Below are 48,812 nucleotides of genomic sequence, written 5' to 3'. Positions count from 1 at the left end.
CCACCCATACCCATTCCAGGAAAACCGCCCATACCTGTTCCAGGGAAGCCACCCATACCCATTCCAGGAAAACCTATAATACGGTGAGAATCTAATGTCATGTTTCCACCTACTTTTTATAAATATTTCATACTCCTTTACATGCTATGCTTAAAGAAAATAAAGGAGCTTATTCTCATTTGAAATTAGGCAAACTAACTACTGATAAGTGGGGTTATGTGAACTTCGTATGTATAGGATATAGATAAAAGGACTTTCAATCTTCGAATAAGAATTTAATAATTTATACAATGAATTGATAAACTGGGCAATCTGTTCATGTTAGAGTTTGTTATCATCAATTCTTTTAAACGAAAGATATAGTATTATCATTTCGAGAAGATTCTTTTATCTCCAGTTTTGGTAGCGATAAGGACTTTTGGGGAGGAGAAATCTATTACTCTTGTTTAGTTTATAGTAAACAAATTAGTCTCATGCGTAGGCTTTTAGTTCAACAATAGGTAGATTACTTTCCTTTAGTTTGTAATTAAATATTATATCGTCCATGCGAAAATTCACATCAACTTCAAGAGAAATGAGAGTACCCCCGATTTCTACTTGCTTTCCGTTCTCAGTCTCAAAAGTGAGCGCACCGTCAAATATTGCTATATACTCATCGCAGGTGTATAAATATATAGCAATAGGTGTGAAATGTATAATTACCCCTAAAGTATCATCGTTAGTCTGAATATTTCTCTTAAACTTATCGATTTTTTTAGTACACCAACCCATAACTTCACCCCGTTTTTCTATTGTAAAGAAATTCTGTATATATTGATTATATATGGTATGGAATAAATTGGTGATGGTTATTGTTAAAATTCCAAATATAGAAAACCAGAAAATTCAGTTTTATGAGAAGGGAAAATGTGATAAACTGTAAAAAATAACTAAAAAGCAATGAAAGAGAAGAGTACATATTCAAAACTTTTCAGAGAGCTGATATGTGGTGGGAATCAGTATGGGATGGATATGGAATGGGCTCTGGAGCTTCTCACTGAAATGAGTAGGTAAAGACGGTTACTTCACGTTATCGAAGTATGAAGTGAGCTAATGATAGCTAATTAAGGTGGTACCGCGGGAGTCTCTCGTCCTTTTTATAGGATGAGGGGCTCTTTTTATTTTTATTTTGAGGAAGGAGGAGTTAGTGTGAGTGAAAAAATAATGTTAACAGGAATTAAGCCAACAGGTTATCCGCATTTAGGAAATTATATTGGTGCAATTAAACCAGCATTACAAATGTCAAAAAATAATGAAGGAAAAGCATTATTTTTTATAGCTGACTATCATGCGTTAAATGCTGTGCATGATCCGGCGAAGTTCAATAGTTATACGAAAGAGGTAGCAGCAACTTGGTTATCGCTTGGACTTAGTGAAGACGTTATTTTTTATCGCCAAACAGAAATACCGGAGATTTTGGAATTAACGTGGATACTATCTTGCCTAACTCCGAAAGGACTTATGAACCGCGCTCACGCGTACAAAGCGAAGGTAGAGCATAATAAAGAAGCAGGATTAGAGATCGATGCAGGTGTGAATATGGGGTTATACACATATCCTATTTTAATGGCGGCTGACATATTATTATTTCAAGCTACTCATGTACCTGTCGGAAAGGATCAAATTCAGCATATTGAAATCGCTCGTGACATTGCGACGTATTTTAATCATACATTTGGCATAACATTTACGCTTCCAGAGTATGTAATACAAGAAGAGGGTGCTATTTTACCTGGTCTTGATGGAAGAAAAATGAGTAAAAGTTATGGGAATGTTATCCCGTTATTTGCAGAGCAAGAAAAACTGCGGAAATTAATATTTAAAATAAAAACAGATTCTTCACTTCCAAATGAACCGAAAGAGCTAGAAACGTTATTTACAATTTATAAAGAATTTGCGACAGAAGATGAAATTCAGTCGATGAGTGAAAAGTATGGAACCGGCATTGGATGGGGCGATGTGAAAAAAGAACTATTCCGTGTTGTTGACCGTGAATTAGCAGGTCCTCGGGAAAAATACGAAATGTATATGAATGAGCCGCATTTATTATATGAAGCGTTAGAGAGAGGTGCTGAGAGGGCACGAGCTATCGCGAAGGTAAATTTAGCGGAAATTAAAAAACGGATTGGATTTGAGAGGGGACGCTGAGCGTTCCCTTGTTTTTTCTATATAAGATTTAATGATTTATTCGTCATATTGTTACGTAAAGTAAGGGGTTTTATATTTTCTTTCGAAACTTATTAGTTGCATATATTAAAAAATATGCTAATATAGGGTTACTTATTAAACACGTTTAATAAGTATAATTAAAGTCACTTATTAAAGTTGTTTAATAAGTGTAATTCATTCTATAACGAAGGAGATGATTCTATGAAAACGGAAAAAGAAAAGATGTTGGCGGGAGAAATGTATATTGCGGATGACGAAGAATTAGTGGCTGATAGGGTGGAGACAAAACGTTTGACACGTCTTTATAACGAGGCTATGGAGACAGGAGATGAACAACGTTTTACTTTATTAAATCAGCTTTTAGGTTCTTCAGCTGACGGAAACCCCCACATTAATCCTGATTTTCGTTGTGATTACGGCTACAATATCCATGTTGGAAAGAGCTTTTTCGCAAATTTTAATTGTGTGATTTTGGATGTTTGTGAAGTACGAATCGGTGATAATTGTATGTTTGCACCTGGTGTTCACATTTATACTGCTACGCATCCGTTGCATCCGGTAGAGCGGAACTCTGGAAAAGAATATGGGAAGCCTGTAAAGATTGGTAACAATGTTTGGGTTGGCGGGGGAGCCATTATTAACCCTGGTATTTCAATTGGAGACAATGTTGTAATTGCTTCAGGAGCAGTTGTGACAAAAGATGTACCTAATAATGTAGTAGTTGGTGGTAATCCAGCTAAAGTTATTAAAACGATAGAAGAATAAAAGGCGTTTTCATTAGTGTGTAAATTATCGTATAGACAATTTGAAAGGTGTTTCATATGGAGAAATATAGTGCGGACAATCATACAAAGACATTACTTGCCTCCCGAAACGTTCTTTTTCTCTTATTTGCTTTGCCAGGTGTCGCGTTTGCTACATGGATTTCGAGAACGGCAGCGGTGCGAGAGATTTTAGGAGTGTCAAATGCAGAAATGGGCTGGATTTTGTTCGGACTATCAGTCGGTTCAATAATTGGTTTACTGAGTGCAAGTCGCTTCATTGACTGTAAGGGAGCTAGAGACGTTATTATAGGCAGTATGTTTTTTATGATTGTTGGATTGCTTTGTTTAGGTATTAATATTTATCTTGTTTCTAGTATGGGGGTTTTTGGTAGCTTGCTAGTATTTGGGGTAGGATATGGATTAGCAGAAGTCGCATTAAATGTAGAAGGTTCTTCCATTGAGCGGAAATTAGGAACAACACTTCTACCGAAATTTCACGGTTTTTTTAGCGTAGGAACTTTAGTAGGCGCGCTTAGTGGTTCTGTCGCGGCTTCGCTTCACATCCCAATTCTGTATCAGTTTCTTGCAATTTCGATCGTATTTGTATTACTTGTATGTATGTTGTATCGTTTTCTTCCGCATGGAACAGGAAAGAAGGAGAAATCGCGGAACAAACAGCGAGCAAAGCATACTTCCTTACGTATGGAAAAAAAGGTGCTTTTACTTGGTCTTTTTGTACTTGGAATGGCATTTGCAGAAGGGAGTGCTAATGATTGGCTACCTATCGTGATGGTAGACGGACATCAGCAAAGTGTAGTGACAGGTTCTATTATGTACACTATTTTTGTATTGGCAATGACGTTAGCTCGTATGTGTAGTAGTTATTTTCTTGATCGATTCGGTCGTGTCGCTGTTATGCGTGCTACTATTATGATGGCAATTATAGGAATGACAATTGTCATATTTGGGAGTGACTCATATTTTCTAGCACTTGGTGTAGTACTGTGGGGGATTGGTGCCGCGCTAGGTTTCCCGATTGGGCTTTCTGCTGCTGGAGATGGCGGCGAAAATGCGACTTCTAATGTTGCTACAGTTTCTATAATCGGTTTTACAGCGTTTTTAGTCGGACCACTATTTTTAGGGATACTTGGAGAAGCATTTGGAATACGTAATGCTTTGCTAGCTGTTTTATTATTTGTTATCTTGTCTGGAATTGTATCGTCTGTTACGAGAGAGAATACATCGAGTTAAATACGGAGTGCCGCTAGTAGAAATATATCATCTCTATTGCTTTAGAAAATGATGTATGATATATTGTCAACGCAACTTATTAAAAGTGTTTAATAAGTATGTTGATTAAGGTGGTGAGCAATTTGAGTGAACAATTTGTTACTCAAAAATCGATTAAAGAGACAATCCTTCGCGGCATTCGTACAGCTCTTCTAGAGCGAGGTAGTGCAACGAAAGTTGAACTTAGTAATACATTAGAAATTAGTTTTCCAACGATAAGTAAATTTATAGAAAAAATGAAACAAGACGGTGAAGTAACTTTAGCCGGTTTAGATGATTCAAGTGGCGGAAGAAGAGCAAAACGATATGAATATAATCCAGAATATATGTTAGGTTTAGCGATATTTTTAGAGAGAAATGAGACGAACTATACAATTTTTAACTGTTTAGGGGAAGTAAAAGAACAAGGGAGTACTTCAAGTGCATTAATTGATACGGGCCTAAGTGTATTAACAGAACATATAGAAAGTCTTATAGCTACGTTTCCAAAAATAAGTTCTATATCAATTGGTGTTCCTGGTGCGGTCGATAATGGGCGTATTTTCTATATTCCTGGATATGAAAAGTTCCAAAATTTTAATTTGAAAAGTCATTTGGAGGAACTGTTTTCTATACCAGTAGTAATAGAAAACGATATGAATGCTGCTGTGCTCGGCTATCATAAAAACACAGGAAGTAATGACAATTCATCTCTTGTATATTTGTATTCAGGTCAAAATGGGCCAGGTGCGGGGATTATGGTAAATGGAGATGTTGTACGCGGAAGTACATTTTTCTCAGGAGAGATATCTTTCGTCCCGCAGTACGATAATAAAAATTTCTTGCAAGCTTTGAGAAGTGGAGACGAAGTTGAAAATTCTAATAATCCAGAGGAATATAATATAGATGCTATTACCCGATTAATAGCTACATGTATAGCTATTATTAACCCTCATGGATTCATCTTCTGTGATGATGAAGTGAACCAATTCGTAATAGATCAAATTGTAAAAAGTTGTCCGCAGTATATCCCGGCAGAACATATTCCGAAAATAACAGTGAGTAATTGGAAAGAAGATTATTTATATGGATTAAAAAGTCTTGGACTTGATCTTATGATTACGAGAACAAATAAAGAAAATTAAATGTGCTGGCAATGAAGCATCCAATTGTCAGTTGAATAACATAAAAGAAAAGGTGTCGATTATGAAAATTGAACATATAGCAATTTGGGTGAATGATTTAGAAGGAATGCGTGATTTCTATAAACAGTACTTTAATGGTGAAGAAAATAGCTTATATCACAATCCGAAAAAGCAGTTTGAATCTTATTTTATAACTTTTGAAGGTGGTGCGCGTCTAGAACTTATGAAGCAGGTAGGGATAGATGATGCATTACAAACACAAACAATAGGATATGCACATATTGCTTTTTCTGTAGGTAGTAAAGAAAAAGTGAACGAATTAACTAATACATTAAGAGAAGCAGGATACCCTGTATTAAACGGCCCGCGTACTACAGGGGATGGTTACTACGAAAGTGTAGTAAGTGATCCTGAAGGAAATCAGATTGAGATAACAATCTAACATTTTATTTACTAATAACGAATAAAAATATAAAACTTTGTTGTTCCCCAAAATGTTTACGAGAAACCTATTATTTCTTCAGAAAGGGGGACATAACATTGAGTGAGTCAATTTTTATTTTCTGTATATATCCATTGCTTATTTGTATTATATCAATAGCTGTGACATATAAAGTAGGTACATTTTATATGATGCCAATGGTAACATTTCTTATTTTTCTTATGTTAAATATTACATTATACGATCCATCATTTTTCTTTTGGGTGGGCATGTATACTATTTTTTCATTTATTACTTCTTATATAACACTCTTATTTGCAAAGGAATATAAAGCTGTAGAAAGAGAGCGTTAATATCATTTTGGGGAAATTGGAATTTATGGTGAACGGTAACAACCTCATTTCACGTTATAATGACGGGAGATGAGGTTGTTTTATTTCTATATAAAATATGTAATGTTTTTTAATAGGAGTGTTGGAACTCTTTAATAATCCGCTCAATGACTGGATGAAGATTAATAGGCAGCTTATCAAGCGAAAAGAAGCGCAGTTCTTTCGATTCCGTTTGATCGCATACAAGCTCGCCGTGGAATTCTCGGCAAATATAAACAACGAGTACACCATGTACTTGATCACCGTTTGGATAGGTTTGAAAGAAATCAGGTCCTGAGTATGTACGGAAAAGTTCTGGATTTTTGATAATAAGTCCAGTTTCTTCAAATACTTCTCGTTTTAACGCGTCTTCTAACGTTTCGTTATATTCTAAGGCGCCGCCAATAATGCCCCAACGCTTAAAATCTGTACGGAGCTGCAATAATATTTCATTTTTCTCATTTAATATAATGGCGTGTGATCCGATTAAAATGAGTGGATGATTTCCTACTAGATTTCTCATGTCTTCAATATACCCCATATTTCTTCTCCTTATATTTAATAATAATTAGGCAGTTCTTTTAACATTTTTTCTGTTTTACGTGCTGTAAATGCTAAGTTATGATCATCTTTTGTTCTAAAAAATAATGTGCGTAAAAAGAGTTTAATGTTTGCGCATAAAATACAATACTCATTAAGGGAAAGGCGTTTTCTAATTTGAGGAAGCCTTTTTATTTTTTTATAAATAATTGAAATTAACTCATCTTGCGGAAAGTCATGATATAGCATCGATAGTAACGGCGTAACAATGCGTTCATCTTCGTTATTATGAAATAGATCCGATGGAATGAACATTTTATTTAATAAACAATGAATTAATTCTTCGTACCACTCAAAGGTCGTATAGGAATTATGAACAATTTCAGTGAAGGCATCAGATACGTGTGCAAGACAATGAGCCCATCCTTTATTTTCAATATAGCCTCGAAAATCCATTTCTAAGTTTGTGTATGTAATGAGTTTGTTTTTTATTTCTTCGATATCCTCCTCTGTAAAAAAGTAGTGCGAGTTAGCGAATTGGAGTATTAACGCGATTAACGAAACAGTGTAAGAACGTGTGAAAACCCCATCTGTATGTGGGGAGTGAATGTCACAATATAAATACTCATCACTTAAACAAGTTTGTAAAAGTAATTTTAGTTGATCATCCATAAGAAATTCGTGATGAATAAAATGGGAAAAACATTTATAGATAAGTTGGTAACGAACGTAACTATCAGTCGTTCCGACATACTGAAGCATGTTCAACGTTAACTCATTAATATCTATATGTTGCAGTTGCGTATAGTCATTTTGTTGTATAAGCTCTAGCTGTTGTTGCAGCGCTGTAATATCCAATGGAGAACCTCCTCCGCACTTTAAAGATGCGATGTTTTCTAGTATTCTATATATTCAAGGACAATCCTGCTCATGCAAGGAGAACAAGTAGAAATTCGGGTATGACATAGATGAGGGAAGTATATGATGACTATAGAACAGTTAGAAAAACATTTTAAAATAAGAAGAAATGCTTCTTCTGTCATGATAAAAGAAAATAATGCAGAGATTTTTACAGAAGAGCAATTAGAAGAGATGATGCAATATTGCGTTGCTGAAGCTGAAAAAGATGGATTAGAAAAACTACATTTTGAAATCTCTTCAAAAAGCCCAAATTATGATGTGTATAAAAAATGTTTCGAAACGTATTCATTTGAATATATTACTGAAAACATGATCGTATTTAAGGATATATATGAAGTAGAAGCTGTAGAAAGTGAAATTGATTTTAAGCTTATTGAAGAAGTAGGAGAAGATACTTTTTATTCTCTTTGGAACGAAATGACGGAAGAACAAGTCACTTATGATTAATTTGTAAATATGATGCTACAAGAAATTGGTGGGCAATGGAAAGAACATTGTTTAACAGCGAGTATCGATGAAGAAGAGCCAATAGGAATTGTAATCCCGCATATTGAAAGAGGTACGTTAGAAGAAGGAAAACTTATGTATTTCGCAGTCGCTCCAAATATGCGAAATAAAGGGTATGAAGCAGCATTCTTTACAGGGGCAATGTTTGTCTTAAAGGAAATAGGCGCATCTTATTATATTGGTGAGACAAATGTGCAAAACGAGTGGATGAAGGATGTCTTTGAAAAGAACGGATGTCAGCAACTGAGCTCTACTGAGCGATATGTGAGAATATTTTAGAAGGATGGATGGCTTACTCTCTCGAACTCATTTAGCGGGAGGGTTATATATGCTGGAAAAACAATTCCATTCTTTTGTTTTACTGTATCCAGAGATCTTGTTAGAAGGTTGGAACATCGAAAAATTTTCAGAGCGTTATGAGGGTGAAAAGTGGGAAACATTTTGGTTTCAAGTTGTTACGCCAACTAGTATGTTTCGGGTAAAAGAGTTTTTCCTCGATATAATGGAGCCGGTATTTCCAGATAGTTGTATTTCTCAAGCAAAAGGAGCTTGTTTTCAATATAAAGGGCTTGTGTATTGGAAAGGTGTAAATTATAAGGGAAAAGAAAGTTACGTTACATCTAAATGGAAAACGCAAATTGAAATTTCTATTGATCGTGGGTATGTAAACCAAGATGAAATGGAAAGATTTCTATTTGGGTTACAGCCGGTAAATATGGAGTTTGCGAAAACGATATTACATACACCATTTCACTTATTAAGCTTTCAAGCGAAGAGAGGTGAAATGGGTGAGATAGGAAGATGTCGTGAGTGGAATGCTCCAGATGACGTAATCTATTCGAAATTGCCAATTCATGAAAAGTTAAGTTGGAAGCTCGAATCGGTCGGATTAGGAAATGACGAAACGCAGTATGTATACTGGGATGAAGATAGTAAACTATATGCACTTTGGGTTTGTAGGTATAAAAACAAAGCGTACTATCCTGTTTCTTCATGGACAACGAATTATAGCGTTAAACAGATGATAAACGGGTTAGAGTTTTATTCGCACCCAGATCGGGGAACAGTTGTATATGAAGATTTAGATGATGAGCAAATCGCATATGTATTTCGAGGGACTCCGTGTACAAATTTTGAACAAGTAAAAGAACTTTTTGCCTGTTTGTAAGATAAAAAGAAAAATGAGAACGACAAAGTAGATATTCCTATAATACAATAGAGTAAGATTCGATTATAAGAGAAAGCGTTGGTGAAAGAATGGAGCAGCAAAGAAATTGGCTACAAGCAACTGTAGAAAGAAACGAAGATAATACGTTACAAATAAAGTGGGAAAATAATATAGAAGAAGTTCGTATTTATTGGAGTACTTCACCAGATCATATTGAAGAAACTGGAGAATTACTTGCAACGGTAAATGGAGAATCATCATATACAATTGAAAACTTAAGCGGAAATGAGCGTCCATATTTTAGACTAGTAGGTAGTAATGGACAAGCAGTAACAGTAGCTGAGCGTAGACTGCCATTACAAGGCGCGTTTAACTTCCGTGATATGGGCGGATATGAAACGACAGAAGGCCGTAAAGTAAAATGGGGCAAGTTGTACCGCTCTGAAGAATTAGCAGGATTAACAGAGTGGGATATCGAGTATTTACAAAAGTCTGGCTTAAAATTAATTTGTGATTATCGTACAGATTTTGAAGTGAAACATAAGCCAAATCCAGGTATTACAGGCGCTCGTCAAATATGCTTACCAGTTATGCAAGAATTAGCGAAAGATTTAAATATAAATGAGTTTTTCCAAGTTGGTGATTTATCAGTATTAGGCAAACCAGGCGAATACCTTGTGAAAATGAATCAAGATTTTGTAAATGGTAATGAGGCGTTTGTGAGCTTCTTAAAACTAGCTCGAAATCCAGAAAACTTACCGTTAGTAAACCACTGTACAGCTGGAAAAGACCGTACTGGATTTGGTTCTGCATTATTATTACTTCTATTAGGTGTATCAGAAGAAACAGTCATGGAAGACTATTTATTAAGTAACGGCTTCCGTGAAAAGTTAAATGAAAAAATGATGGCCTTTTTAGGTGCGAAATTACAAAACGATGAAAGTAGAGCAATATTAGGTGCGATGTTTGAAGCTCGTGCTGAATATTTACAAGCTGCGATTGATGAAATTAAAAAGCAATACGGATCAGTTGAAGCATACGCTGAAAAAGCTCTTGGCTTTACGAAAGAGTCGTTAGAGGAAATGAAAGTGTTATTGTTAGAGGATAAATAAGAAGTCAGGAGGCTAATTGGATTAGCCTCCTTTTACTATTGTTGCTATAATTTTGCTTATGAGGATTGTTGTGCACCGGGGATAAAATGGATGAAAAGAACTTACGAATCGGGGGATAAAATGATTCATACACGTTTAAAAGCAGAGGGGTTAAGAGGAAAGCTAGCAACAATACTAAGTCAAGATTATAAGGAACTAGCTGTTCAGAATTTAAAGGTGATTGGAACGGGAGTGCAAAATATTGTTTTTCGCGGAGATTCAGAAAAGGGAGCTTTAGCTTTTCGAGTGCCGTGGGGAAGAGAAGTAGAAAATATAAATGAGGATTTATTTAATAGCCGGATTTCATTGCAAAAGGAAACAGAGCTTTCTAAGTTTTGTTATTCAAAAGGTATTCCAGTGCCAAAGATACATGAATTGCATCTTTCTGCCGAACTTGATTTTTTAATATCGGATTATGTATCTACTGATCATATGCCAATTTCTGCATTTAAAATAGGGAAGTTAGTTAGTGAGCTTCATAGTATACCAATCGATGGTTTACAATATGAGCAGAACATTAGAGAGCCGATTAGTAAGTATATAGCGGAACGCATTGTGAAAAGAGTGGAAGGGTTTAATACAATTACAGATTGTGGGATTAAACTTCCGGATGTACAAACAATTAAACATATTCTTAGTAGGGCTGATCATATAAAGAGTTTATTGCATATGGACATTCGACCAGCAAACTTAATTGGATATAATGGAGAAGTTAAAGCGATAGTTGATTGGGATAACGCTCTAATTGGTCATCCATTATTGGAGCTTATGAGAATAGCTGAAACGAATGAGGTTAATTGGGAAGAATTTAAAGAGGGATATAAGAATGATAGTATCTTTAACGCTACCCCGCATATTGTTAGTTTATTTTATAGGTTAGATACAGCGGTCATGCTTGCAAACTTATTTATAGCACATTTGAAAATAGAAGATAAAGGTGTATTCTATAAAGAGCGAGTCAAAGCACTTTATAATGAAATATATATAAGCTTATAATTAAGCTATGAGAATGAAGTTTTTAAATTAGGAATTGAGGAGAACATCATGAAATACAAAGTAATACTATTCGACGTAGACGATACATTATTAGATTTCCCTGAAACGGAAAGGAACGCATTACATAACGCGTTTGTACAGTTCGGCATGCCTACAGGATATGATGATTATCTTGCAAGTTATAAAGAGATTAGTAATGGATTATGGAGAGATTTAGAAAATAAAATGATTACGCTAAGTGAATTAGCGGTAGACCGATTTAGACAATTATTTGCACTTCATAATATAGAAGTAGATGCACAGCAATTTAGTGATGTATACCTTGAAAACTTAGGGAAAGAAGTACATCTTATAGAAGGTGCAGTGCAATTATGTGAGAACCTTCAAGATTGCAAGTTAGGTATTATTACGAATGGATATACTAAGGTGCAACAATCAAGAATTGGAAATTCGCCTGTATGTAACTTCTTTGATCATATTATTATTTCAGAAGAGGTTGGCCATCAAAAACCAGCACGTGAGATTTTTGATTATGCATTTGAAAAGTTTGGAATTACTGATAAATCCAGTGTATTAATGGTTGGAGATTCGCTAACTTCTGATATGAAAGGCGGAGAAGATTACGGTATTGATACTTGTTGGTATAATCCGAGTCTGAAAGAAAACAAGACAAGTGTTAAACCGACATATGAAGTGGAGGGTTTGCTGCAAATTTTAGGGATTGTAGATATTGCGGAAAAAAGTGTAGTCTGTTCCTAATCTGAATGAAATTGTATCGACGTTTCGACAAGAGATATCGTTTTAACGACATGTTATGACAAAAAAGCCCTTTATTATAAGGGCTTTTTTTACATTAATCCTCAAAAATAAAAATCTCATCAATCGTACTATGAAGTACCTTCGCAATATCATGAGCAAGCTGCAAGGAAGGGTTGTATTTCCCTTTTTCGAGATGGCTAATCGTTTCACGGCGTACACCAACACTTTTCGCTAAATCTTCTTGTGTCATATTCAATTTGGCGCGGTATTCTTTTATCTTCGTTACGAACGCCATGGTGCATCTTCCATTTCATCAACAGGTTTATCGTAAAAGAACATAGAGAACCCGAACGTAAGAATAAGTGTGCCGAAAATAAGAGCGATATCAATCTCTTGTAGCGCCGGGTTTGGAAATAACATTTCAATAAACATAATGATAGCGGTAGTTAGTAATGTAACGATAAATGCATTGCGCACGATTTATTGACGATTTGTTCAAACAGTTCATCGTGTTGAACCGTTCTATATGTTGTGAAAAAGGAGAAGAAACAGAACATAGTAAACAATCCTTTTTCATAAAAAAAGCCGAGGAAACCGAAGAAACCGAGAAATCCTAAATATTTTATCCAAGTTGTTTTCACGATAGATTCTCCTTTCGATGTTAGAAATAAATCACGTTATGTTATAAATATATCACATATGGATATGAATGGTAATAATAGTTTTCCGATTCTTTTCATAATAATAGTAAAAGGACTAAATATACTGCGAAATAAAGAGGATAATATTGTAAAATGGTTGTGAGGAGGGGGAGGAAGGAATGTTAACTGGGATAATGATCGTTATATTACTTGTAGTGATTACTGTAATTGCAACGGTGTTAATTGGGCGAAATGGTGATGCGAATTATAGTAAAGCGACGAAAGGGAATATTAAACGGCTTACGATGATTTATATTATACTAGCCGTTGTTTTAATCGTTGGATTAGGAGTGTACATTTATTTTAAAGGTTAAATAAACTGAAAAATGTAAAAATCTAAAAATAGAATTATGCTATAATATTAATATAGTTAATTGGTAATTAAGGAAAGGATTGGATGTAATGATTGAAATTACGAATGTGTCAAAAAGTTATAATGGGTCTACCTATGCAGTAAAAGATTTAAGTTTATCTGTGCCTAGCGGAGAAATCTTTGGATTTTTAGGACCGAATGGTGCTGGTAAATCAACGACAATTAAGATGATTACTGGTATTCATGGGGTGGACAAAGGGACCATTACGATCAATGGCAAAGATATTATGAAAGAGCCGATGGAAGCGAAAAAGACGTTTGGATATGTTCCGGATAGTCCAGATATGTTTTTGCGATTGAAAGGAATTGAATATTTAAACTTTATGGCAGATATGTATGAAGTGCCGAAAGAACAAAGGCAAGAGCGAATAGAGTCGTTAGCGAAGAAGTTTGATCTTTATAATGCTTTATCTGATCAAATTCAAAGTTACTCGCACGGTATGAGACAAAAAATCGTTATTATTGGTGTGCTCGTGCACGAGCCAGATGTATGGATTTTAGATGAACCGTTAACAGGTCTTGATCCGAAATCTGCATATATTTTGAAAGAAATGATGAGAGAACATGCAGATAAAGGGAAGATTGTATTTTTCTCTACACACGTATTAGAAGTTGCGGAAAAAATATGTGACCGTGTTGCTATTATTAATAAGGGAAATCTTCAGTTTAAAGGAAATTTAAATGAAATGAGAGATCATTTTAAATCCAATGAATCACTTGAAAAAATGTTCTTGGAGATGACGGGTAATGAGTAAAATTTGGATGTTAACGAAGGTATTATTGAAATTAAATTATGCAGATTTTATAACTGATAAGAAGAAACGATGGGCATATTTATTCTCCTTTGCAGCTATTTTATTTGTGGGCTTTTTAATATTTGGTTCTATAACACACGCGATGTATGAGGGGATGAAACATTTAGGGCAAGACCCAGGAATGATTATCGCAATGGGACTTGCGATTGCGAGTATATGGGTATTTTTAATGAGTATAACGAACATTTTAACCGTATTTTATTACAGTAATGACATTGAAATGTTACTGCCGTTACCATTAAAACCAGCGCAAATTATCTCGGCAAAATTTTTAACGGTATTAATTACACAATACGTAATGAGTTCATTCATTTTATTACCAATCTTTATTACGTACGGTTTGAAAAGTGGCGCATTTATTACATATTACATATACATGATTTTTATTTACTTACTCTTCCCGATTGTGCCGTTAGTATTAGCTTCGTTATTGATGACAGTTATTATGAGGTATACAAATATAGCGAAAAATAAAGATCGAGGCAATATATTTATTGGAATCGTAAGTATACTATTTATTGTAGGAATTAATGTATTTTTGCAGTGGAGAAATAAAAGTTCGTTTTCTGAAGATGCAATTACGAATTACCTTGCGAACAACGAATCTTCTCTTTTAGTACAAATGACAAATTATTTTCCAACTACATATTTTGGAGCAGTGGCATTGGTAGAAAATGCGAATTGGAAGGGTCCTTTATACGTAATGATCTTTGCAGTTATTTCATTTGTATTTTTTGTGTTGTTTTATTATATTTCAGAGCGTACATATTTAAAAGGGGTTATTGGACTTTCAACGAGTACAGCAAAGAAACAAGCTATTACGTCGGAAGGTTTACAGAAATCAACGGTACAAAGTTCACATTTAAAAGCATATGTGAAAAAAGAATTTAATACGTTATTCCGTACACCGCAATTTTTCTTAAATTGCATTGTGCAAACTTTCGTTATGCCGATTATGCTGTTCTTTGTTTTATTCGTACAAGATGGAAATTTAAAGTGGATTACAGGATACATTAATAATCCAGAATCAGCAGGTTTCGCGATTGGTGTTGGCCTTTGTGCATCCTTATTTTTAATGGGGAGTAACGTTATTGCAACAACGTCATTTTCACGAGATGGAAGCTCTTGGTTTGTGAATCGTTACTTACCAGTAAAAGCTTCGGATATCTTTTTTGCGAAAGCAATCACCGCTTGGTTAATTAATGTAATCATTTTAGCAGTATTCGGTATTACGATGGCAGTTGTAGCGGGAGTTTCACCAGTCTTTATGATACTTTGGTACTTGCTAAGTGCGAACGGGTTATTGTTAATTAATTTAATCGGTACACGCTGGGATGCACAAACTGCAGATATACATTGGGATACCGAACAGAAATTATTTAAAAGTCGATATACAACTTTATGGAATTTTTTAGCTAATATTTTAATAGCTTTAGTTATTGTAGCGGGAGTAAGTGTATTATACTTCTTCCTTCAAGTAGGACTGTGGGTTATGTTTATTGTTTTATTTATAATGTTTACGATTGTAAATTATATCTTTATTAAAATTTTAAAAATAGGTGCAGAACGCATATTGTCAAATATTAATTAAGAAGGTAGATCCTCTGTATTCGTGCAGGGGATTTATCCATAGATGGAGGAGAAAAGGTGAAGAAAATAGCAATTGTAACAGGGGCAACTCGTCTGAATGGAATTGGTGCAGCTGTATGCAAGGTGCTTGCTCAAAAGGGGATAGACATTTTTTTCACGTACTGGTCTCAGTATGATAAAGCGATGCCATGGGGAATAAATGATCAAGAGCCCTTTTTGTTGAAAAAGGAGATTGAAAGTTACGGTGTTCGATGTGAAATGGCAGAGATCAACTTATCGCAGTCTTATTCGCCTAATCGTGTATTGTATATGGTATCAGAACGTTTAGGTGAGCCATCTATTCTTATTAATAATGCGGCGTATTCTACTCATACGAAAATTGAAGAGTTAGATGTAGAACAGTTAGATAAACATTACACGGTCAATGTTCGTGCTACTATGTTATTAAGTTCATTATTTATTAAACATTTTTCACTTAAAACGAGTGGTAGTATTATAAATCTTACTTCTGGGCAATCATTGGGACCAATGCCAGATGAATTGGCATACGCAGCAACAAAGGGAGCAATAGAAGCATTTACAAAGTCAGTTGCACCAGTTGCTATGGAGAAGGGGATTATAGTTAATGCTGTTGATCCAGGACCAACGAATACAGGATGGATTACAGAGGAATTAAAGCATCATTTAGTATGGAAATTCCCGCAAGGTAGGGTTGGAGAACCAGTGGATGCTGCCCGTTTAATTTCCTTTTTAGTAAGTGAAGAAGCGAAGTGGATTACTGGGCAAGTCATTCATTCGAACGGAGGTTATTCATAATAATATTATGTTAACATGTGTTGAGAAACAAAAATATTATAAAATATTTTTGTTTTTTTATAAATAAAATGTCAAGAAAGATAAAAATTTGATAGGAGAGCATATCGTCATATGAAGATAGTAATTCTTGATGTGACAATATACTCTTTTTCTTTTACTACAGAGCAGAAAAATGAAGTAGAAGAAACTCGAATATTCAAATCGGCTTATCAGTTTTTGTACGTATTATTATGAAGATTACTGTCGGAAAGATGGTAATTCATGTAAAAAGGGATTTTTTAAGGGGAAATCGAATCGTAAAGGGGAGGATAAATTACGTAAACATAGGGGGATTTATATGAAAATGAAAAAGGTCGCTATCGCATCGATAACAATTGGTACAATGCTTACTATGGCAGCTTGTAGCCCTTCGGCAGATAAAGAGACAGAAAAGAAGGAGCAAGTAACTGCACAAAATGATGGAGAAGCAAAAACGACAAGTACAGACGAAACGTCAAAAACAACGAAAGATAATGAAAAAGAAACAAATACTTCTTCAAATGAAAAAACAGATAAGGATGCAAAAAATACAAAAGAATCATCAGGAACAGAAAGTAACGGTAAAACATCAACTCAAAACGAGAATGTGAAAACAAAAGAAAAAGAAACGACAGGAAAAACGAATGATCAAACTACTAGTGGGAACACAACGAAAGATCCGAAGAAAAGTGTTGCTGTGAAAACAAGTGTAAAAGAAGTTGTTGCGTTAGTTGACAGCTTAGACAAGCAATTAGCTGCGAATCCTAAATTAGAAACAGTAAATAAACTTGGAAAACAAATTAATGAGAAGTGGGATGTAATTGAAAAAGATATAGAGGCATCACATCCAACTGAATACAAAACAATTGAACAAAGTTTGTATCCATTAATTATAAGAGCGGAAAAAGAAAAGATAGATGTTAATAAAATGAAGTCATTAACGACGAAAACGAAAAAGGATTTAAATCAGTTATTGACTAAGCTTTCATAGTTTCAAACAAGCCTACTCGTATGAGTAGGCCTTCTTAGTTTGTTGAGGTAGTATGCGAGGCTGGCCATAGCTAGTCTGACTCTATTAATGTTCATTTTTAATTACGATGCGAAATGAACCGAATGCTTGTTGGCCCATATAATTATTTTTGCTGACTTTATAAGGAAATGGAAAAGCAACTAATTGGAAATTACTTTCTTGTTCCACTATAGGTAATGTGAAATTAAAAATTTGTCTCGTTTCAGGAGCGACCGTAGTATAAGCAACTTTTTGGTTATTTAATAGTTCAACTTGCTCCCAATCTTTAAAGGCCACGATTGCATAACTCATTTCTTCTGTCGTTTCATTTCCGCTAGATATAGTTAGCTCTTTACCTTCATTCTCAGAGAGCACCGCTTGTAGTTTTTCCTCATTTCTAGTAACAAATAATGATTCATAAAGATCATCTTTTAAAACAGTTTTCGGCTGTACAAGAGTAAGCTGTATTTTCTCATTATCTTTATGATGAGTATTAATCGAATATCGCATACTTAGAACCTCTTCTAATATAGCGGCTTTATTTAGGTTACTATCTTTTAATTTATATTCAGGTTTTTTAATTATTAAAAAGGTTAATTCCCTAGCAGTAGGAGAAATTTGTAAATGGATTTTAGTAGTGAGCGAACTGTTGGGCTTTATATCGAAAGAATAGTGGGATACCGCATTTGGAGCGTAGTCTATTTTAAAAGACTTTTGTTCGTAATCTTCTAAAACAATCAATCCATATTTTCGGTCTTCATTAATATTATGTACAAATGATAACGATACGTTGATCTTATTATTCTCACTAATAATTTCACTTCCATTGTCGATATGTTGACCTTGATCATCCTTTAAGCCGTAAGAAACGGTGTTAGTTTGCGGCTCTCTCTGTTTTTCTTTTTTCATCTTTTCTTTAGAAGGTGCGTGAGATAAATTCGGGCTTTGTATGATTGAAGTATTGAACAAAATATAAATTATAAGTATCGAAACTAGTAAAATACCGATAATAAGATATATCTTTTTCATAAATAACACCTCTTACATTCGAGAGTTTAAACCCAATTAAAACAATATATGAAAATTCCAAAAATCTCAATGATTTGTCTTGAAATTAACTTTTATTTTACATTTGATTCATCTTATTGAATAGAAAGAAATTTAGGGATTGCAAGATGATAAGTCTCAGGAATTGTCCACTTTAATTCAATATTCATAGTATGAAACATGAAGACAAAAATATATGCAGAGGTGAGGTGAATAAAGAATGCTTTGCAATTATTTTTACAATGAAACGCAAATGCGCCCTTTAGGAGGACAGGGGCCAGCGCAAAGTATAATTCTAGCTTGTTTATCAGGCTATACAAGTACAACATATGCAACGTAGTTATTATTCATTATAATCGTATTATGTGATGTGGATTATACAAGGATGGAATTTATTTTCGATCGTTACCATATGAAACTGTATATGTTTTATAGTGAACAATGCCAAAACAGAAATAGCTCTTTGATGGAGAGAGGCTACAAAAACATAAATTTCATACTTAATAAAAATTTGAAAAAGAAAAAAAGATTGCCTCTTAAGAGGCAATCTTTTTTAGAGAGTGTGTCTTAAAAATAGTTGAATTGCTTTTTCAGGTATATAGAATTTCCCGTTGCTCTTTACAACGATGCCTCCTAATTCATAATCTTTCCCACCAATATAGATAATGTTTTTATTAACAAACAATTTGGCCTCCGTATTATTGCGTTTTACTACAAGCACAGGATTAAGTGCATCTTGCTTGTCAATCGTTACATTTGCACCAATTTGTTTAAAGGATGTTTCAGCATCTAAGAATAATTTCTTAGTTATTTCTTCTAATTGAAAGCCCATTGCTTTAGCCATTATTTTCGCAATGTCTGTATTTTGGACTAAACCGTATGGCTTTTGAGGACCGTAAGAGTATAAGAATACATCTTCACCTGTATGCCCACCAGTTGTAAAACCGATGTTCGCACGGTTGGCCAATAATTTAGTAAGAATTGGACCTACATCAGTTTTCTTATTTGCAGTTTTTAACTTTTCTCTTTCATCATTAGTTAGGTTGTCTAAACCATAAAGTGCAGCTACTTCTTTTATATTAGATAAATCATCTTTTAGTTTATTTGTAGCACCTTCAAGTGTCATTTTCGCCTTTTTCAGTGGGGCAATGTAAGCTGATACTGGTGTAGTATCATATCCTTTTGTTGTATTACTGTTACCAATGGAAATACCGCTATTACCATGATCCGCTAAAGCAATAACCATAGTGTTACCATCTTTCTTCGCAAATTCTAATGCTTCTGTAACTGCATCATCAAACGCCAATACATCGCTAATCATCCCGATTGGGTCATTTGCATGTGCTGCCCAATCTGCCTTACTGCCTTCAACGAATAAGAAGAAACCATCTTTATCTTTTGATAATGTTTGAATGGCTTTGCTTGTCATCTGGGAAAGAGTTGGCTGCTTAGGATTGGTTATTCTACGATCCATATCGAACGCAAGGGCAGTATTAGAGAAAGAACCCCAGATTTTATTTGATTTAGAGTTTAATAACGCATCTTTTGTTTCGACAAAGTCGTAGCCTCTGTCTCGAATGACTTTTACTAAATCTTCGTTGTCTTTACGAATTCCATTGCTTGTCGTCGGCTGAAGCGCTGCCTTTCCACCACCTAAAACAACTTCTATATTTTGATAAACTTGCTGTTCACCAAGCACTTCGAAATTTTTACGGTTAACGTGGTGGGCAGAGAAACTAGCAGGAGTAGCATGCTGAATTTCTGAGGTAGCAATGATTCCTGTCGCACGGCCGGAACGTTTTGCGCCTTCTAAGACGTTGGCAACTGGACGAAACTTGCATTCTTCTTTCACTGGTTCTAAGCCAGGTGAATTCACAACAGAAGGTAATACGCCCACGTAACCTGAATTTGATTTGTTTCCTGTCGCTAAAGCTGTGGCTGCCGGTGCAGAGTCCGTAATAGCTGATTCTGCGGAATACGTACGAACACCTCCGGATACAATTTGATCTAGTGCAAGAGGTGAACCTTTATACCACCGAGCCAATGTTGTAGCAGAAGAACTTGTCCCATCTATAACCATGAAAATTACATTTTTAGGTTGCTTTTCTGCTTTTTTCACCACAGCTTTTACCTCGTTATCGTTCATCATGATTCCTGCTGCTAATGTACCTATAGCTATCGTTCCTGCTAAAGTTAGTCCTATTATCTTTTTACGAAGATTAGTCATTGTGGTTCCTCCATAGGTTGTTTTCGATATCTCAATCTACCGTTCGTATGTAAACAAAATTTATTATTAGTAGTACCCTATTACCACGAAACTAACAATAATAATTGAGTCAAAATACTGCGCACAAAAAGTTAAATTCAAGCTATTTCTTCAGCAAAATATTTTCTTCATATAAAACCTCTTTGCATCCTTAGTTACACAGTCTTTCCTATAAAAAGAATCTTCTCTTTATTTTATGGGAAACATTAGAAAAAGGATGGTGGGAACATGACAATTGATCGAGTTTGTACAATTGGGCCAGCGAGTAATAATGAAGAAACATTAACGCAGTTAATAAACAATGGTATGAAAATTGTTCGGTTAAATTTATCACATGGCACGCATGAAAGTCATAAAACAATCATGCGTTTAGTAAAATCGTTAGATGATTCTATTAAAATTCTAGGGGATGTACAAGGTCCTAAAATAAGATTGGGTGAAATGAAAGAGGAACAAATTACACTTGAAGCAGGGGAGTTATTTACTTTACATACCAATCCAGTACAAGGGAGTAAAGAAGAAGCAAGTGTTGATTATGTAGGGATTGTGAATGACGTGAAAGTTGGAAGTAGAATTCTTATTAATGATGGAGAAGTTGAACTAATTGTTGAAAAGGTAAGTGCGGACAAAATAGAAACGAGGATAAAAACAGGTGGAAATATTGCCTCTCATAAGGGGGTAAACTTACCAGGTACAATAGTTAGTTTACCAGCTATTACAGAAAAAGATAAAAAAGATATTCAGTTTCTTTTAGAAGAGAATGTTGATTTTATTGCGTGTTCTTTCGTTCGAAAACCTAGTCATATAAAGGAAATACGAAGTTTTATACATGAACATAAAGAAACATCTCCTAATTTAATTGCAAAAATAGAAACGATGGAAGCGATCGAGAATTTTCAAGACATATGCAAAGAAGCGGATGGCATTATGATCGCAAGGGGAGATTTAGGTGTGGAATTACCGTATCAATTTATTCCGCTTTTGCAAAAAATGATGATTCGTGAGTGCAATCGAACGAATACATATGTCATTACAGCGACACAAATGCTTCAATCTATGGTAGATCATTCTATTCCTACAAGAGCTGAGGTGACGGATGTATTTCAAGCTGTACTGGACGGGACGAATGCTGTTATGCTTTCTGCTGAAAGTGCGTCAGGGGAGCATCCAATCGAAAGTGTGAAAACGTTACGTCTCGTTTCGGAATTCGCTGAGCATGTGAAAAAAGATGGGCCTTTTGCGATGAAAGATGTACTGGAATTGCTGCATAAGTCTCTTTAGTATGAAAATATATATTTATCGATTATAGTATTAATTGGATACTTATGCTAAACCAGCGAAAATTTGTTGTTCTTTCTGTATGAATTTAACTTTTTTATGGAAAGATATGTTAGTAAGTATACGATTTGAACGTTCTATTTTTTAGAGTGTGATAGGAGGAGAATGAATATGTCAGATATTGAAGTAGGCGAAGTTTTTAGCCTTAGCGACGAGAATAATGAAGAACAAGAAGTTGAAGTACTTGGAGCGATGGATGTCGAAGGAGCAGAATATATTGCGGTTGCCTTTGTTGAAGATATTCAAACAGAAACTGAGGAAGACATTGATATCTTCTTTTTAAAAGTAGAAGAAGATAGTGAATTCTCATACATTGAGAGTGACGAAGTATTTGAAAAAGTATCTGCTGCGTTTGAGAAGATTTTGGACGAGCAAGAACAAGAATAGTTTGACACAAGAGGGAGATGTATATCTGCCCTCTTTTTTGTATATGATTGAAAAATTTTTCTCGAACTTCTGTTTTTCAATCTACTATGAATCATACACTTCTTTTGTGTTCGCGGAAGCCGCATCTAATAAAAGGAAAATCGCTGCTATAATATGCAGAACGATTGCTATATAAGGAAAGAAGGCAACTAGAATAGTTAGGATACCTATATAATTAGAATAGGTTTTCGTGCCTTCCTTTTTAGCCAATAAAATTGTAATGATATGTAAAGTAATTACTATAAGTAGCGGTATCCCGTATAAGTCAACTATTCCTGGAAGTAGATAATAAGGAATTAATAAAAGGTGGGATATACCTGTAGTCCACTTCAATGCTTTTACGACTGTCTTCAAAGTTAATTCCTCCTAAATAATATGTACGTATGAATACGTTACCAAATATAGTGGTGAATGGATATTTTTTTGTATTCACATTTCGGGAAAACAGATAATTATATTATGTTAACTGATTAGTTCTTTATCCCGCTATTTGTGGGCAGTAAAACTCCCACCTCAAAATTCGGCTAGAGCAAAGAAGTTAGGTGGAAGCCCTGCTGCCCGTAAACGCCCGATTGGTGAAGGCTAATAATCAGTGGAGGACGCCCCCCACTGATTATAGTTTCACTTTTATGCACAAGAAAAACCACCCAAATGAGGATGGTTCGTATTATAAATAATTAGGTAAGGAAGAAAGGGGAACCTTTACTTCACTACCTTCCTTCATATTTCGCAGCATAGCTGTTTCTGTAGATAGTTCCTCTTCACCAATGATAAGCACATACGGGATATTTTCTTTATTGGCATAATTAAGGGCACGTTTCAATTTACGTCCGGCTAGTTCAAGTTCGATTTTTAAGGAAGTAGTAGAACGTAATTGTTGGGCGATTTGTAAGCATTGTAATTCTGTCCCGAGTGGGATGATAAAAAGATCTGCTGTAGATGCTATTGTTTCTTGTTTTTGAAGCGCGGTATAAATAACATCTAATCCGAATGAAATACCGACTGTTGGATAGTTCATATTATCACCACGGAATGCACCAATAATATTATCGTATCGACCACCGCTACCGATGCTGGATGTAATGCTAGCGTCTTTTAGAAAGATTTCATACACGGTACCTGTATACATCGTGAGTCCTCTTGCTAAAAACGGATTGAATATCGTATTTTCATTTATTCCGAGGGCGATTAAATATTGCTGTAATTGTTGTAATTCGTTTATTCCATCGGTAACGAGTGGATTATTAAATGCTTCTTCAAATTCAGTAAGCTTAAACTTCATACAAGATAAAACGGTATTACATACTGACTCTACTGTTTGCGTAGTAATTCCTCGCGCTAATAAATCTTTCCTTACACCATCAATTCCAATCTTTTCAATTTTGTCTAATGATAAAATTACGTCACTCGTTAATTCGGCAGGAATGTTCATAGACTGGAGAATCCCATTTAATAATTTTCGGTTATTATATTGAATCGTTACTTTTAAGTTTAACGTTCGGAACAGTTCAAATGCCATGCTCATGAGTTCAACTTCGGCCATGACTGATTCTACACCAACTATATCAACATCGCATTGTATGAACTCACGAAATCTCCCTTGTTTAATCGGACCATCTCGAAATACTTTCCCAATTTCATAACGTTTAAAAGGGAGGCGAATATTTGGATTCATCGCCACGACTTTTGCGAATGGAATTGTTAAATCGTAACGTAAAGCAAGCTCGCGTTTTCCTTGATCTTGCAGTGTATATATTTCCTTTAAAATTTCATCACCACCGCCGTACTTGTATGACATAAGTTCATACATATTTAACGTTGGTGTCTCTAACGGTTTACAGCCATAACGTTCAAACGTATCTTCACAGGCTCTTTTAATTTTATTTCGCAGCGCTTGTTCCTCTGGTAAATAGTCTTTTGTTCCTTTTACATTTTTCATTTCCACCCAAATCACTCCTTTTTTAAATTAAAAAAAGCTATGCAGGTATAAAAATACCCACATAGCTTTATGAACGCTTCGTGGGTCAACAGGAAAAGCCCTGTACCCACGAAGAAAAATTTTTCTTCGGATACACGGCGTTACGTATGATGATGAAGTTGGAAAGAAGTATTAAAATTTTGCATTAGAAATCTCTCCTTAACAATAATTTTTTCCAAATTATATCAGATGATTTTTGAAATATCAATATTTTCAGTTTTGAAAAATACGTGAAGTTATGTAGGAGAAATGGAAAAGAGTGTATAATAAAACTTAATAATATGAAATAACCTTTTAAGGAGAGCGCTATGAAAAAAGATAAGACTAATGCGATGCGAATATTAGATAAAGAAAAAATTGAATATTCGATGATGTCATATGATCCGGACGATGGGAAAATTGATGGTGTTTCAGTTGCTGGGAAAATTGGACGAGAAGTGAGAGAAGTATATAAAACGTTAATTGCTCAAGGGAATAGTAAAAATTATCATGTTTTTATCATCCCGGTAGATGAGGAACTAAATTTAAAAGCTGCCGCAAAAGCAGTAAGTGAAAAGAAAATTGAAATGATTCCTGTAAAAGATATTACGAAAGTATCAGGATATATTCGCGGCGGTTGCTCACCAGTAGGAATGAAGAAGTTATTTTCTACATGTATCGATGGTAGTGCTCAATCGCTTGAAACGATCATTGTAAGCGGCGGGAAAATCGGTATACAAGTTGAGTTGAAAGTGGATGACTTGGCGAAAGTGACGAGAGCGGAATTTGGGAATGTAACGAAATAAATTGGGTATAGAGCCCTTACATATTTGGAATAAAGTTATTTAACAATCTTAATCAAGACTTCATTTCTAAAAAATACGTAATATGAATCCCACAACATATAGGATATGTTGTGGGATTTTTCTACTGGAAATGTGAATATTTGTTTTGGATAGTGAACTAATTCTAGTTTAGATAGGAGATTTAAGTTTTTTTACGACTGAATCCTATAAAAAATAAAAAAAACCTTATTTAATCTTTTAAAAACGAACATTTTTATAAAATTTATTAAAAATGTTCATATTTTGATTGCGTATACACTAAAGGTTTGTTATATTATCAATATAATAATTTTAAATAACATCACTCGTATATACTCGGTAATATGGTCCGAGCGTTTCTACCTAGTTCCCAATGAAAGAACTGGACTACGGGTTAAAGTATTCGGTCGTTCGATGTATTGAGCCGCTACCGATCTATAATTAAGCAATGGCCTCATCTTTTGCTTAATTAACTTTGACTACCGTAGTTCTAGAAAGTAGAGATTCTTCTACAATTTCTAGAACTTTTTTCTTTGGACCAAAACTCCGAGTATAGGAAACAACAAGAGAAAGAGGAGATTATTTATGAAGAAGAATACGTTGAAAAAATGTGCTGCCCTAGTAACTACTGTTGCATTGTCATTCTCAATACTTGCGGGATGTAATGCGGGTCCAAAACAAGTTGAGGCAAAAAATAATCAAAAACCAATCTTAATTCAAGGGCCAATGCCGATAGAAGCTGAAAAGTTTGCAAAAAGGTTAAAAAATGTGAAAGAAGAAAAGTCTGGAACTTTCGTATTTTATAAAGGAACTGTCGACAATTATCCTGTAATCGTAGCGAAAACAGGTAAAGGAATGGAAAATACAGCAGCTGCTACAGCAGTGGCTATTGAAAAATATAAGCCTATAGCAATTATTAACCAAGGAACATCAGGTGGACATGATCCTAATTTAAATGTATTTGATATTGTTTTAGGAAAACAAGTTGCGAATATAGGTTCACTAAAAACAACAAATATGGATGAGAACCAAGGAATTGAACCGGAAAAATGGATATCTATGGACTTGATGGCTTCTGAAGGGAGTGCAGGAGAAGATCCAAATGCTGAGAAAATCCGATACTACGAGGGAGATAAGGGTTTACTTGCAGCAGCTAATGCAGTAAAAGATAAATATACAAAAGGTAAAGTGGTTGAAGGTACTATTGGTTCAGCAGACGTTTGGAATAATGAAGTTGATAGAATTAAGTGGTTCCATACAAAATACGGTACATCTGTAGAAGAAATGGAAGGTGCAGCAGCAGCGCAAATCGCAAAAGCTTATGACGTACCATTTTTAGGGATTCGAGTATTATCTAACAATAAAACAAACGGTGGAAAATACAACCCAAATACAGCAGCAGCAAATCAAGAATATGTATATGAAGTAGTTAGAAAGTATATAGATTCGGTGCCAAATAAATAAGTATATAAATAAAAGTAGTACTATTTTTACCATAAACGTCAAGTAACTCCAAAAGTTTCCGAGACAGATAGACTTATATTAGGATTAGTAGTTGGAAAAGAAAAGCTTGTTTCTTATTTGAAAAAGATAAGAAATGAGCTTTTTTATGTAAAATTGCATAAAAAAATTGAAGTTTATAAGTTATCATTAAACTACTTTTTACTGTAAGAGAATATTTTAATAGTCTTTACTAGAGAAGAATATTCTTTGTGAAAATTAAAATTGTTTATGTAATTGAAGAAACTGAAATTTAGGAGAACAGTATGAAAAAGAAACTATGTACATAGGCTTTTTGGATTAATCAATTCAAATTATATTTTAAAGGGGAAATGGGTATATGAAGTTCCGAAACACAAAACTTGCTATGGTTACACTATCTTCATTTTTTATTTTAGTTTCTGCATCTCTATCATTTACAGATATCATACATGGTGAAGTAGTTTCTGCATCTCCACAAGTAGATACGTTTTCAGCACAAGAGATTACTGTAAAAAACTATGACGATACATATTATAATAACGCTATAGGAAAAACGGGTTTAGAATTAAAGAAGGAACTTCATAATGTTATTGATAATCATACAAAGATATCATACAGTGCGGTTTGGGAAGCGCTAAGAGATACTGATGAAGATCCAAATAATAAAAATAATGTGTTGCTCTTATATACTGGGCGTTCGCAAGGGAAATTTACGAATGGTTCAGGAGTTGATAACTGGAACCGAGAGCATGTTTGGGCAAAATCTCACGGTGATTTTGGAACGGCTGCAGGACCTGGAACAGATCTACATCATTTAAGAGCGACGGATGTATCTGTAAATAGTTCACGTGGAAATCTGGATTTTGATAATGGTGGTATGAATCATTCGGAAGCGACAGAATGTAAATATGATAGTGATTCTTGGGAACCTCGTGATAGTGTAAAAGGAGATATCGCTAGAATGCTGTTTTACATGGCTGTTCGTTACGAAGGAGACAACGGCGAAATAGACTTAGAACTAAATGAAAAGGTGAATAACAACAAAGATCCATACATGGGGAAACTATCTATTTTACTAAAATGGAATGAACAAGACCCTGTCGATGATTTAGAGCGAAAGCGTAATGAAGTGATTTTTACAAAATATCAACATAATCGCAATCCTTTTATTGATCATCCTGAATGGGTAAATGAAATTTGGAACTAAGATTTTCAAAGGATTTTTAGTGACATTATACTTTGACAGAAGGGATTGATCATTATGGTCAATCCCTTCTTATGTTTATGCTAGAATAAATGGTTTTCATAGGAGTGGAATAGATTATAATAAAGCTTTTTACTTAAAGCAATAGTTTCAAGTGGTAAGCTTTATTTTCCTTCATTTGTATATGACTTTCACCGCACATACAAATTATTGCAACATTAGACAGGGAAACGAAAAAAATCCAAGAATATGTAATATAAAAAGAAAAGAGGGAAAGAGATGTGGAAAACTACGGATCTATGTGATGAATTTGAAAAGGAATTACAAATATGTCGCCAGTCTTTTCAATCTTATGGAAAGAAAGAACAATTCTATGGGAAAATCGCAACGGTAAAAGTGAAGGATGATAATGTACTAGTAAAAGAGGGGTTACAAACACTGCCGGAAGGTACAGTATTAGTTGTTGATGGCGGAGCTTCTAAAAATTGTGCGTTACTCGGTGATAATTTGGCAGCTATTGCGGAAGAAAGAAACTTAGCAGGAATTATTGTAAATGGGTATGTTCGTGATTCTAGTGAATTAAAAAATATTAATATTGGTATTGTAGCGTTAGGGACAATGCCAAATAGAAGTGTAAAAGAAGGAAAAGGAGAAAGAAATATTCCGGTGCAATTTGGTGAAGTTGAATGGAAGCCGAATGAATATGTTTATGTAGATGAAGATGGGATTATTGTTAGTGATAAAAGCTTACATAGTGAGGGATGACTTCTATTAATGGAAGCTTATTAAGCTATTATTCTTAGAAAATAAATCTGATAAAGCATGGACAAAATTCTTTGTCAATAGTAAAATAATACAGAAAATCAAAATTTGCAGATTGTATAGGTTTATCGTTTTACGATAAAGTGAAACTTTAATCAGTGGGGATTTTGTTCATCCCCACTGATTATTAGCCTTCACCAATCGGGCATTTACGGGCAGCCCGACTCCGACCTAACTTCTTTGCTTTCGCTGAATTTGAGGTGGGGGGGGCTTACTGCTCGTTAATGCGGGATAACTTGAAAAGGGAGTAAATTTTGCCTAGAAAAGTGAATGTTATCACAATGGTGCGTTCATAAACGAAATTATTTTTCCTATACAAATATAGCCGCGAATAATGCGGGTAGGAGGTGTTGTGCATTTTGTTCGACACTTACAAAAAGAGAGTGTCAATCACACGCCCTTAAAGGGTCTTTTTTTGTGTAAATGTTAGTAAAGGGAGGGAATTTTGGAATGGCAATGTTAAAGAAATGGCTGCTTACATCATTAATGGCAGTGGCACTTGTATTTGTTTCTTTTGCGAATACAGTACATATTACGTTTGCTGAAGGAAAGACGGCGAAACTTGCAATTATTGGTGAATCACAAAAAGGAATTATGTTATGTCCAAAAGAAGTTTCCATTGAAGATGGAGAAACAGCTTTTAGTTTGTTACAAAAAGTCATGGGTGACAAAGTAATATCTGAAAGTATGTCATTTGGAACGTATATAAAGGGCATCGACGGATTAATGGCCGGAGCAACGAGCGGTTGGTTGTATGATGTAAATGACAAATCTGCAGAAGTTGGGGCAGATAGTTATAAATTAGAGTCTGGGGATGTTGTTGCATTTCGTTACGTTGCGGACTGGAGCAATATGAGTCAAGAAACGTTGAAAGAAACGTTAGATAAGTTCGGGACTTGTACAACGGAAGAACCTAACGGTGGTAAAACACCAGATGGGAATAAGCCAGATGGCCAAGATGGTAAAACACCAGATGGAAACAAGCCAGATGGCCAAGATGGTAAAACACCAGATGGGAACAAGCCAGATGGCCAAGATGGCAAAACACCAGATGGAAACAAGCCAGATGGCCAAGATGGTAAAACACCAGATGGGAACAAACCAGAAGGTCAAGACGATAAAAAGACAGATGAAACAAAGCAAAAGAACATTCAAATTCCAGCAGCACAATTAAATGAAGCAATTTCTAAAACGTCAGAAAAGATGTTACAAGATGGAATTGGTAGTGATTGGGTTGCGATTGGACTCGCTCGTTCAGGTGTAAATATTCCACTTGAAACGAAAATAAACTATGTTCAGCCAGTAGCTGAAAAGGTTAAGAAGCGTTTAAATCGTTTTTCAGCAACAGATTTAGCTAGAACGATTATTATGATGAATGCAATGAATGTAGATCCTACAAAGGTAGAGGGACAAAATTTAGTACAAAATTTATTTGAATCAGATAAAGTGAATTCTGTTACAGGATACGCATTTACATTACTTGCATTAGATACAAAGAAATATGAGGTTCCGGCCGAAGCGAAATGGAATCGAGCTATTTTAGTACAAGCACTTTTAAACACGCAGCATACAGACGGTGGCTGGACGTATGATAGTTCAAGTAGTAAAGAAAGTGCTAGTAGCGTTGATGTAACAAGTATGGTATTAGCAGCATTAGCTCCTTATCAAGATCAAGCAGATGTAAAGCCATCTATCCAAAAAGCTGTTGATTATTTATACAAGCAGCAGCTAGGTAATGGTGGTTTTGCCGCTGATGGACAAGAGAATTCTAATAGTACTGCACAAGCGATTATTGGACTATCGCTAGTTAAAGATGTAGATCACGATCGTCTTAATAAAGCGGTACAAAATTTAATGTCATACCAGCTTCCAAATGGTGAGTTCAAATGGTTACCGAGTGATCAAAAAGGTAGCGAAATGGCTACAGAGCAAGCATTTTTAGCGTTACTTCAGTTTAAAGATTTTGGAAAATCGATTTATGATTGGTCAAATGTAGTAGAGAATGAAATCGATACGAAACCAATTGTAGAGCCAGAGACAACTGTAGAAGAAAAAGAAGTTGTAGAACAGCCGAAACAACAAGAAGAGTTACAAAAACAACCAAAAGATGAAAATCTAAAAGTTGTTGTAGATAACGAACGTGTTAATAAAGAAACAAACAAGAATAAGAATCAATTACCACAAACAGGAGCATCTTCTCATAGTGCAGCAACAGAAGTAGGTATGGGTGTATTATGTATTGCTTCTGCATATGTATTATGGAGACGTAAAGCAGCTTAACAAAAATTAGGAGCAATCATTTGCTCCTAATTTTATTATAAAAGTGAGAGCCAATAATGAGTGGGGATGAACAAAATCTCCACTCATTAAAGTTTCACTTTAATATGAAAGGTGAGGGACAGCATGAGTAAGATGAAATGGTTCATTTCTTTAATTCTTTCATTGGGATTATTAGCCGGATGTGAAGAAACGGCTGTAAAGCCTGAGAAGAAGGCAGAACCGAAGCAAGAAGAGCAAAAAGAAGTAGCGAAACAGGAAGAACCAAAAGATGTACCGAAACCGGAAGAGAAACAAGCTGAACCGGAGCAGAAACCACAAGAAGAGCAGAAAGATAAACAAGAACAAAAAGTAGAAGAGAAACAAAAAGTAGAAGAGAAACAAAAAGAAGAAAAAGCGCAGGCACAACCGGAAGTGAAAAAAGAAGAGCAACCAAAGGAACAGCCTGCTGCAAATAAACAACCAGAACAACAAAAAGTACAAGAAGAGAAACCTCAGCAACCGAAAGCACCAGAAGTAAAAGAAGAAGCAAAGGTTGTTAATCAGCCGAAAGAAACACCAAAGCAGGAGCAAAAGGAAGATCCGAATAAAGAGGAGAAAACGGTACCGACTCCGGCAGTACCAACTCCTGAACCACCAAAATCAGATCCAGTACCGAAACCGAAACAAGTTACTATCTCAGTAAAAGGAAATGAAGGATACTTATTAGGTGCGAAAAAGGTTGATGTACAAGAAGGCGACACTGTTTATAGTGTGCTAACGGGCACAGGATTAGAGATTGATGCAATGGGCTCTAAAGGTGATATTTATGTAAAAGGTATTAATAATTTATATGAAAAAGATGTTACTGCTACTAGTGGATGGAAATATCGTGTGAACGGTGCTTTTCCAAACTATAGTGCTGGTGTAGTAAAAGTAAAACCAGGAGATACAATCGAGTGGGTGTTTGTATTAAAATAGGAAAGGATCTTCGGTAAAGGACTATGAAAATAAGCTTTTCTTCTTTACATCCTTTTGTGAATTTTTTCTATTATATTGGGGTGATGATACTATGTATGATGTGTCTTCATCCTCTTTTTTTAATTGGAGCGATTGTACTAATAATAATCTTAAATATAGTACAAGGGAATGGCGAGAAAATAAGAAAGATGCTGCCTAGTACTTTTATATTCTTTTTGATGGTAATTTTATTCAATTCTTTGTTAACGCATAGAGGAGCGACTACTTTATTTTATTTAGGAGATAGCCGGATTAAGCTTGAGGCTTGTATGTATGGACTTGTAATGGGGTTATTATTAGTTGCGATTATGTTTACGTTTGCTTCTTATAACGATATTATTTCGAGTCATAAATTTTTATATTTGTTTTCAAGAATTTCACCGAAAGTTGCATTGTTAACGATGATTACAGTGCGATTTGTTCCTTTATTTATTAGGCGGTTAAAGAAAATTACACTCGTCCAAAAAACGAAAGGTGTACAATTAGATTCAGGTTCACTCATTGAGCGTATAAAAAATGGGATGAAATTACTGCAAGTGTTATTAGTTTGTTCGTTAGAAGATGCACTACAAACAGCAGATTCTATGCAAGCTCGTGGATTTGGTGTAACGAAACGTACGACTTATATTCGGTATAGAATGGAAAGATGCGATTGGTACACGCTAAGTTATTTAAGTATTCTATTTATAGCCTCATTCATATTTAGTTATTATGGCGGAGGGAAATTGATTATTTATCCGAAAGTGGAATCAATACTGTTCCAGCAATATGATGGAATGATGTTTTTCCTATTTATGATGTTTATTAGTTTACCGATTGTAATGGAAGGAAGGGAATGGATATGGTGGCGCATGCAGAAATAAAGAATTTATCATTTATATATGCTGATGAAAATGAATACGCGTTACAGCATATTTCTCTTTCTGTTCAAAAAGGAGAATTTATAGTACTTGCTGGTGGTTCTGGTTCTGGGAAGACAACTTTATTGAAACATTTTAAAAAGGAGTTACTTCCAATTGGCACGCGTTCTGGGCATACATATTATGATGGTGCTTTATTAGAAGATGTACCAGATTTATTATCTGCACAAGAAATTGGTATGGTATTTCAAAACCCAGAAAATCAGCTCGTAATGGATACAGTTATTCAAGAATTAGCATTCTCTTTAGAAAATATCGGGCTACCATCACATATTATTCAAAAAAGAATAGCGGAACTCATTAGCTTTTTAGGATTTCAAGATTTGTTACATCAATCTGTTCATACTTTATCTGGTGGTCAAAAACAACTAGTAAATTTAGCAGCGGTATTAGTCATGCAGCCGAAGCTACTATTACTGGATGAACCGACAGCGCAGCTAGATCCGATTGCTGCAAAAGAGTTTTTAGGATTGTTAAAACGTATTAATGAAGAACTCGGAATTACGATAGTTTTAAGTGAACATCGTTTAGATGAAGTTATACCGCTCGCAACACGCGTTGTTTGTATGGATAATGGCAGAATCGTTTATGATGGTACTTCTAAAAGTGTGATAGCGAACATGTGGGAAGTAGAAAAGTTCCATCCATTCATTCCCCAAATTCCAAGATTGTTTTTAGAGTGGAATGTAGAAGATATTCCGTTTACAGTACGAGAAGCGCAAATGAAAATGAATGATTTTTCAGCGCTATCATATAGGAATGAGCAAGTAGAACAATGTGAAAAGCAAGAAGTAATTTTAAATGCAGAACATATATCTTTTCAATATGAAAAAAATAGTCCACTTATTTTACGAGATTTAACAGTGAACATCGAAAAAGGAAAATGGACAGCTCTAGTTGGGAAAAACGGAACTGGGAAGTCTACACTGTTAACGATTTTAGCAGGATTGCAAAAAGCTAGAAGAGGTAAGGTAAAGTGGAATGGAAAAGTGATACATAAAATTGATTCGAAAGAACGATTTAAAAGTATTGGGTATGTATCACAGCATCCATACTATCATTTTACATTTGATACAGTATGGGAAGAGGTTTATGAGCGTGCTCGTGAATTATATGGCGAAGAGGGAAAAGTAATAGCAGAAGAAATGTTGGAAAAGTTCTGGTTAGATTCGCTTAAAGAGCGCCATCCGCATGATTGTAGCGGCGGGGAGCAACAACTACTTGCATTATGTACAACGTTATTATCAAAGCCAACTTTATTATTACTCGATGAGCCGACAAAGGGACTAGATCCATGGAAAAAGGAAAGAGTAGGAGAGCTGTTTAAACAATTGCAAAAAGAAGGTGCAACAATTGTAATGGCAACGCACGATATTGAGTTTGCAGCGAAATACGTTGATCAATGTATGATGTTATTTGACGGGAAAGTCATTATGAATGATGCACCGAAAGAGTTCTTTAGTGGTAACTTCTTTTATACAACATCTATTAACCGATTCATCCGTAGAGAGTTGCCATTTGCATTAACGTGGGAGGATGTGTACGAAGCGTGTCCAAACGATATGTTGCGTTTATAATATTTATTTTTGCCGTTGTAATATGTACACTACTCTTTACGACTCTTATTATGGACGGGTATTACATGGTAAGTAGTTTGTTTTTATTAGCTGTCATTATGCTACCTTTCTACGTCCGTTTTGAAAGGAGGGCGTTTGTTTCACGTGAAATTGTTATCGTTGCTGTGTTAGCGGCGATTGCAGCAGTTAGCCGGGTACCATTTTCGATATTACCGAGTGTACAACCGACTTCGTTTGTTATTATCGTTTCTGCAATTGTATTTGGGAGCGAAACTGGCTTTATGATTGGGGCAACGGCAGCTATCGTGTCTAACATCTTTTTAGGTCAAGGTCCGTGGACGCCGTGGCAAATGTTCTCTTGGGGTATGATCGGTTTTATAGCGGGATTACTCCGAAATACATTTTTGATGAAAAAACTGTGGGGAAGACTGTTGTACGGATTCGTCGTTGGATTTTTATTTGGTTGGATTATGAATTTCTGGGGTCTTCTCGGTTTTATACAGGAAGCAACGTGGGAAACAGTTATTGCTTACTATGTCGCAAGTTTTTCTTTCGATCTTAGTCATGCGATATCGAATGTTATTTTCCTTCTATTATTTAGCACTTCATGGATTACGATCCTCACAAGATTTAAAAAGAAATATGGTATATTAGATGAGCATAAGGTGACATAGAAAAGCATACTCATATAAGGTAGGGTCGCGACTTACATATTCGTTTGCCTCTTTCATGCTTCTTACATATTGTAAGGAGCATTTTTTTATTGTCAAAAAATAGATCCAATATAAGTCGGCTATTATATAAAAATATTTGTATAATATTAGGTGAGAATTATTTTCAAAGAGGAGGTGTATAGTTAATGAAGTTAGTTATTCCGAAGCAGCACGGTGCATGGGCCATGCTTGTTATACCATTTCTATTAAGTGTCATACTTGGGAACCCTACTTTCTATCATATCCCACTGTTTTTAGCGTGGTTCTTTATCTATTTAGCTACGTATCCATTTCTTATGTACATAAGGCAAAGACGAAAAAAAGAGTTTCTACACGCTACAATTGTTTATTCTATCATTGCATTCGTATTTGGGATGATTTCTTTATTATATGAATGGCAAATTCTTTTATTCGCAGTATTAATGATTCCATTGTTTATTGTAAATATGTATTACGCTCGTCAAAAAAATGAACGAGCATTACTAAATGATATTTGTGCGATTATAGTGTTTTGTATAGGTGGTTTAATAAGTTATTATTTTTCAATGAAGCAAATCGATAAAACCGCAGTATTCATTGCGCTTATTTCATTTTTGTATTTTTTAGGAAGTACGTTTTATGTGAAAACAATGATTCGTGAGAAAAATAATCCGAAGTATCGTCTCATATCTTGGGGGTATCATATTGTATTGACGGTAATTGTATTTGCTATCAATCCATGGTGTTCTCTTATATTCGTACCAAGTGTCATTCGAGCAATTATATTGTATGGTAAAAAAATTTCTATATTAAAAGTAGGGGTTTTAGAAATTGTTAATTCTGTATATTTTTTAATCATAACGGCAATAATAATGAAGTATGCCATTTGAAAAAACTTCCCATCTATTGATGGGAAGTTTTCAATCTTTTTCTAAAATGTGAACGGTATAATCACATCTTTGCAATGCTTGCTCTACGGCGTAAAGGGATTGTTCAATACGTGCGCGATTAAAATCTTTTTCAACTGTTTGTAGTGCTTCTTCTAAACAATGTTTTGCTTCTTTTAATGATTGAAAAGAATCTTGTACATATCCGCGGGCGTTTTGATACATTTCATAGTCCTCCTTTTTTACTCATATACATGTAGTATGAACACTGAGGAGAAAAATATAATTTGTTATATTTATTTGACAATTAAAATGAAATTACGTATAGTTTATTATAAAGTGAATATTTTCTTATCCAGAGAGGTGGAGGGACTGGCCCGATGAAACCCAGCAACCGCGATGCAGGTGCTAATTCCAGCAGAACATTTTTGTTCTGGGAGATAAGACGAAGATATACGTAACTTCTTCTTATCGGAGAGGTTTTTTTGTTGCAAAAAAACCGATTACGAAAACATATAATAAGAAGAAAGGGGTTGCGAAGTACTGTGACACTCGAAAAATACGTAAAACTGCGTAGTACAGTTTATGAATATATGATAGAGCAAGATAAGCCAATATCATTGTTAGATATTCAAGAACATATCGTTTTGCATCATGAAGGAAAATTCACGAAAAAAATGTTACATCAATTTTATTTATCAAGACTATTAGATGAACTCAAACTGGATGGGAAAATTACTTTAGCTGATGATGAATATCGCTATGCTGAAAAAGGGGTATTTTATAAAGCGGGAAAAGGGAGCTAGGCTCTCTTTTTTTTGAAGTATGTAGTGTAAAAGACTGCTAAAGCAGCCTAATACAAGGGAATGGTGTTGAGTGTGTAGTGTCAAAGATTGAATGTGCCTGAAAGAGGCACTTCATTATCGGCTGCAAATAAAAGAGACACCTTCGCCGAATAGGTGTCAGTCGTTTTGTCACGTAGACTCGCTACTTGACAGTAATTAGAATAACATGTGGGGTTTTTGAAGTCAAAAGGGAATTAAAGGAAGAGGTGATAGGATGTACGCTTACTTATTAAAAGATATAACGAAATGGATTCCAAAGTACATTATAGATAAAGGTTATGAATATTATGAAGAGGGACATGTAGAAGATGTTGAAATACAAGACAAGAAAGTATTTGCTTTCGTTACTGGAAATGCAGGAAACTATGAAGTAATTATTGACCTTACTGATTTTACAAAAAGCAGCTGCGAGTGTCCGAATGAAAATTATTGTAAGCATATGGCGGCAGTTGTGTATGATATTCAAGATGCTGGTGAAAGTACAGTTAAAGAACAACTGAAAGGTTTAGAAAAAGAAGAAATACTAACAGTACTAAATCGTTTGTTACAAAGTTCAAAAAATGTCCAAATCGTAGAGACGATGTTAAAGAAAGGGAAGATTTAACTGTAGAGGGGAGTTGCTTTGTAGTGAACGTACTAATTATATACGCTCACCCTAGTCCTTCAAGCTTTAACGCGGCGATTTTAGAGCATGTGCAAAAAGGACTTGGGGAAACAAATCATTCTGTTACGCTACTTGATTTATATAAAGAACAATTTGATCCAGTGCTTGTATTTAATGAAGAGAACAAAAGACGGGATTTACTATATGAAGAAGAGACGAAGCGATATAGAGAATTAGTGAAAGCGGCGGATACTCTTCTTTTCATATATCCGATATGGTGGTGGGGCATGCCTGCTATTTTAAAAGGATTTATCGATCGTATTTTTGTAGCTGGATTTGCTTATAAATATGAAGGAGCCCTGCCGAAAGGTTTATTGAAAGGAAAGAAAGCATGGGTTATTAATACGTTAGACTCACCGTTATGGTACGTGGCACTATTATATCGATCAGCGGATTGGATTATGATGAAAAGAGGAATTTTACGTTTTTGTGGTATTCGTGATATAAAACGGTCTGTTTTTCAATCTGTGAAAACGAGTAAACTAGAGAAGCGGGAAAAGTGGTTATTACAAATAGAAGAAAAGGCTCGTACATTATGAATGAATTTGATCGTATTATAAATTGTTGTCAGTATGATAATGAACTTTTTCGGACGTATATTACATGTTTACTTCAATTGAAAAAATGTAGTGAAACGTTTCAACAAATGAAGATTCAATTAAGAAATGATTACTTAATAAGAGGGATTTGTGAAAGAGAAGTTGATGAGGTAGTACGGGGAAGTAAAGAATATGAAACGTATTGTCTTCCTAAAGCGTTACAGTGGAATTTCTTGGGGGAAAATCCACATCTGATTGAAAAAGTATGTGAGGATTTTTTTGCATTTGCGGCATTAAATCTTACGGAGATAGAGTGGAAGACGATTATAAATTGCATGGGAAATAAATGAATTATTATGTAAAAAAGCTAGTATAAAACTAGCTTTTCGTTTAAATAAATAAGAAACACAGACTAATGATAAATCCTGCATAAAGTAAATTAACAACACAAAATCCCATAATATCACGAGCGCCTAAACCAGCTATTGCTAATGCCGGTAATGCCCAGAAAGGTTGAATTAAATTTGTCCAAGCATCGCCCCATGCAATTGCCATCGCTGTTTTCGCAGCAGGTACACCAAGTTCAGCGCCAGCTGGAATCATAATTGGTGCTTGCACAGCCCATTGTCCGCCTCCAGATGGAACGAAAATATTAACAATTCCAGCACTTAAAAATGTAAAGAGCGGGAATGTGGTTTCATTTGAAATGCTAATAAAGAAAGTAGAAATAGCTCCTCCAAGCGAAAGCCCTTCACTATTTACTCCAATCATCATCCCCATAATTCCTGCGTAGAACGGAAACTGAAGTAAAATACCAGAAGCGCTCTTTGTTGAGTCAGAAAAAGCGCGAATATATTGAATCGGAGTACGGTGGAAAATAAGACCCGCAATTAATAACATAAAAATAACGATATCAAGTGTAAGGTTAAAGCCTTTCGTACTAAAATAGTTAAAAATATAAATAAGACCTAATAGCCCGATGCAAAGTGTAATAATCATACTATTTTCCATTTTTTCAGCGAATGTTTTTTGCGCTACTTCTTGAGCAGCAGCCTCTTCATGGAACACGCTAGGGTCTACTGTAATCGTATGTTTTTCATCTGGATGCATTGCTTTATTAATGAGAGGCATCGTAATTAAAAAGATAATGACTGGAACGAGAGCGTATGGTGAGAATAACGTTTCTGTTATTGGAATCGCTTCTTTAATACTTCCAGCTGTCGTTTTAATTAACGTTTCACCGCCTGTTGCTAACGTAAGAGGGATAGAAGCAGAAAGGCCTGCATGCCAAATGAGAAATCCGGAGTAAGAAGAAGCGATTGCTAACCTATAATCTAATCCTTCTAACTGTCTTGCCACTTCTTTTGCATATAAAACAGAGACAACAATACCAAATCCCCAGTTTATGTATGCTCCTAGTAAACTTACAATTGAAATTGCGATAATACCTTGGCCATTCGTTTTCGGTAGTTTTGCTGCTTTCGTTAACCCTTTTTTAATAAGAGGGGCATTTGCTAAAGCAGATCCCGTCACGAGTACAAGAGCCATTTGCATAGAAAAGGCAAGAAGTCCCCAAATTCCATTGCCCCAATGCGTAATCATTTCTACCGGTGTTTGGTGCGTTGCAAACATGCCGAAGAAGATAACGAAAACAGTTAATAAGCATGATAAAATAAACGGTTCTGGCAAGAAACGCTGCACAAGGGCAACACATCCATTTGTAAATGAACGAAACAAAATAAATCAACCGCCTTATGTATGTTCATCCCGCTATTTGCGGGCTAATAATCAGTGGGGGATGAACAAACCCCCCACTGATTAAAGTTTCACTGTATTACAATATTCGAGGTTGTTTGAGTAATATCCTTTAATATATAGAAAATTCAGATTTTTAAGGTGGTTGTCATAATGTCTAGGTAGATTGATATTTTATATTGAAATGTTATTTCATTTTGAACTGAAATTGAAAAGAATGCTCTATATACAAGGGAAAGAGGTGGTCATAGACGAATATGTCCATCAAATTACAGTTTACCCCGCTATTTGCGAGCTAATAATCAGTGGGGGATGGACAAAACCCCCACTGATTAAAGTTTCACTGTATGTAAGAGCCAGATTATTGAAGAAGGATATCAGCTATTTTTAACGAATTCTGAATTACAAACAAACTTTATCAAAAGTGGTGAGATAATATAGAGAATAAAACAAATTTCTTTTTGGATATGAAAATGGAAAAATATATAGTTAGCAAGCTTCGGAGCGCCGGTTGTGTTTTCGCAGAAGATGAGACCCGGTTACTTATTTCAGAGGCACTAACTTCAGAGGACCTTATGAAAATGGTAGAAATGCGAGTCAACGGTTTACCTCTGGAATACGTTGTTGGATATACGGAGTTCTGTGGTTTACGAGTAGAAGTGGATCGAGGCGTTTTTGTACCGCGTAAACGTACCGAGTTCCTTGTTCATCAAACAGAGGCGTTGTCACGTTCTAGCGATATCATTGTTGACCTATGTTGTGGGTCAGGTGCTGTGGGTGCAGCACTGGCAGCAACTTTGGGACGAGTTGAATTGTATTCTGTTGATATTGACCCTATCGCAGTACAATGCGCTAGCCGTAATGTAACGAATTTTGGCGGTCATGCTTTTGAAGGTGACTTGTATAAAGCTCTACCAGACTCACTTAAGGGCCATGTAAATATCCTAGTTGCGAACGTACCTTACGTTCCTACCGAAATAATAAAGTTTCTCCCCCGGGAGGCACGCCTATATGAACCAAATGTGACGCTTGACGGGGGTGAGGATGGTCTTAACATTCTGCGAAGAGTCGCAGAAGAAGCTTTACTCTGGTTAGCTTTGGATGGACATCTTTTGATAGAGACGAGCGAAGTTCAGGCACCCCAGGCTTTTGAAATCTTTGCTGGTGCTGGGCTTAGCACAAAAGTCGCTAGAAATAAGGAACTGGACGCTACTGTCATTATCGGTTCTAATTCTAGCTGTTAGAGTAAATAGGCATTATTCAATGAATATAATTAATCCCTACAAGGGGGCGAATCCGTAAAAAGTGCACCTCCGATTGTTAGACTGTGTCTAATAATCGGAGGTGCACTTTTTATTTACCTTATTGAACTAAAGTATCTGTTAGCTTAATAGCAAATGATTAAAATCCACTATTTCTCCCAAAGCTCGATCAATCGTCCTTCAGGATCTTTAATCCAAATAAACTTTCCGAATTCACTAATCTCTTCTTTCTTTTCAAGAGGTACACCAATATGTTCAAGATGCTGAATAGTCTCGTTTAGATTATGTACTTGGAAATTTAACATTACTTGTTGTTCTGTTGGAAAATAACTGTCATTCTCGGCAAAGAAAGAAAAGATAGTCTCAGTTCCTAATTCGGGTTTAATCACGGTCCCATTCCAATTTTCTATTTCAATCTTCAACACTTCACTGTACCATTTTTTTATAACATCAAGATTTTTAGTTCTCCAAAATATTCCTCCGAAACCTTTTATCATTGTATTTAACCCCTGTCTGTCTTTTAATTTTTAATGTGACTATGTATTCAATATATCAAAACAAAAGAGTAATAGTAAGTGGGAAATAGGAGGCCTGGAAAAATGAATAAAGCAATGATAAAAGACCGCACATGAGGTAAAAGCAATGTGCGGTCTTTTAAATATAGTACAGTATTACGAAGTTTCGCTAATTTTAGTCTCTGTATGAGTGTTAGTAGCAATTCTTTTCTTAACCTTAAAGTGATAGTAGGTATAGCAAAAGATAATAAATGGTACAGTACAATAGATTCCTAGTCTTTGATCTGGGATAAAGATAAGACTTAATAATATAATGCCATACAATCCAAAGCCAAGAATTGGTACAAGAGGATAAAGTGGAGTTTTGAATTTTAAGTCTTCTAATTTTCCACCTGCGGCTAAATAATGTTTACGGAAAAAGAATTGAGAAACACAAATTGACATCCAAACAATGATTGTAATGACTCCAGAAATTGAAATTAACCATAAGTAAACCGTTTCAGCAGCTACAACGCTTGTCAAAAGAGAAAAAGCAGAAATAGCGATCGTCAAGATTAAAGCGTTTAAAGGTATTCCTCGTGATGATAATTTCTTTAAAAAGGCTGGGGCCATTTCATTTTTTGATAATGACCAAAGCATTCGAGTTGCAGCGTACAGTCCTGAGTTTGCGACAGAAAGAACAGCAGTAAGAATAACAAAGTTCATAATATCAGCTGCATATGGAATACCGATATTATCAAAAACAGCAACAAATGGGCTCTTCGTTAATCCTGCTTCTTCCCAAGGAATTAAAGCTACAAGAACAAAGATTGCTAAGACGAAGAAAAACATCGTGCGCCATATAATATTTCTAATAGAACGAGGTAAAGTTTTCGCTGGATCTTCACTTTCACCTGCTGCAATTCCGACAAGTTCGGTACCTTGGAAGGAATAATTGACCGTAACCATTGTTAATAAAATAGCGGCCAGTCCATTCGGGAATAAACCACCATGATTTACGAAATTTGAAAATAACGGAGCTGGTTCGTCTCCTTTTAAGTCAATAAAACCGAACATAGCCGCGCCGCCAAGGATAATAAAAGCAATAATGGCAGATACTTTAATACTTGAAAACCAAAATTCTGTTTCTGCATAACTACGAGCGGATAATGCGTTAATCGTGAATATTGTAACGCCAAATACTAAACACCAGACCCAGACGGGAATATCAGGAAACCAGCGCTGCATCGTAATACCGGCAGTTGTAAATTCAAGACCGGTCGTATTCGCCCAGCTTAGCCAATACAACCATCCGATTGTAAACCCAGTTGCAGGGTTAATAAACTTGGTTGCATATTCCTGGAAAGAACCTGATACAGGCATTGCTACGGCAAGCTCACCAAGACATAGCATAACGAGATACATTAATAATCCACCGGCCATAAAGGCAAGTACGGATCCACCAGGTCCAGCTTTACTTATAATAAAACCAGATCCGTTAAATAACCCCGTTCCAATCACACCACCGAGTGCAATCATGAATAAATGTCTACTTTTCATCGTGCGCTTTAATTCATTGTTTGTATTGTTTACTTGCGTCATTGTTTTCCTCACTTTCATAATTGGTAGTATGAAAATTGATGTTTTTCCGTATTATGGAATGTATTCCGTGATGTGAAATCTTGTTCTAATTTTCAGATAATTAAGGGGGAAAGTCAATATTTTTTTGTTTGCGTTTTCAAAATGTCGATAGCGTATCTTTTGTTTATTTCGAAAATTAAATAAATTAATTGATTTCAGTTTGAATTTTTGTTAAATTGATAGTTAATTAGGCTAAACATACTACAAGTAAAGTTGAGGCGAGTTATGGTACAGTCCATTGATCGAGCGATAGGTATTATTAAGCTATTGAATTCAACAAATGAAAAAGAGTATTGGGCTATTTCTGATATAGCTGATAGAACACATCTCCCGGTTAGTACAGTACATAGGTTACTGAACTCTCTAATGGAGCATGGGTTAGTTACGCAGATTTCAGAAACAAAACAGTACAAGATTGGACCAATGTGGATGGAAATAGGATTACGTCAATTGGAGAAGGTAGACTACAGATCTGTTGCAAGAGAAGTGATGAAGCGGTTGGCCTCTGAAGTTGAAGAAAGTGTTTATTTGAACATTCCAAATGGAACACATTCTATTATCATTGAAAGAATTGATAGCCCTTTAAAAATTAGAGTTATCGATAACTTAGGGGAGCAGATTCCACTTTCGATTGGCGCCGCAAATAAAACGATGCTTGCCAATATGAACACGAATGAAATGGAACACATTGTAGAACATTTACTTTCTTCTTTACCAGAACAAAAGCAAATTCTTTTCGATCAAATAAAGCAGATAAGAAACGAAGGGTATGCTGTGAGTTATGGTGAAAAAACAGAAGGGACAGCTTCAGTAGCTGCACCTATTATAGGATTTAATCATAAAGTAGTAGGAGCATTAAGTATCGGATTGATTAGTCATCGCATTAATGATGATCGACTATCTTTTCTTATTAATAAGGTAAAACAAGCTGCTCATGAAATATCAATAAAAATCGGCAGAACATCAGAAGTATAATTTTGATAACTGTCGTCATTTTTTATTCATATATTGGAATTGATTTTCATAATGCGGAAAAATAGGGGGATTTATATGTCAAAGTGGCAATCTAAAGAACAAATGGTGCAATTATTAAGCGATCTTGTTGAAATTCCTAGTATTACAGGTTCAGACGCTGAAGTTATATTGCCAGACTTTGTTGTAGAACAATTATCTGACTTACAGTATTTCAAACAAAATCCGCATCATTTGCAAAAAAATCCGACGGGGGATGGACGATATTTTGTTACAGCCCTAGTAAAGAAAAGTGATGGTACGAAAAATACTGTAATTCTTGTTAGTCACTTTGATGTTGTAGATGTACAAGATTATGGAGTATGGAAAGAAGATGCATTTAACCCTAAAAAATTAACATTTATGTTTTATTCTCATAAAGATGAGCTACCAGATCATGTACGTGAAGATATTGAACAAGGAGATTGGCTCTTTGGTAGAGGAACAATGGATATGAAATGTGGTCTAGCTTTACAAATGGCGATGGTTGAGCAAGCTTGTGAAGGAAGATTTGATGGGAATGTTCTTTTATTGGCTGTTCCAGATGAAGAAGTGAACTCTGTAGGGATGAGAGCTGCAGTGCCGAGATTATTAGATTTAGCAAAAGAACATGACTTAGATTATAAAACGGTCTTAAATTCAGAGCCTATGTTTTCAAGACATCCTGGTGACCAAAATAAGTATATTTATACTGGTTCTATTGGTAAAGTGTTACCTGGTTTCCTTTGCTATGGAAAAGAGACACATGTAGGCGAACCTTTTGCAGGATTAAATGGGAGCTATATGGCTGCATTATTAACAGCTGAATTAGAGTTGAATACTGACCTTTGTGATATTGTAGATGGTGAGGCGAGTCCTCCACCAACTAACTTGCTTCAAAGAGACTTAAAGGAGGATTATTCTGTACAAATTCCTCATCGTGCTGTCACGTTATTTAATTTGTTTTTACTAGAAAAAAAGATGACAGATGTAGTTTCATTGTTACGCCAAAAGGTAACGAAAGTAGCAGAGAAAATCGAAGAATCATATGAGGAGCGCGCGTATCATTTTTCTAAGTATAATCCGTTCATACCGCCGAGTCTCAAAGTAAATGTATTAACGTATGAAGAGCTTATCGCTTATGCAATTGAACAACATGGAAGAGAAAAAATAAATGAAATTCAATCCGATATTATAAAAAATAGAGAAGATAAAGATGATCGTGCGGTAACTATTGATTTAGTAGACAAATTAACTATCTTATGTAAAGAAAAGGCTCCAATGATTGTACTTTTCTTTGCTCCGCCATACTATCCAGCTGTGAGTTCACGCAACAATCCTTTAATTAAAGAGGTAGTCGTAGAAATGGAAAAGTATGCCCACTATAATCATAGCATTACATTTGAAAATCAAAATTATTTTGGAGGAATTTCAGATTTGAGCTATGTGGGCTTACAGAACCCATTGGATTCAATGAGTTCTCTTGTAGACAATATGCCATTATGGGATAAAGGATATTCGATTCCACTTCAGGAATTAGAAGAGTTTGACGTTCCAGTATTAAATATGGGACCGGTAGGAAAAGATGCACATCAATGGACGGAGCGTCTGGACGTAAATTACGCATTTGAAACGTTATTAGATATGTTACCTATATGTATTGAAAAACTACTTGTTTCTAATAAAGTTACACAGTCATAGTTTCTGTGTAAGGGGGATAAAAAAAGACCGTAATAATACGGTCTTTTTTTTGCTTAATGAATGGTTTGAAGCTTTAGCTTCATGAGAATGTGACGGTAGCTCATTTATTAATGTTACTTGATAAGTAGAGAAAGGGGAGAAAATTTTGATGTAAGAATTTTCTTGTCCTCTTTAAAACAGTCAATTTTATCTGCGAAATACTCTTCATTGAACAACTTGTATAAGTTGTATATTATTAATAAATGTAGCTTGTACACTTTTTGTAACGGTATTTGCAGAGTTTTTGTATAATATAATCATGTGAAGTTAACATAACTTATTAATAGTATATATTTGCGTAGAATATCCATTTTAAGTTTTTGAAGTACCCCCTAAATGAAAATTTTATTTCTCTAAAGTTAGTTACTTAGTGAAGTCTGCTCATTTTTTTCGTATTAGGGAAGAATGTACTTTTTAACTTGATGGGTATGGGGTAGTACACCTTTTAGCAAAACCGGGGTGGAAATGATGAGTATAAATAGTTTTGTAGGATTGATAAAGGACGAATTATTAAAAGAGGTAAGCATAAGAAGTGAGGATGAATTCGAGCCTGTAGTAGTTAAAGATATTCCTAGGCTTTGGAAGTGTTTAGGGACAGGTAATTATGCCGCAGTATTTATGCACAAAGAATACAAAGATTGGGTAGTGAAAGTTTACGCGCGAGAAGGAGAAGGAATTGAAAAAGAGTCAGAAGTATACCGAAGAATCGGAAATCATCCTTCTTATTCGAAGCTTATATATAAAGGAGAAAATTTCATAGTATTGAAACGTTTAAAAGAAATTACCTTATACGATGCTATTCATAAGGGGATTAAAATTCCTAAGCAGGTAATCCTTGATATCAATGAAGCTATAGAGTATGCAAGGGAGCAAGGATTAACTCCTTGTGATGTTCACGGGAAAAATGTGATGATGGAAAACGGAAGGGGATATGTAGTCGATGTATCTGATTTCTTAAAAACAAAAGAAGATAGTAAGTGGAGAGACCTAGAAAAGGCATATTTTACATTTTACTTGCCTTTTATTTATAAATTGCCTTTCCCTGTTAAAATACCGTATTTCATGTTAAACATAGTTAGACGTTCATATAGAAAATATAAGAAGCTTAAAAAGAAATTCAAATTGTAAAAGGACCACATACTTATCTTTAGGTCAAATAAGTGAATCACTAGTAAACAAAAGGACCGTACATTTTAGATATGTCTAATATGTACGGTCCTAATTTTATAACTTCATGAAGTTATTTATCAAATGATTGTAACATCTATAATACATTACTATGAGAAGTAAAATTTATTGTTTTAATAGAATATATCATTTCAGTACATTGCATTTTAAACATATAGATGTACTATAGTTCTGAACAAATCACAATAATGGATTAGAAGGGGAATAAACTATGTACACAGACTCAATTGAGTAGTATTAAAATTTTAATCTAATTTACCTTTGTATAGATGCAGGTATCAGTTAGTTGTTTGCCGTCAGCTGAAAAATCTTCATTACGTAATATCCCTTCAAGTTCAAAGCCTAGTTTTTCAGGGATCGCACGACTTTTCGTGTTATTAGATTCACATCGTATTTCAATCCTTCTAAATTTGAATAACTGAAATCCAAGGTTTGTTAAAGCACTTACTGTTTCTGTCATATATCCACTGCCACTAAATTGGGTGTTAATCCAGTATCCAATTTCACATTTAGAAACCTTCCAATTAATTCGGTGAAGGCTAGCCGTTCCAACAAAATCATTCGTCTCCTTATGATAGATAAGATAGCGAAAGCTTTCTCTTTTCAAAAAATCTATATGCGCATTTCTCAGGAGAATTTCCGTTTCTTCAACAGTAGGAATTGACTGGAATAAAGACAACCATTGCTTTAATTCACGAATTGAATCTTTAATAGCTTCATGTACTACATTCCCTTCACCAGCTGGAAGTGGTGCTCGAAGAATTAGTCTGTCTGTTTCTATTTGTAACGGAACATCTAATAAAATAGGATTCATATCATTTCTCCTCTCGAAAACTTTAAATTATGACAGAATGAAACTTATATAGTAAAAAACTTTCACCCAAAAGAAATAATTCTTGAGGACGAGAGTTGCAATTTCGTGGTACCACCTTAGTTGGTTGATATGTCACCATATCAATCTCTTCGGGTACGTTACTATAATACATAAATTAAAAAACACCCTATCTTACTAACAGGAGATCCTGTCACAGCATCACTATAAGTTATTATAGAACCGTGCGAAGCTTCCTAGTCTTTCTTCATTAAGAACTTGATAGCAATACAGTAAAGTTTATCTCCCATAAAGGGACCTCCCAAAAATGAGTAAACAATAAATGTATATTCAATTAATCACTTAGAAATCCCTTTTCGCATATTGAAAACTAAACTGCCAGTTGTTACGAAAAAATGGCTATCGAAGCAGCCTTAGGTTATTCAACTAATGCATGCGTTAGTTGAATAAGGAATTATTATTTTTCATCTATTGGCTTCCAATTTTTATCTTTTGCATAATGGGGTAGTACCACACATCCATCAACTTAAGGATTTAGACTATTCTTGAAGGTGAAAGCACGTTACTATTCTCTTATGTTA

The 48,812-nt window shown here is 35.1% G+C and carries 49 protein-coding genes, 3 pseudogenes, 2 riboswitches and 1 other annotated feature; of the genes and pseudogenes, 38 read left to right on the top strand and 14 right to left on the bottom strand.

The features are described from left to right. Positions 1-471: 471 nt before the first annotated feature. Positions 472-771: a hypothetical protein gene (locus tag BAU27_RS21560; protein WP_071771875.1), complete on the bottom strand. Its 300-nt coding sequence runs from the start codon at positions 769-771 to the stop codon at positions 472-474. A gap of 159 nt (positions 772-930) precedes the next feature. Continuing rightward, positions 931-1,138, top strand: a binding site (T-box leader). Positions 1,139-1,143: 5 nt separating this feature from the next. On the opposite strand from BAU27_RS21560, the gene BAU27_RS21555 reads away from it, so the two are divergent. The 6 genes from BAU27_RS21555 (at position 1,144) to BAU27_RS21530 (ending at position 6,181) form a co-directional block, all read left to right on the top strand. Continuing rightward, positions 1,144-2,187, top strand: coding sequence for a tryptophan--tRNA ligase (locus BAU27_RS21555; RefSeq protein WP_139254672.1), 1,044 nt, complete (start codon positions 1,144-1,146; stop codon positions 2,185-2,187). Positions 2,188-2,409: 222 nt separating this feature from the next. Further along, positions 2,410-2,973: a maltose O-acetyltransferase gene (locus BAU27_RS21550; protein ID WP_071771873.1), complete on the top strand. Its 564-nt coding sequence runs from the start codon at positions 2,410-2,412 to the stop codon at positions 2,971-2,973. A gap of 56 nt (positions 2,974-3,029) precedes the next feature. Next, positions 3,030-4,223, top strand: a complete 1,194-nt coding sequence (locus BAU27_RS21545; protein ID WP_071771872.1) for an MFS transporter — start codon at positions 3,030-3,032, stop codon at positions 4,221-4,223. 122 nt (positions 4,224-4,345) lie between these two features. Next, positions 4,346-5,386, top strand: coding sequence for an ROK family transcriptional regulator (locus tag BAU27_RS21540; protein WP_071771871.1), 1,041 nt, complete (start codon positions 4,346-4,348; stop codon positions 5,384-5,386). 61 nt (positions 5,387-5,447) lie between these two features. After that, entirely contained in the window at positions 5,448-5,828 is a 381-nt protein-coding gene (locus BAU27_RS21535) for a VOC family protein (protein ID WP_071744127.1), read from the top strand. A gap of 98 nt (positions 5,829-5,926) precedes the next feature. Beyond that, entirely contained in the window at positions 5,927-6,181 is a 255-nt protein-coding gene (locus BAU27_RS21530) for a YbeF family protein (RefSeq protein WP_071744128.1), read from the top strand. A 109-nt stretch (positions 6,182-6,290) separates the two neighbouring features. Here the strand turns inward: BAU27_RS21530 and BAU27_RS21525 are convergent, their stop codons facing one another. Both BAU27_RS21525 and BAU27_RS21520 read right to left on the bottom strand, forming a co-directional pair. Further along, positions 6,291-6,740, bottom strand: a complete 450-nt coding sequence (locus BAU27_RS21525; RefSeq protein ID WP_071771870.1) for an NUDIX hydrolase — start codon at positions 6,738-6,740, stop codon at positions 6,291-6,293. Positions 6,741-6,757: 17 nt separating this feature from the next. Beyond that, on the bottom strand, positions 6,758-7,597 hold the full coding sequence (locus tag BAU27_RS21520; RefSeq protein WP_071744130.1) for a DUF2785 domain-containing protein: 840 nt from the start codon (positions 7,595-7,597) through the stop codon (positions 6,758-6,760). A 123-nt stretch (positions 7,598-7,720) separates the two neighbouring features. Here BAU27_RS21520 and BAU27_RS21515 point away from each other — a divergent pair. The 5 genes and pseudogenes from BAU27_RS21515 to BAU27_RS21495 all read left to right on the top strand — a co-directional run bounded on the left by BAU27_RS21515 (position 7,721) and on the right by BAU27_RS21495 (position 12,241). Continuing rightward, positions 7,721-8,446 (top strand): annotated as a pseudogene (locus BAU27_RS21515) (GNAT family N-acetyltransferase). Positions 8,447-8,495: 49 nt separating this feature from the next. Continuing rightward, positions 8,496-9,335, top strand: a complete 840-nt coding sequence (locus tag BAU27_RS21510) for a hypothetical protein (RefSeq protein ID WP_071771869.1) — start codon at positions 8,496-8,498, stop codon at positions 9,333-9,335. Positions 9,336-9,424: 89 nt separating this feature from the next. After that, positions 9,425-10,447 carry a tyrosine-protein phosphatase gene (locus tag BAU27_RS21505; protein ID WP_071771868.1) on the top strand — a complete coding sequence of 341 codons (1,023 nt, stop codon included), beginning with the start codon at positions 9,425-9,427 and terminating at the stop codon, positions 10,445-10,447. A 90-nt stretch (positions 10,448-10,537) separates the two neighbouring features. Then, on the top strand, positions 10,538-11,482 hold the full coding sequence (locus tag BAU27_RS21500; protein ID WP_071771867.1) for a phosphotransferase family protein: 945 nt from the start codon (positions 10,538-10,540) through the stop codon (positions 11,480-11,482). Between the two features lie 48 nt (positions 11,483-11,530). Further along, positions 11,531-12,241, top strand: coding sequence for a YjjG family noncanonical pyrimidine nucleotidase (locus BAU27_RS21495; protein ID WP_071771866.1), 711 nt, complete (start codon positions 11,531-11,533; stop codon positions 12,239-12,241). Between the two features lie 94 nt (positions 12,242-12,335). Here BAU27_RS21495 and BAU27_RS21490 read toward each other — a convergent pair whose 3' ends face one another. Further along, on the bottom strand, positions 12,336-12,536 hold the full coding sequence (locus BAU27_RS21490; protein WP_071744136.1) for a helix-turn-helix transcriptional regulator: 201 nt from the start codon (positions 12,534-12,536) through the stop codon (positions 12,336-12,338). Next, a pseudogene (locus BAU27_RS31930) lies at positions 12,524-12,882 on the bottom strand (DUF3796 domain-containing protein). Before BAU27_RS31930 ends, BAU27_RS21490 begins: the two are co-directional and overlap by 13 nt. A 179-nt stretch (positions 12,883-13,061) precedes the next feature. Between BAU27_RS31930 and BAU27_RS21475 the strand changes: the two are divergent. From BAU27_RS21475 to BAU27_RS21455, 6 genes are all read left to right on the top strand, one after another. Next, complete coding sequence (locus BAU27_RS21475) at positions 13,062-13,256, top strand: hypothetical protein (protein WP_000955218.1); 195 nt, start codon at positions 13,062-13,064, stop codon at positions 13,254-13,256. An 88-nt stretch (positions 13,257-13,344) separates the two neighbouring features. Then, positions 13,345-14,070, top strand: a complete 726-nt coding sequence (locus BAU27_RS21470) for an ABC transporter ATP-binding protein (protein WP_071744137.1) — start codon at positions 13,345-13,347, stop codon at positions 14,068-14,070. Continuing rightward, the gene (locus BAU27_RS21465) at positions 14,063-15,721 is read left to right on the top strand and encodes a putative ABC transporter permease subunit (protein WP_071771864.1); all 1,659 of its coding nucleotides are present in this window, start codon (positions 14,063-14,065) and stop codon (positions 15,719-15,721) included. Before BAU27_RS21470 ends, BAU27_RS21465 begins: the two co-directional genes overlap by 8 nt. A 56-nt stretch (positions 15,722-15,777) precedes the next feature. Then, on the top strand, positions 15,778-16,536 hold the full coding sequence (locus BAU27_RS21460) for an SDR family oxidoreductase (protein ID WP_071771863.1): 759 nt from the start codon (positions 15,778-15,780) through the stop codon (positions 16,534-16,536). A gap of 111 nt (positions 16,537-16,647) precedes the next feature. Next, the gene (locus tag BAU27_RS33245; protein WP_083596109.1) at positions 16,648-16,770 is read left to right on the top strand and encodes a hypothetical protein; all 123 of its coding nucleotides are present in this window, start codon (positions 16,648-16,650) and stop codon (positions 16,768-16,770) included. A gap of 103 nt (positions 16,771-16,873) precedes the next feature. Then, positions 16,874-17,545 carry a hypothetical protein gene (locus BAU27_RS21455; RefSeq protein ID WP_071744139.1) on the top strand — a complete coding sequence of 224 codons (672 nt, stop codon included), beginning with the start codon at positions 16,874-16,876 and terminating at the stop codon, positions 17,543-17,545. Between the two features lie 84 nt (positions 17,546-17,629). Here BAU27_RS21455 and BAU27_RS21450 read toward each other — a convergent pair whose 3' ends face one another. Then, on the bottom strand, positions 17,630-18,592 hold the full coding sequence (locus BAU27_RS21450; protein ID WP_071771862.1) for a hypothetical protein: 963 nt from the start codon (positions 18,590-18,592) through the stop codon (positions 17,630-17,632). 238 nt (positions 18,593-18,830) lie between these two features. Here BAU27_RS21450 and BAU27_RS33410 point away from each other — a divergent pair. After that, positions 18,831-19,045: pseudogene (locus BAU27_RS33410) on the top strand (DUF3947 family protein). Positions 19,046-19,163: 118 nt separating this feature from the next. On the opposite strand, the gene BAU27_RS21440 reads toward BAU27_RS33410, so the two are convergent. After that, the gene (locus BAU27_RS21440; protein WP_071771861.1) at positions 19,164-20,837 is read right to left on the bottom strand and encodes an alkaline phosphatase; all 1,674 of its coding nucleotides are present in this window, start codon (positions 20,835-20,837) and stop codon (positions 19,164-19,166) included. Between the two features lie 267 nt (positions 20,838-21,104). Here BAU27_RS21440 and BAU27_RS21435 point away from each other — a divergent pair, with 267 nt between their 5' ends. Together BAU27_RS21435 and BAU27_RS21430 are read left to right on the top strand one after the other, a co-directional pair. After that, a complete protein-coding gene (locus BAU27_RS21435) occupies positions 21,105-22,157 on the top strand; it encodes a pyruvate kinase (RefSeq protein ID WP_071771860.1) in 1,053 nt (350 codons plus the stop codon). Positions 22,158-22,325: 168 nt separating this feature from the next. Beyond that, positions 22,326-22,601, top strand: coding sequence for a DUF1292 domain-containing protein (locus tag BAU27_RS21430; RefSeq protein ID WP_071744143.1), 276 nt, complete (start codon positions 22,326-22,328; stop codon positions 22,599-22,601). Between the two features lie 84 nt (positions 22,602-22,685). Here the strand turns inward: BAU27_RS21430 and BAU27_RS21425 are convergent, their stop codons facing one another. Next, positions 22,686-22,994: a hypothetical protein gene (locus BAU27_RS21425; protein ID WP_071771859.1), complete on the bottom strand. Its 309-nt coding sequence runs from the start codon at positions 22,992-22,994 to the stop codon at positions 22,686-22,688. A 313-nt stretch (positions 22,995-23,307) separates the two neighbouring features. After that, positions 23,308-24,585 (bottom strand): histidine--tRNA ligase, encoded by a 1,278-nt coding sequence (locus tag BAU27_RS21420; protein ID WP_071771858.1) that lies wholly within the window; start codon positions 24,583-24,585, stop codon positions 23,308-23,310. 341 nt (positions 24,586-24,926) lie between these two features. Here BAU27_RS21420 and ybaK point away from each other — a divergent pair, with 341 nt between their 5' ends. The 10 genes from ybaK to BAU27_RS21370 all read left to right on the top strand — a co-directional run bounded on the left by ybaK (position 24,927) and on the right by BAU27_RS21370 (position 36,284). Further along, on the top strand, positions 24,927-25,403 hold the full coding sequence (gene ybaK, locus BAU27_RS21415) for a Cys-tRNA(Pro) deacylase (RefSeq protein ID WP_071771857.1): 477 nt from the start codon (positions 24,927-24,929) through the stop codon (positions 25,401-25,403). Positions 25,404-25,727: 324 nt separating this feature from the next. Beyond that, a riboswitch (purine riboswitch) is annotated at positions 25,728-25,831 on the top strand. 175 nt (positions 25,832-26,006) lie between these two features. After that, positions 26,007-26,885: a 5'-methylthioadenosine/S-adenosylhomocysteine nucleosidase gene (locus tag BAU27_RS21410; RefSeq protein ID WP_071771856.1), complete on the top strand. Its 879-nt coding sequence runs from the start codon at positions 26,007-26,009 to the stop codon at positions 26,883-26,885. Positions 26,886-27,261: 376 nt separating this feature from the next. Next, positions 27,262-28,110 (top strand): endonuclease I family protein, encoded by an 849-nt coding sequence (locus BAU27_RS21405; RefSeq protein ID WP_071771855.1) that lies wholly within the window; start codon positions 27,262-27,264, stop codon positions 28,108-28,110. 276 nt (positions 28,111-28,386) lie between these two features. Continuing rightward, the gene (gene rraA / locus BAU27_RS21400; RefSeq protein WP_071771854.1) at positions 28,387-28,872 is read left to right on the top strand and encodes a ribonuclease E activity regulator RraA; all 486 of its coding nucleotides are present in this window, start codon (positions 28,387-28,389) and stop codon (positions 28,870-28,872) included. A gap of 507 nt (positions 28,873-29,379) precedes the next feature. After that, a complete protein-coding gene (locus BAU27_RS21395; protein WP_071771853.1) occupies positions 29,380-31,209 on the top strand; it encodes a DUF4430 domain-containing protein in 1,830 nt (609 codons plus the stop codon). 123 nt (positions 31,210-31,332) lie between these two features. Then, positions 31,333-32,166 carry a DUF4430 domain-containing protein gene (locus tag BAU27_RS21390; RefSeq protein WP_071771852.1) on the top strand — a complete coding sequence of 278 codons (834 nt, stop codon included), beginning with the start codon at positions 31,333-31,335 and terminating at the stop codon, positions 32,164-32,166. A gap of 23 nt (positions 32,167-32,189) precedes the next feature. After that, positions 32,190-33,068, top strand: a complete 879-nt coding sequence (locus BAU27_RS21385; RefSeq protein WP_071771851.1) for an energy-coupling factor transporter transmembrane component T — start codon at positions 32,190-32,192, stop codon at positions 33,066-33,068. Next, the gene (locus tag BAU27_RS21380; RefSeq protein WP_071771850.1) at positions 33,041-34,702 is read left to right on the top strand and encodes an ABC transporter ATP-binding protein; all 1,662 of its coding nucleotides are present in this window, start codon (positions 33,041-33,043) and stop codon (positions 34,700-34,702) included. The genes BAU27_RS21385 and BAU27_RS21380 overlap by 28 nt, the downstream gene beginning before the upstream one ends. Then, positions 34,675-35,376, top strand: a complete 702-nt coding sequence (locus BAU27_RS21375) for an ECF transporter S component (RefSeq protein ID WP_071771849.1) — start codon at positions 34,675-34,677, stop codon at positions 35,374-35,376. Before BAU27_RS21380 ends, BAU27_RS21375 begins: the two co-directional genes overlap by 28 nt. A 185-nt stretch (positions 35,377-35,561) precedes the next feature. Next, positions 35,562-36,284: a YwiC-like family protein gene (locus tag BAU27_RS21370; protein ID WP_071771848.1), complete on the top strand. Its 723-nt coding sequence runs from the start codon at positions 35,562-35,564 to the stop codon at positions 36,282-36,284. Positions 36,285-36,314: 30 nt separating this feature from the next. Here the strand turns inward: BAU27_RS21370 and BAU27_RS21365 are convergent, their stop codons facing one another. Further along, the gene (locus BAU27_RS21365; protein ID WP_071744158.1) at positions 36,315-36,506 is read right to left on the bottom strand and encodes a hypothetical protein; all 192 of its coding nucleotides are present in this window, start codon (positions 36,504-36,506) and stop codon (positions 36,315-36,317) included. Between the two features lie 123 nt (positions 36,507-36,629). Further along, positions 36,630-36,728, top strand: a riboswitch (SAM riboswitch). Positions 36,729-36,766: 38 nt separating this feature from the next. On the opposite strand from BAU27_RS21365, the gene BAU27_RS21360 reads away from it, so the two are divergent. The 4 genes from BAU27_RS21360 (at position 36,767) to BAU27_RS21345 (ending at position 38,679) form a co-directional block, all read left to right on the top strand. Then, positions 36,767-37,087, top strand: coding sequence for a hypothetical protein (locus BAU27_RS21360; protein WP_254797980.1), 321 nt, complete (start codon positions 36,767-36,769; stop codon positions 37,085-37,087). A gap of 253 nt (positions 37,088-37,340) precedes the next feature. Continuing rightward, positions 37,341-37,730 carry an SWIM zinc finger family protein gene (locus BAU27_RS21355; protein ID WP_071771846.1) on the top strand — a complete coding sequence of 130 codons (390 nt, stop codon included), beginning with the start codon at positions 37,341-37,343 and terminating at the stop codon, positions 37,728-37,730. Between the two features lie 23 nt (positions 37,731-37,753). Continuing rightward, a complete protein-coding gene (locus tag BAU27_RS21350) occupies positions 37,754-38,329 on the top strand; it encodes an NAD(P)H-dependent oxidoreductase (RefSeq protein WP_071771845.1) in 576 nt (191 codons plus the stop codon). Further along, positions 38,326-38,679 (top strand): group-specific protein, encoded by a 354-nt coding sequence (locus tag BAU27_RS21345; protein WP_071771844.1) that lies wholly within the window; start codon positions 38,326-38,328, stop codon positions 38,677-38,679. Before BAU27_RS21350 ends, BAU27_RS21345 begins: the two co-directional genes overlap by 4 nt. A 40-nt stretch (positions 38,680-38,719) precedes the next feature. Here BAU27_RS21345 and BAU27_RS21340 read toward each other — a convergent pair whose 3' ends face one another. Beyond that, positions 38,720-40,066 carry a short-chain fatty acid transporter gene (locus BAU27_RS21340; RefSeq protein ID WP_071771843.1) on the bottom strand — a complete coding sequence of 449 codons (1,347 nt, stop codon included), beginning with the start codon at positions 40,064-40,066 and terminating at the stop codon, positions 38,720-38,722. 491 nt (positions 40,067-40,557) lie between these two features. On the opposite strand from BAU27_RS21340, the gene BAU27_RS21330 reads away from it, so the two are divergent. Continuing rightward, on the top strand, positions 40,558-41,328 hold the full coding sequence (locus BAU27_RS21330) for a putative protein N(5)-glutamine methyltransferase (RefSeq protein WP_071771841.1): 771 nt from the start codon (positions 40,558-40,560) through the stop codon (positions 41,326-41,328). 167 nt (positions 41,329-41,495) lie between these two features. Here BAU27_RS21330 and BAU27_RS21325 read toward each other — a convergent pair whose 3' ends face one another. Together BAU27_RS21325 and BAU27_RS21320 are read right to left on the bottom strand one after the other, a co-directional pair. After that, a complete protein-coding gene (locus tag BAU27_RS21325) occupies positions 41,496-41,843 on the bottom strand; it encodes a VOC family protein (protein ID WP_070139697.1) in 348 nt (115 codons plus the stop codon). Between the two features lie 174 nt (positions 41,844-42,017). Then, positions 42,018-43,442, bottom strand: a complete 1,425-nt coding sequence (locus BAU27_RS21320; protein WP_071771840.1) for an amino acid permease — start codon at positions 43,440-43,442, stop codon at positions 42,018-42,020. A 264-nt stretch (positions 43,443-43,706) separates the two neighbouring features. Here BAU27_RS21320 and BAU27_RS21310 point away from each other — a divergent pair, with 264 nt between their 5' ends. From BAU27_RS21310 to BAU27_RS21300, 3 genes are all read left to right on the top strand, one after another. Next, positions 43,707-44,456: an IclR family transcriptional regulator gene (locus BAU27_RS21310; RefSeq protein ID WP_071771839.1), complete on the top strand. Its 750-nt coding sequence runs from the start codon at positions 43,707-43,709 to the stop codon at positions 44,454-44,456. 75 nt (positions 44,457-44,531) lie between these two features. Then, complete coding sequence (locus tag BAU27_RS21305) at positions 44,532-46,172, top strand: M20/M25/M40 family metallo-hydrolase (protein ID WP_071771838.1); 1,641 nt, start codon at positions 44,532-44,534, stop codon at positions 46,170-46,172. A 507-nt stretch (positions 46,173-46,679) separates the two neighbouring features. Further along, positions 46,680-47,339 carry a protein kinase family protein gene (locus BAU27_RS21300; protein ID WP_071771837.1) on the top strand — a complete coding sequence of 220 codons (660 nt, stop codon included), beginning with the start codon at positions 46,680-46,682 and terminating at the stop codon, positions 47,337-47,339. A gap of 310 nt (positions 47,340-47,649) precedes the next feature. On the opposite strand, the gene BAU27_RS21295 is transcribed toward BAU27_RS21300, so the two are convergent. Then, the gene (locus BAU27_RS21295; protein ID WP_071771836.1) at positions 47,650-48,213 is read right to left on the bottom strand and encodes a GNAT family N-acetyltransferase; all 564 of its coding nucleotides are present in this window, start codon (positions 48,211-48,213) and stop codon (positions 47,650-47,652) included. Positions 48,214-48,812: the final 599 nt, after the last annotated feature.

Source organism: Bacillus sp. NH11B, assembly GCF_001884205.1.
Classification (GTDB): domain Bacteria; phylum Bacillota; class Bacilli; order Bacillales; family Bacillaceae_G; genus Bacillus_A; species Bacillus_A proteolyticus.
The sequence above is the reverse complement of the archived record's forward strand: the minus strand, read 5'-3'. Positions and strand labels throughout refer to the sequence as shown.

What these genes read in the sequence shown, in the direction of transcription:
- BAU27_RS21320 (WP_071771840.1), bottom strand. Translation starts at nt 43,442, where the DNA reads ATGACGCAAGTAAACAATACAAACAATGAATTAAAGCGCACGATGAAA.
- BAU27_RS21555 (WP_139254672.1), top strand. Translation starts at nt 1,144, where the DNA reads ATGAGGGGCTCTTTTTATTTTTATTTTGAGGAAGGAGGAGTTAGTGTG.
- BAU27_RS33245 (WP_083596109.1), top strand. Translation starts at nt 16,648, where the DNA reads ATGAAGATAGTAATTCTTGATGTGACAATATACTCTTTTTCTTTTACT.
- BAU27_RS21510 (WP_071771869.1), top strand. Translation starts at nt 8,496, where the DNA reads ATGCTGGAAAAACAATTCCATTCTTTTGTTTTACTGTATCCAGAGATC.
- BAU27_RS21475 (WP_000955218.1), top strand. Translation starts at nt 13,062, where the DNA reads ATGTTAACTGGGATAATGATCGTTATATTACTTGTAGTGATTACTGTA.
- BAU27_RS21440 (WP_071771861.1), bottom strand. Translation starts at nt 20,837, where the DNA reads ATGACTAATCTTCGTAAAAAGATAATAGGACTAACTTTAGCAGGAACG.
- BAU27_RS21300 (WP_071771837.1), top strand. Translation starts at nt 46,680, where the DNA reads ATGAGTATAAATAGTTTTGTAGGATTGATAAAGGACGAATTATTAAAA.
- BAU27_RS21500 (WP_071771867.1), top strand. Translation starts at nt 10,538, where the DNA reads ATGAAAAGAACTTACGAATCGGGGGATAAAATGATTCATACACGTTTA.
- BAU27_RS21295 (WP_071771836.1), bottom strand. Translation starts at nt 48,213, where the DNA reads ATGAATCCTATTTTATTAGATGTTCCGTTACAAATAGAAACAGACAGA.
- BAU27_RS21435 (WP_071771860.1), top strand. Translation starts at nt 21,105, where the DNA reads ATGACAATTGATCGAGTTTGTACAATTGGGCCAGCGAGTAATAATGAA.
- BAU27_RS21455 (WP_071744139.1), top strand. Translation starts at nt 16,874, where the DNA reads ATGAAAATGAAAAAGGTCGCTATCGCATCGATAACAATTGGTACAATG.
- BAU27_RS21305 (WP_071771838.1), top strand. Translation starts at nt 44,532, where the DNA reads ATGTCAAAGTGGCAATCTAAAGAACAAATGGTGCAATTATTAAGCGAT.
- BAU27_RS21365 (WP_071744158.1), bottom strand. Translation starts at nt 36,506, where the DNA reads ATGTATCAAAACGCCCGCGGATATGTACAAGATTCTTTTCAATCATTA.
- BAU27_RS21355 (WP_071771846.1), top strand. Translation starts at nt 37,341, where the DNA reads ATGTACGCTTACTTATTAAAAGATATAACGAAATGGATTCCAAAGTAC.
- BAU27_RS21410 (WP_071771856.1), top strand. Translation starts at nt 26,007, where the DNA reads ATGAAGAAGAATACGTTGAAAAAATGTGCTGCCCTAGTAACTACTGTT.
- BAU27_RS21535 (WP_071744127.1), top strand. Translation starts at nt 5,448, where the DNA reads ATGAAAATTGAACATATAGCAATTTGGGTGAATGATTTAGAAGGAATG.
- BAU27_RS21345 (WP_071771844.1), top strand. Translation starts at nt 38,326, where the DNA reads ATGAATGAATTTGATCGTATTATAAATTGTTGTCAGTATGATAATGAA.
- BAU27_RS21310 (WP_071771839.1), top strand. Translation starts at nt 43,707, where the DNA reads ATGGTACAGTCCATTGATCGAGCGATAGGTATTATTAAGCTATTGAAT.
- BAU27_RS21405 (WP_071771855.1), top strand. Translation starts at nt 27,262, where the DNA reads ATGAAGTTCCGAAACACAAAACTTGCTATGGTTACACTATCTTCATTT.
- BAU27_RS21390 (WP_071771852.1), top strand. Translation starts at nt 31,333, where the DNA reads ATGAGTAAGATGAAATGGTTCATTTCTTTAATTCTTTCATTGGGATTA.
- BAU27_RS21370 (WP_071771848.1), top strand. Translation starts at nt 35,562, where the DNA reads ATGAAGTTAGTTATTCCGAAGCAGCACGGTGCATGGGCCATGCTTGTT.
- BAU27_RS21430 (WP_071744143.1), top strand. Translation starts at nt 22,326, where the DNA reads ATGTCAGATATTGAAGTAGGCGAAGTTTTTAGCCTTAGCGACGAGAAT.
- BAU27_RS21450 (WP_071771862.1), bottom strand. Translation starts at nt 18,592, where the DNA reads ATGAAAAAGATATATCTTATTATCGGTATTTTACTAGTTTCGATACTT.
- BAU27_RS21490 (WP_071744136.1), bottom strand. Translation starts at nt 12,536, where the DNA reads ATGGCGTTCGTAACGAAGATAAAAGAATACCGCGCCAAATTGAATATG.
- ybaK (WP_071771857.1), top strand. Translation starts at nt 24,927, where the DNA reads ATGAAAAAAGATAAGACTAATGCGATGCGAATATTAGATAAAGAAAAA.
- BAU27_RS21525 (WP_071771870.1), bottom strand. Translation starts at nt 6,740, where the DNA reads ATGGGGTATATTGAAGACATGAGAAATCTAGTAGGAAATCATCCACTC.
- BAU27_RS21465 (WP_071771864.1), top strand. Translation starts at nt 14,063, where the DNA reads ATGAGTAAAATTTGGATGTTAACGAAGGTATTATTGAAATTAAATTAT.
- BAU27_RS21495 (WP_071771866.1), top strand. Translation starts at nt 11,531, where the DNA reads ATGAAATACAAAGTAATACTATTCGACGTAGACGATACATTATTAGAT.
- BAU27_RS21505 (WP_071771868.1), top strand. Translation starts at nt 9,425, where the DNA reads ATGGAGCAGCAAAGAAATTGGCTACAAGCAACTGTAGAAAGAAACGAA.
- BAU27_RS21560 (WP_071771875.1), bottom strand. Translation starts at nt 771, where the DNA reads ATGGGTTGGTGTACTAAAAAAATCGATAAGTTTAAGAGAAATATTCAG.
- BAU27_RS21550 (WP_071771873.1), top strand. Translation starts at nt 2,410, where the DNA reads ATGAAAACGGAAAAAGAAAAGATGTTGGCGGGAGAAATGTATATTGCG.
- BAU27_RS21545 (WP_071771872.1), top strand. Translation starts at nt 3,030, where the DNA reads ATGGAGAAATATAGTGCGGACAATCATACAAAGACATTACTTGCCTCC.
- BAU27_RS21395 (WP_071771853.1), top strand. Translation starts at nt 29,380, where the DNA reads ATGGCAATGTTAAAGAAATGGCTGCTTACATCATTAATGGCAGTGGCA.
- BAU27_RS21325 (WP_070139697.1), bottom strand. Translation starts at nt 41,843, where the DNA reads ATGATAAAAGGTTTCGGAGGAATATTTTGGAGAACTAAAAATCTTGAT.
- BAU27_RS21385 (WP_071771851.1), top strand. Translation starts at nt 32,190, where the DNA reads ATGAAAATAAGCTTTTCTTCTTTACATCCTTTTGTGAATTTTTTCTAT.
- BAU27_RS21330 (WP_071771841.1), top strand. Translation starts at nt 40,558, where the DNA reads ATGGAAAAATATATAGTTAGCAAGCTTCGGAGCGCCGGTTGTGTTTTC.
- BAU27_RS21470 (WP_071744137.1), top strand. Translation starts at nt 13,345, where the DNA reads ATGATTGAAATTACGAATGTGTCAAAAAGTTATAATGGGTCTACCTAT.
- BAU27_RS21380 (WP_071771850.1), top strand. Translation starts at nt 33,041, where the DNA reads ATGGATATGGTGGCGCATGCAGAAATAAAGAATTTATCATTTATATAT.
- rraA (WP_071771854.1), top strand. Translation starts at nt 28,387, where the DNA reads ATGTGGAAAACTACGGATCTATGTGATGAATTTGAAAAGGAATTACAA.